This window comes from Roseateles agri, assembly GCF_034043675.1.
In the GTDB taxonomy this organism is placed as follows: Bacteria; Pseudomonadota; Gammaproteobacteria; order Burkholderiales; family Burkholderiaceae_C; genus KK5.
On sequence record NZ_JAXCLA010000005.1, the window covers coordinates 453,216 to 510,886 of the forward strand.

General features: G+C 67.7%; 43 protein-coding genes, 1 tRNA gene and 1 pseudogene (2 of these 45 cut by a window edge). 18 read left to right on the forward strand and 27 right to left on the reverse strand.

The genetic code is table 11. The features are described from left to right. The 3 genes and pseudogenes from infB to rimP all read right to left on the reverse strand — a co-directional run. Positions 1-467: the start of a translation initiation factor IF-2 gene (gene infB, locus SNE35_RS17500; protein WP_320424215.1), read on the reverse strand. The gene continues 2,548 nt to the left of window position 1, outside the view; only the first 467 of its 3,015 coding nucleotides appear in the window; it begins with the start codon at positions 465-467; its stop codon lies beyond the left edge, outside the window. Between the two features lie 79 nt (positions 468-546). Continuing rightward, positions 547-2,025, reverse strand: coding sequence for a transcription termination factor NusA (nusA, locus tag SNE35_RS17505; RefSeq protein WP_320424216.1), 1,479 nt, complete (start codon positions 2,023-2,025; stop codon positions 547-549). 131 nt (positions 2,026-2,156) lie between these two features. After that, positions 2,157-2,630, reverse strand: a pseudogene (rimP, locus tag SNE35_RS17510) (ribosome maturation factor RimP); the annotation flags it as partial. 263 nt (positions 2,631-2,893) lie between these two features. On the opposite strand from rimP, the gene fabI reads away from it, so the two are divergent. Continuing rightward, positions 2,894-3,676 (forward strand): enoyl-ACP reductase FabI, encoded by a 783-nt coding sequence (gene fabI / locus SNE35_RS17515; protein ID WP_320424217.1) that lies wholly within the window; start codon positions 2,894-2,896, stop codon positions 3,674-3,676. A gap of 62 nt (positions 3,677-3,738) precedes the next feature. Here the strand turns inward: fabI and SNE35_RS17520 are convergent, their stop codons facing one another. Continuing rightward, complete coding sequence (locus SNE35_RS17520) at positions 3,739-6,000, reverse strand: arginine/lysine/ornithine decarboxylase (RefSeq protein WP_320424218.1); 2,262 nt, start codon at positions 5,998-6,000, stop codon at positions 3,739-3,741. Positions 6,001-6,106: 106 nt separating this feature from the next. Here SNE35_RS17520 and SNE35_RS17525 point away from each other — a divergent pair, with 106 nt between their 5' ends. From SNE35_RS17525 to SNE35_RS17535, 3 genes are all read left to right on the forward strand, one after another. Continuing rightward, positions 6,107-6,535 carry an NfeD family protein gene (locus SNE35_RS17525; RefSeq protein WP_320424219.1) on the forward strand — a complete coding sequence of 143 codons (429 nt, stop codon included), beginning with the start codon at positions 6,107-6,109 and terminating at the stop codon, positions 6,533-6,535. A gap of 21 nt (positions 6,536-6,556) precedes the next feature. Further along, positions 6,557-7,492, forward strand: coding sequence for an SPFH domain-containing protein (locus tag SNE35_RS17530; RefSeq protein ID WP_320424220.1), 936 nt, complete (start codon positions 6,557-6,559; stop codon positions 7,490-7,492). An 11-nt stretch (positions 7,493-7,503) separates the two neighbouring features. Further along, positions 7,504-7,594, forward strand: a tRNA-Ser gene (locus SNE35_RS17535). 226 nt (positions 7,595-7,820) lie between these two features. On the opposite strand, the gene SNE35_RS17540 is transcribed toward SNE35_RS17535, so the two are convergent. After that, complete coding sequence (locus tag SNE35_RS17540; RefSeq protein ID WP_320424221.1) at positions 7,821-8,315, reverse strand: lysozyme inhibitor LprI family protein; 495 nt, start codon at positions 8,313-8,315, stop codon at positions 7,821-7,823. A 255-nt stretch (positions 8,316-8,570) separates the two neighbouring features. Between SNE35_RS17540 and SNE35_RS17545 the strand changes: the two genes are divergently transcribed. Then, positions 8,571-10,256, forward strand: a complete 1,686-nt coding sequence (locus SNE35_RS17545) for a purple acid phosphatase family protein (protein ID WP_320424222.1) — start codon at positions 8,571-8,573, stop codon at positions 10,254-10,256. Between the two features lie 38 nt (positions 10,257-10,294). On the opposite strand, the gene SNE35_RS17550 is transcribed toward SNE35_RS17545, so the two are convergent. Next, complete coding sequence (locus SNE35_RS17550; RefSeq protein ID WP_320424223.1) at positions 10,295-11,881, reverse strand: MFS transporter; 1,587 nt, start codon at positions 11,879-11,881, stop codon at positions 10,295-10,297. Positions 11,882-12,084: 203 nt separating this feature from the next. Here SNE35_RS17550 and SNE35_RS17555 point away from each other — a divergent pair, with 203 nt between their 5' ends. Both SNE35_RS17555 and SNE35_RS17560 read left to right on the forward strand, forming a co-directional pair. Continuing rightward, positions 12,085-12,339 carry a hypothetical protein gene (locus SNE35_RS17555; RefSeq protein WP_320424224.1) on the forward strand — a complete coding sequence of 85 codons (255 nt, stop codon included), beginning with the start codon at positions 12,085-12,087 and terminating at the stop codon, positions 12,337-12,339. Beyond that, a complete protein-coding gene (locus tag SNE35_RS17560) occupies positions 12,336-13,406 on the forward strand; it encodes a flavodoxin family protein (RefSeq protein WP_320424225.1) in 1,071 nt (356 codons plus the stop codon). The genes SNE35_RS17555 and SNE35_RS17560 overlap by 4 nt, the downstream gene beginning before the upstream one ends. A gap of 36 nt (positions 13,407-13,442) precedes the next feature. Here SNE35_RS17560 and SNE35_RS17565 read toward each other — a convergent pair whose 3' ends face one another. Further along, the gene (locus SNE35_RS17565) at positions 13,443-14,165 is read right to left on the reverse strand and encodes a DUF4336 domain-containing protein (protein WP_320424226.1); all 723 of its coding nucleotides are present in this window, start codon (positions 14,163-14,165) and stop codon (positions 13,443-13,445) included. A gap of 23 nt (positions 14,166-14,188) precedes the next feature. Next, positions 14,189-14,701 (reverse strand): hypothetical protein, encoded by a 513-nt coding sequence (locus tag SNE35_RS17570; RefSeq protein ID WP_320424227.1) that lies wholly within the window; start codon positions 14,699-14,701, stop codon positions 14,189-14,191. A 124-nt stretch (positions 14,702-14,825) separates the two neighbouring features. Here SNE35_RS17570 and SNE35_RS17575 point away from each other — a divergent pair, with 124 nt between their 5' ends. Together SNE35_RS17575 and SNE35_RS17580 are read left to right on the forward strand one after the other, a co-directional pair. After that, entirely contained in the window at positions 14,826-17,009 is a 2,184-nt protein-coding gene (locus SNE35_RS17575) for a catalase (RefSeq protein ID WP_320424229.1), read from the forward strand. A gap of 66 nt (positions 17,010-17,075) precedes the next feature. Beyond that, the gene (locus SNE35_RS17580) at positions 17,076-17,423 is read left to right on the forward strand and encodes a PRC-barrel domain-containing protein (RefSeq protein ID WP_320424230.1); all 348 of its coding nucleotides are present in this window, start codon (positions 17,076-17,078) and stop codon (positions 17,421-17,423) included. Between the two features lie 12 nt (positions 17,424-17,435). Here the strand turns inward: SNE35_RS17580 and SNE35_RS17585 are convergent, their stop codons facing one another. Further along, positions 17,436-18,014: a GNAT family N-acetyltransferase gene (locus SNE35_RS17585; protein ID WP_320424231.1), complete on the reverse strand. Its 579-nt coding sequence runs from the start codon at positions 18,012-18,014 to the stop codon at positions 17,436-17,438. A gap of 440 nt (positions 18,015-18,454) precedes the next feature. On the opposite strand from SNE35_RS17585, the gene SNE35_RS17590 reads away from it, so the two are divergent. Further along, positions 18,455-23,812, forward strand: a complete 5,358-nt coding sequence (locus tag SNE35_RS17590; protein WP_320424232.1) for a diguanylate cyclase — start codon at positions 18,455-18,457, stop codon at positions 23,810-23,812. Positions 23,813-23,845: 33 nt separating this feature from the next. Here the strand turns inward: SNE35_RS17590 and SNE35_RS17595 are convergent, their stop codons facing one another. Next, a complete protein-coding gene (locus SNE35_RS17595; protein WP_320424233.1) occupies positions 23,846-26,146 on the reverse strand; it encodes an FdhF/YdeP family oxidoreductase in 2,301 nt (766 codons plus the stop codon). A 232-nt stretch (positions 26,147-26,378) separates the two neighbouring features. Between SNE35_RS17595 and SNE35_RS17600 the strand changes: the two genes are divergently transcribed. Next, positions 26,379-27,020, forward strand: coding sequence for a PEP-CTERM sorting domain-containing protein (locus SNE35_RS17600; RefSeq protein WP_320424234.1), 642 nt, complete (start codon positions 26,379-26,381; stop codon positions 27,018-27,020). 60 nt (positions 27,021-27,080) lie between these two features. On the opposite strand, the gene SNE35_RS17605 is transcribed toward SNE35_RS17600, so the two are convergent. From SNE35_RS17605 to SNE35_RS17615, 3 genes are all read right to left on the reverse strand, one after another. Next, positions 27,081-28,592: an aldehyde dehydrogenase gene (locus tag SNE35_RS17605; protein WP_320424235.1), complete on the reverse strand. Its 1,512-nt coding sequence runs from the start codon at positions 28,590-28,592 to the stop codon at positions 27,081-27,083. A 48-nt stretch (positions 28,593-28,640) separates the two neighbouring features. Then, positions 28,641-30,026: an MFS transporter gene (locus tag SNE35_RS17610; protein WP_320424236.1), complete on the reverse strand. Its 1,386-nt coding sequence runs from the start codon at positions 30,024-30,026 to the stop codon at positions 28,641-28,643. 68 nt (positions 30,027-30,094) lie between these two features. After that, a complete protein-coding gene (locus tag SNE35_RS17615; protein ID WP_320424237.1) occupies positions 30,095-30,826 on the reverse strand; it encodes an enoyl-CoA hydratase/isomerase family protein in 732 nt (243 codons plus the stop codon). Positions 30,827-30,919: 93 nt separating this feature from the next. Here SNE35_RS17615 and SNE35_RS17620 point away from each other — a divergent pair, with 93 nt between their 5' ends. After that, positions 30,920-31,660: a GntR family transcriptional regulator gene (locus SNE35_RS17620; RefSeq protein WP_320424238.1), complete on the forward strand. Its 741-nt coding sequence runs from the start codon at positions 30,920-30,922 to the stop codon at positions 31,658-31,660. On the opposite strand, the gene SNE35_RS17625 is transcribed toward SNE35_RS17620, so the two are convergent. The 7 genes from SNE35_RS17625 to SNE35_RS17655 all read right to left on the reverse strand — a co-directional run bounded on the left by SNE35_RS17625 (position 31,661) and on the right by SNE35_RS17655 (position 38,471). Continuing rightward, entirely contained in the window at positions 31,661-33,655 is a 1,995-nt protein-coding gene (locus SNE35_RS17625) for a S1 family peptidase (protein ID WP_320424239.1), read from the reverse strand. A gap of 97 nt (positions 33,656-33,752) precedes the next feature. Further along, the gene (locus tag SNE35_RS17630; RefSeq protein WP_320424240.1) at positions 33,753-34,751 is read right to left on the reverse strand and encodes an alpha/beta fold hydrolase; all 999 of its coding nucleotides are present in this window, start codon (positions 34,749-34,751) and stop codon (positions 33,753-33,755) included. Between the two features lie 68 nt (positions 34,752-34,819). Then, the gene (locus SNE35_RS17635; RefSeq protein ID WP_320424241.1) at positions 34,820-35,623 is read right to left on the reverse strand and encodes an anti-sigma factor family protein; all 804 of its coding nucleotides are present in this window, start codon (positions 35,621-35,623) and stop codon (positions 34,820-34,822) included. Then, entirely contained in the window at positions 35,624-36,166 is a 543-nt protein-coding gene (locus SNE35_RS17640) for an RNA polymerase sigma factor (RefSeq protein WP_320424242.1), read from the reverse strand. Positions 36,167-36,172: 6 nt separating this feature from the next. Beyond that, complete coding sequence (locus SNE35_RS17645; protein WP_320424243.1) at positions 36,173-37,660, reverse strand: YncE family protein; 1,488 nt, start codon at positions 37,658-37,660, stop codon at positions 36,173-36,175. Continuing rightward, positions 37,657-38,046 carry a DUF305 domain-containing protein gene (locus SNE35_RS17650; protein ID WP_320424244.1) on the reverse strand — a complete coding sequence of 130 codons (390 nt, stop codon included), beginning with the start codon at positions 38,044-38,046 and terminating at the stop codon, positions 37,657-37,659. The genes SNE35_RS17645 and SNE35_RS17650 overlap by 4 nt, the downstream gene beginning before the upstream one ends. 98 nt (positions 38,047-38,144) lie before the next feature. After that, the gene (locus SNE35_RS17655) at positions 38,145-38,471 is read right to left on the reverse strand and encodes a DUF4148 domain-containing protein (RefSeq protein ID WP_320424245.1); all 327 of its coding nucleotides are present in this window, start codon (positions 38,469-38,471) and stop codon (positions 38,145-38,147) included. Positions 38,472-38,760: 289 nt separating this feature from the next. On the opposite strand from SNE35_RS17655, the gene SNE35_RS17660 reads away from it, so the two are divergent. Continuing rightward, positions 38,761-39,288 carry an ester cyclase gene (locus SNE35_RS17660; RefSeq protein ID WP_320424246.1) on the forward strand — a complete coding sequence of 176 codons (528 nt, stop codon included), beginning with the start codon at positions 38,761-38,763 and terminating at the stop codon, positions 39,286-39,288. 16 nt (positions 39,289-39,304) lie between these two features. On the opposite strand, the gene SNE35_RS17665 is transcribed toward SNE35_RS17660, so the two are convergent. Then, positions 39,305-40,021 (reverse strand): SDR family oxidoreductase, encoded by a 717-nt coding sequence (locus tag SNE35_RS17665; protein ID WP_320424247.1) that lies wholly within the window; start codon positions 40,019-40,021, stop codon positions 39,305-39,307. A gap of 153 nt (positions 40,022-40,174) precedes the next feature. Here SNE35_RS17665 and SNE35_RS17670 point away from each other — a divergent pair, with 153 nt between their 5' ends. Beyond that, a complete protein-coding gene (locus tag SNE35_RS17670) occupies positions 40,175-40,780 on the forward strand; it encodes a flavodoxin family protein (RefSeq protein ID WP_320424248.1) in 606 nt (201 codons plus the stop codon). A 112-nt stretch (positions 40,781-40,892) separates the two neighbouring features. Continuing rightward, complete coding sequence (locus SNE35_RS17675) at positions 40,893-41,720, forward strand: alpha/beta fold hydrolase (RefSeq protein WP_320424249.1); 828 nt, start codon at positions 40,893-40,895, stop codon at positions 41,718-41,720. A gap of 19 nt (positions 41,721-41,739) precedes the next feature. Here the strand turns inward: SNE35_RS17675 and SNE35_RS17680 are convergent, their stop codons facing one another. Both SNE35_RS17680 and SNE35_RS17685 read right to left on the reverse strand, forming a co-directional pair. Further along, the gene (locus SNE35_RS17680; protein ID WP_320424250.1) at positions 41,740-44,520 is read right to left on the reverse strand and encodes an ATP-binding protein; all 2,781 of its coding nucleotides are present in this window, start codon (positions 44,518-44,520) and stop codon (positions 41,740-41,742) included. A 63-nt stretch (positions 44,521-44,583) separates the two neighbouring features. Then, a complete protein-coding gene (locus SNE35_RS17685) occupies positions 44,584-45,447 on the reverse strand; it encodes an alpha/beta fold hydrolase (protein WP_320424364.1) in 864 nt (287 codons plus the stop codon). Positions 45,448-45,727: 280 nt separating this feature from the next. Here SNE35_RS17685 and SNE35_RS17690 point away from each other — a divergent pair, with 280 nt between their 5' ends. The 3 genes from SNE35_RS17690 to SNE35_RS17700 all read left to right on the forward strand — a co-directional run bounded on the left by SNE35_RS17690 (position 45,728) and on the right by SNE35_RS17700 (position 52,249). Then, positions 45,728-46,426, forward strand: a complete 699-nt coding sequence (locus SNE35_RS17690; protein ID WP_320424251.1) for a response regulator transcription factor — start codon at positions 45,728-45,730, stop codon at positions 46,424-46,426. Between the two features lie 187 nt (positions 46,427-46,613). Continuing rightward, positions 46,614-49,460: an ATP-binding protein gene (locus SNE35_RS17695; RefSeq protein WP_320424252.1), complete on the forward strand. Its 2,847-nt coding sequence runs from the start codon at positions 46,614-46,616 to the stop codon at positions 49,458-49,460. Next, positions 49,460-52,249: an ATP-binding protein gene (locus tag SNE35_RS17700; protein WP_320424253.1), complete on the forward strand. Its 2,790-nt coding sequence runs from the start codon at positions 49,460-49,462 to the stop codon at positions 52,247-52,249. Before SNE35_RS17695 ends, SNE35_RS17700 begins: the two co-directional genes overlap by 1 nt. Before the next feature lie 17 nt (positions 52,250-52,266). Here the strand turns inward: SNE35_RS17700 and SNE35_RS17705 are convergent, their stop codons facing one another. The 4 genes from SNE35_RS17705 to SNE35_RS17720 form a co-directional block, all read right to left on the reverse strand. Continuing rightward, a complete protein-coding gene (locus tag SNE35_RS17705; RefSeq protein ID WP_320424255.1) occupies positions 52,267-53,592 on the reverse strand; it encodes an MFS transporter in 1,326 nt (441 codons plus the stop codon). Positions 53,593-53,662: 70 nt separating this feature from the next. Further along, the gene (locus tag SNE35_RS17710; RefSeq protein WP_320424257.1) at positions 53,663-56,062 is read right to left on the reverse strand and encodes an ATP-binding protein; all 2,400 of its coding nucleotides are present in this window, start codon (positions 56,060-56,062) and stop codon (positions 53,663-53,665) included. Between the two features lie 165 nt (positions 56,063-56,227). Continuing rightward, entirely contained in the window at positions 56,228-56,632 is a 405-nt protein-coding gene (locus tag SNE35_RS17715; RefSeq protein WP_320424258.1) for a hypothetical protein, read from the reverse strand. 146 nt (positions 56,633-56,778) lie between these two features. Then, positions 56,779-57,671 carry the 3' portion of a LysR family transcriptional regulator gene (locus tag SNE35_RS17720; RefSeq protein WP_320424259.1) on the reverse strand. 7 nt of this gene lie beyond the right edge of the window, so only the last 893 of its 900 coding nucleotides appear in the window; its start codon lies beyond the right edge, outside the window; its stop codon occupies positions 56,779-56,781.

Sequence of the window (57,671 nt, forward strand, 5' to 3'; positions counted from 1 at the left end):
GCTTCCTTGGCGGCACGCTCGGCGGCCTCGCGCTCGCGGACGCGAGCGGCGAGTTCTTCCTCCTGCTGGCGCAGCGCCTCGGCCTGGGCCTTGGCTTCGTCCTCGCGGCGCTGCAGGTCGGCTTCCTCGGCCGCAGCGGCGGCCGGATCGTCACCGCCGCCAGCTTCGTCGCGCTTGACGAAGGTGCGCTTCTTGCGGACTTCGACCTGGATCGTGCGGGCCTTGCCGGAAGCATCCGCCTGCTTGATCTCGCTGGTGGACTTGCGGGTCAGGGTGATCTTCTTGCGATCGCCTTGCGCGGTGCCGTGGGCGCTGCGCAGGTGTTCGAGCAGGCGCTCTTTATCGGCCTCGTTGAGGGCGTCGTCGGACGACGCCTTCTTGACGCCTGCTGCTTGAAGCTGCTCAAGCAGCGTGCTCGCAGGCCTTTGAAGCTCTGCGGCAAACTGGGCGACGGTGGTCACAGCCATTGTGGGTTTTCCTTGAATACTTTTGCGTTCGGTGCTGCTGGAGCGAGTGGTGGTCGGTGCCTGTTATTGATATTCAGGTTCAGGCAGTGAACCAGTGCTCGCGCGCCTTCATGATCAGCGTGCGGGCAGCCGCCTCGTCCAGGCCGGCCATTTCGACGAGTTCGTCGACGGCCAGGTCGGCCAGATCGTCACGGGTGTGGATATCGCCGGCCGCGAGCTTGGCGATCAGCTCAGGCGACACGCCTTCCAGATCGCGCAGGTCTTGCGAGACCTCCTCGACCTTTTCCTCGCGGGCGATTTCCATCGTCAACAGCGCATCCTTGGCCCGGGTGCGCAATTCGTTGACCGTGTCTTCGTCGAAGGCCTCGATCTCCAGCATTTCCTGCATAGGCACGTAGGCCACTTCTTCCAGGCTGGTGAACCCCTCGGCGATGAGGATGTCGGCGACCTCGCTGTCCACGTCGAGCTTGTCGACGAAGAGCTTGCGGATGGTCTCCGTTTCCAGTTCATGCTTGGCCGCGGATTCCTCGGCCGACATGATGTTGATGCGCCAGCCGGTCAGCTCGGAAGCGAGCCGCACGTTCTGGCCGCCACGGCCGATCGCGATGGCGAGGTTTTCCTCGTCCACCACGACGTCCATCGCGTGGCGTTCTTCGTCCACGACGATCGATTGCACGTTCGCCGGCGCCAGCGCGCCGATGACGAACTGCGCCGGGTCTTCCGACCACAGCACGATGTCCACGCGCTCGCCGGCGAGCTCGTTCGTCACGCCGTTGACGCGCGAACCGCGCACGCCAACGCAGGTGCCGATCGGGTCGACACGCTTGTCGTGGCTCAGCACGGCGATCTTGGCGCGGCTGCCGGCATCGCGGGCAGCGCTCTTGATCTCCAGCAGACCCTGTTCGATTTCGGGCACTTCCTGCGCGAACAGTTCCTTCATGAACTCGCCGCTGGAGCGCGACAGCATGATCTGCGGGCCGCGCTGCGTCGGATCGATGCCCAGGATCACTGCGCGGACACGGTCGCCGGTGCGCAGGTTTTCCTTCGGGATCATTTCGTTGCGCTTCAGGCGGCCTTCCACGCGGCCGGACTCGGCAATGATGTCGCCCTTGTCCAGGCGCTTGACGGTGCCGACGAAGATCTTCTCGCCGCGCGAGAGGAAGTCGTTCAGCAGCTGCTCGCGCTCCGCATCGCGGATCTTCTGCAGGATCACCTGCTTGGCGGCCTGCGCGCCGATACGGCCGATCGGCACGGATTCGACCGGCTCCTCGATGTGGTCTTCCACCTCGATGTCGGGGATCTGCTCCTGCGCTTCGAACAGCAGGATCTCGGCGTCGGGCACCTGCAGACCGGCTTCATTCGGCACGACGTGCCAGCGGCGGAAGGTTTCGTACTCCCCGGAGTCGCGATCAACCGAAACGCGGATATCGGCTTCGCCGCCATACAACTTCTTGGTGGCCGACGCCAACGCGGCTTCCACCGCGCCGAACACGACATCGCGCTCCACGCTCTTCTCGCGCGAAATTGCATCCACCAACATCAACAGTTCGCGGTTCATTGATCCAGACCTCCGTGTACCTTGTGACCCGTCTTGCGCCCCGTTGCGACGGCGCCTTCTTGCTTCTTCGTCTTCGAAGCGGCGCCCGCGGGCTTCTTGTTGCCAGCGGCCGGCTTTTGGCCGCCGCTGTTGCGTCCCTTGAACGGCGTGACCGGCACCAGCCGAGCCTCGCGCACTTCATCAAGGGAAAAATCCATCGCCTGATCGACCTTGCCGTCGTTGAACACGATGCGCCAACCCTCGCCTTCCGCCGCGAGGATGCCCTGGTAGCGCTTGCGGCCCTGGAACGGCACCTTCAGCGTCAGCGCAACCTCCTGGCCGGCAAAGCGGGCATAGTCGGCCGCCTTCTTCAGCGGGCGATCCATGCCGGGCGAGGAGACCTCCAAGCGCTGGTAATCGACCGCTTCCACCTCGAGCACATACTGCAGCTGGCGTGTGACACGCTCGCAATCGTCGACGGTGATTACCTCGCCGGCCGCCACCTGCTCGGGCAGCTTGTCGATGGACACGCGCAGCAAGCCCCCGGCGCTGCGTTCGCAGTCCACGAGCTCGTAACCGAGACCGGTCACGGTTGTTTCCACAGCGGCTTGCCAGCTCTGGTTCATCGGCGGTGTATCGAGGGTGGTCGTCAAAGGCGAAAATCGATCAAGCAAAAAAAATGGGCTGGATGAATCCGCCCAACTTACGCACTGTGACCCGAGCCCATTCACCTGCCCCGGTCCAGCTTTGCAACTGTCACCCATGCGTTGATGGGCTCCGTCGCAAAACAGGGATTGTACTATGCAAGCACCATGCCGGCAAGCCGACCGGTCCGGCCGACGCATTGGCATGACAGAATCCCGGGCTGATTTCGATACAAGGAGCCACCATGGGTTTTCTCGCCGGCAAGCGACTGCTGATTACAGGCGTGCTGTCCAACCGTTCGATCGCCTACGGCATCGCACGGGCCTGCCACCGTGAAGGGGCCGAACTGGCCTTCAGCTACCAAGGCGAGCGCTTCAAGGACCGGATCACCGAGTTCGCCGCCGAATTCGGCTCCAGCCTGGTCTACGACTGCGATGTCAGCGACGACGCCCAGATGGAGAAGCTGTTCGCCGACCTCGGCGCCGTCTGGCCCGAATTCGACGGCTTCGTCCACTCGATCGGCTTTGCCCCGCGCGACGCGATCGCCGGCAACTTCCTCGACGGCCTGACCCGCGAGAATTTCCGCATCGCCCACGACATCTCGGCCTACAGCTTCCCGGCCATGGCCAAGCTCGCCGCGCCGCGCCTGCGCGCCGGCGCCTCGTTGCTGACGCTGAGCTACCTCGGCGCCGACCGCTACGTGCCCAACTACAACACCATGGGCCTGGCCAAGGCCGCCCTGGAAGCCAGCGTGCGCTACCTGGCCTACGACCTGGGCGCCAAGGGCGTGCGCGTCAACGGCATCTCGGCGGGCCCGATCAAAACGCTGGCCGCCTCCGGCATCAAGGATTTCGGCAAGATGCTGACCCAGTTCGCCGCCAGTGCGCCAATCCGCCGCAACGTGACGATCGACGACGTCGGCAACACGGCCGCCTTCCTGTTCTCGGATCTGGCGGGCGGGATCAGCTCGGAGATCATTTACGTGGATGGCGGGTTTAGCCATGTGGCGATGACGGGCGAAGCCTGAGCTACAGCGCCTCCGAATTCACCAGTCACGCGCGCCGATGCGCGTGACTGGTGACGCGGCGATCAAGCCGCCACGCAATCCACGTAATACCTCACCTTCCCGTCATCCCCCGTCTCCGCAACCAGACCGTGCACGTCGGTCGCGAAGCCCGGGAAACTTGCGTTGAAGTCGCGGGTGAACTTCAGGTAGTCGACGATGCGCTTGTTGAAGCGCTCGCCGGGGATCAGCAGCGGGATGCCCGGCGGATAGGGCGTCAGCAGCGCGGTGGTCACGCGGCCTTCGAGCGCGTCGATCTCCACGCGCTCGGTCTTGCGGTGCGCGATGTAGGCATACGCATCGCTGGGCTTCATCGCCGGCTCCAGGTCGGACAGGTAGACCTCGGTCGTCAGGCGTGCGATGTCGCCCTTGGCGTAGGCCTCGTGGATGCTCTGGCAGAGGTCGCGCAGGCCCATGCGCTCGTAGCGCGGATGGGCGGCGGCGAACTCGGGCAGGATGCGCCAGATCGGCGCGTTCTTGTCGTAGTCGTCCTTGAACTGCTGCAACGCCGTCAGCAGCGTGTTCCAGCGGCCCTTGGTGATGCCGATGGTGAACATGATGAAGAACGAGTACAGGCCCGTCTTCTCGACGACCACGCCGTGCTCGGCCAGGAACTTGGTGACGATGCTGGCCGGGATGCCGGTCTTGGCGAACTTGCCGCTCATGTCCAGGCCCGGCGTGATCACCGTGGACTTGATCGGGTCCAGCATGTTGAAGCCGGCCTCGATCGGGCCGAAGCCGTGCCACTTCTCGTTGGCCTTGAGCATCCAGTCGGCTGACTTGCCGATGCCCTCGTTCACGACCTTGTCCGGGCCCCAGACCTTGAACCACCAGTCCTGCTTGCCATAGTCCTTCTCGACCTTGCGCATCGCGCGGCGGAAGTCCAGCGCCTCGGAGAGGCTCTCCTCCACCAGCGCCGTGCCGCCGGGCGGCTCCATCATCGCGGCGGCCACGTCGCAGCTGGCGATGATCGAGTACTGCGGGCTCGTCGACGTGTGCATCAGGTAGGCCTCGTTGAAGAGGTGCCTGTCGAGCTTCACGTTCTGCGAGTCCTGCACCAGCACTTGCGAGGCCTGGCTCAGGCCGGCCAGCAGCTTGTGCGTGGACTGCGTGGCGTAGACCATGGCCGTCTTCGGGCGCTGGCGATGCTTGCCCATCGCGTGGTAGGAGCCGTAGAAATTGTGGAAGGCGGCGTGCGGCAGCCAGGCTTCGTCGAAGTGCAGCGTGTCGATCCAGCCGTCGAGCTTGGCCTTGATCGTCTCGGTGTTGTAGAGCACTCCGTCGTAGGTGCTCTGCGTCAGCGTCATGATGCGCGGCTTCACCTTCTTGGCGTCCACGCCCTTGAGCAGCGGGTTCTTGGCGATCTTCTTGCGGATGTTCTCCGGCGAGAACTCGCTCTCGGGAATAGGTCCGATGATGCCGTAGTGGTTGCGCGTCGGCGTCATGAACACAGGCACGGCACCGGTCATGATGATCGAGTGCAGGATGCTCTTGTGGCAGTTGCGGTCCACCACGACCACATCGCCCGGCGCCACCGTGTGGTGCCAGACCATCTTGTTGCTGGTGCTCGTTCCGTTGGTGACGAAGAAGCAGTGGTCCGCATTGAAGATGCGCGCCGCATTCTTCTCCGAGGCCGCGACCGGGCCCGTGTGGTCCAGCAGCTGGCCGAGTTCTTCCACCGCGTTGCAGACGTCCGCACGCAGCATGTTCTCGCCGAAGAACTGGTGGAACATCTGCCCCACCGGGCTCTTCAGGAAGGCCACGCCGCCCGAGTGGCCGGGGCAGTGCCAGGAGTAGGAGCCGTCCTGCGCATAGTCCATCAGCGCCTTGAAGAACGGCGGCGCCAGCCCGTCCAGGTAGCTGCGGGCCTCGCGGATGATGTGGCGCGCCACGAACTCCGGCGTGTCCTCGAACATGTGGATGAAGCCGTGCAGTTCACGCAGCACGTCGTTCGGCAGATGCTGCGAGGTGCGCGTCTCGCCGTACACGTAGATCGGGATGTCGGCGTTCTTAAAGCGGATCTCTTCGATGAACTTGCGCAGGTTCACGACGGCGGGGTCGAGCTCCGGCCCCGCGGTGAACTCGTTGTCGTCGATCGACAGGATGAAGGCACCCGCGCGGCTCTGCTGCTGGGCGAACTGGCTCAGGTCCCCGTAGCTGGTAACACCCAGCACTTCGAAGCCCTCTTTCTGGATGGCGTCCGCCAGCGCGCGGATGCCCAGGCCCGAGGTGTTCTCGGAGCGGTAGTCCTCGTCGATGATGACGATGGGAAAGCGAAAGCGCAGCATCTGGCAGCCTCCAGTGGGCTAGGGGTGAAAAACGAAGGCGCGAAGTGTAGGGCACGGAAGTTACCCCCGCGTACACTCATCCAGAACATCCATCCGGGAGACATCCATGGACATTTCCCCGTCCACCGTCTGGTGGATCGCATGCGGCGCGCTGGTCGCCGTCGAGCTGGCCACGGGCACCTTCTATCTGCTGATGCTGGCCATCGGCTGCGCGGCCGGCGCGATCGCCGCGCACCTCGGTTTCGGCGACACGGCGCAGGTCCTCTGCGCGGCCATCATCGGCGGCGGCGCCGTCGCCGTGTGGCACCGCATGCGCGGCAACCGCCGCGCCCCGCCGGCCGCAGCCAACCCGGACGTCAACCTCGACATCGGCCAGGCCGTGCAGGTCGAAGCCTGGTCGCCGGATGGCTCGGCCCGAGTCAACTACCGCGGCGCCGCCTGGCGCGCGCGCTATGCCGGCGCAGATGCACCGCCCGCTGCCGGCCGCTACGTGATCCGCGCGATCGACGGCAGTTGCCTGATCCTGGACCGCTGATTCCCTTCTCCTGAGGCCTTCATGGAAATTGCACTGATTCTTCTCGTCATCGCCATCATCTTCGTCGCGCAATCGCTGAAGGTGGTGCCCCAGCAGCATGCCTGGGTCGTCGAGCGCCTGGGCAAGTACCACGCGACATTGACACCGGGCCTCAACATCCTCGTACCCTTCGTCGATCGCCTGGCCTACAAGCACTCGCTGAAGGAAATCCCGCTCGACGTCCCCAGCCAGGTCTGCATCACCCGCGACAACACCCAGCTCACCGTCGACGGCATCCTCTACTTCCAGATCACCGACGCGATGCGCGCGAGCTACGGCTCCAGCAACTACATCGTCGCGATCACGCAGCTCGCCCAGACGACGCTGCGCTCGGTCATCGGCCGCATGGAGCTGGATCGCACGTTCGAAGAGCGCGATTCGATCAACAGCCACGTCGTGCAATCGCTGGACGAGGCGGCGCTGAACTGGGGCGTCAAGGTGCTGCGCTACGAAATCAAGGACCTGACACCGCCGCCGGCCATCCTGCACGCGATGCAGGCGCAGATCACCGCCGAGCGCGAGAAGCGCGCGCTGATCGCTGCATCCGAGGGCCGCCGCCAGGAACAGATCAATATCGCCACCGGCGAGCGCGAGGCCTCGATCGCTCGATCCGAAGGCGAGAAGCAAGCCGAGATCAACAAGGCGCTCGGCGAGGCCGCCGCCATCACCGCCGTGGCCGACGCCACCGCGGGCGCAATCCGCAAGATCGCCGACGCCATCCAGCAGCCCGGCGGCGACCAGGCCGTGCAACTGAAAGTGGCCGAGAAAGCCGTCGACGCCTACGCTCAACTCGCGCAGAAGAACAACACGATGATCGTGCCCGGCAACATGACCGAGGTCAGCGCGCTGATCGGCACCGCGATGGCCATGATGAAGAAGCCGCTGCCCGGGGCTTCAACACCCAAAAGTGCGCTATGATGGCGGGCTTCGGAGCGGTGGATGAGTGGTTTAAGTCGCACGCCTGGAAAGCGTGTGGGGGTTAATAGCCCCCCGCGGGTTCGAATCCCGCCTGCTCCGCCAAAATGATCTAAGCCCTTGTTTATCAAGGGCTTTTTTCTTGGCTCGTCGTGGATTCGAAGTTGTCGACTCTGAAAGTGCAACTTCCATGTCCGAAACCACGTTGCCGAACGATCATGACTCTACTGGTGCAGCCGAGATGGTCCACGTTGCCCACGGCGCTGCTGAACAGATCAAATCTCCTGTGCGCCACAAACCGAGCCGGGCAGGCGGCCGAGCCCGCAGGCCGTCAAGGCCGATCCGGCTCGTCCATGGTGCAAGGGATCATGCGGCCATCCGGTAGATTCAACCGGTATTCGCCGCGCTTGCCGAACAAGGAAAGCTCCCCTTCGGACGTCAAAGCACCATAGCGCTCACCCGACGCTCGCACCAGGCTGTCGAGCACCCGCGACCCTCGTGGAGTGCTGATCACAGCCAGTGCGCCTGGCTGCAGGTATGTGATGGACCAAGCGCCCTCCAGCGACGGGCATAGCAGCGCAACCGGTCCGACGGACACCTTTGTTGGATCTCGCGTCTCGCGAGGTAGACCGGCACGCAGCTCGGCAATCTTCAGCGCGTAGGCGTCGCGTACGCAGCGCCGAACGTCCACGTCCGCCTCGCACGCTTGCAGCACCTTCCCGAGGCTCTCCCGGTCTGCGTTCAACGCCGAAGCCTTCTTGCTGGCGTCACTGAGAGCGAGCCGATACAGCCGATCGGTTTCAACCTGAAGCTGTTGGAGGTCCACGACATTGCATGCAAGCCACCCAACCCGACCCTTGCCTGGACAGCGGATCTCCGGTTCGCCGGCTGACGCTGCCGCGGCTGCGCAAGACAGGACGACTGCGATGAGAAGCTGGGAATTCCTCAAGGGGCGAGCTCCAGGTCGACAAGCGGTACTGGGCAATCTTCGCCGATCTCACCGAACATCCGACAGCCATCGACGGTCGCTCCTCGACGCAGACGTCGCTGACGTGGCGATGGTCCTGCACGGCATCGTGCAATGTCCGTGCTGACCCTCACTTGGAACTCTTCTGTCACATTCGTCGAGTGCAATCTGCCTTTCAGACTCAAGCGAATGGAAGCCTCGATGACACCAAACGATGACATCCAGCCCGACACGCTCAGTCGGCGCCGGCTGCTCGCTGCGGCAGGCCTTGGGGGCGTTTCGCTCACAGCCTCGATCGCTGCGATCCAGCCTGCTCATGGCGCAACCGTCCCAGCTAGGAACGATGCTCCCCTGGCAACACCGCCGGTGGCCGGCTTGCATCTCCAGTTCGGTGCCGATGCGTCGTCACAGGTCGTGGTCTCCTGGCACACGCTGCAGCCGGCCCGGAATCCTCGGGTCGTCTTGGGACGGCCTGACGGCAAGTTCGAGCAGACGGTGCAGGCGGAGACCGTCAGCTACACCGATGCGAAGGCCGGGCAGATCGTCTACGCGCACCACGCCAAGATCCATCGGCTGCAGCCGCTAACGTCCTACCTGTACGGTGCCCTTCATGAAGGCGCGACGCCGGAGTTCGGCACTTTCCGCACGGCACCGCGCGGGCGGGCGCCGTTCACGTTCACCAGCTTCGGTGATCAGGGTACGCCAACGCTGGGCAAGCGCTTTGTTCCACCGGCGGGTGTCAGCCTGCCGAACCCGCCGTTCGTCAACGACAACCTCGGCTCGCCGGCAGCCGGCGACACCACGGCCGGTGTCGAGCGACTGCAGCCTCTGTTCCATCTGTTCAACGGCGACCTCTGCTACGCCAATCTCGCCGAGAACCGGGTGCGGACCTGGTGGGATTTCTGGGAGAACAACAGCCGCAGCGCGCGCAATCGCCCCTGGATGCCGTCACCGGGCAATCATGAGAACGAACTGGGCAATGGTCCCATCGGCTACCAGGCCTACCAGACCTACTTCTCGGTGCCCGAAGCCTCCGGCCAGACGGAACTGACGCGTGGACTCTGGTATGCCTTCACGGCGGGTTCGGTGCGGGTCATCAGCATCGCCAACGACGACGTGGCCTACCAGGATGGCGGCAACAGCTACGTACGGGGTTACTCCGCCGGCGCCCAGAAGGTCTGGCTCGAGAAGGAACTGGCCACCGCCCGCTCGAACCGCGATGTGGACTGGGTCGTCGTGTGCATGCACCAGGTCGCGATCTCGACCGCCGACAAGTTCAACGGCGCCGATCTCGGCATCCGCGAGGAGTGGATGCCCCTGTTCGATCGCTACGGCGTCGACCTGGTCGTGTGCGGGCACGAACACCACTACGAGCGCTCCCATCCGATCCGCGGGCAGGAAGCCAACCGGACGCTGACGCCGATCCCCAGCGCCACGGCCACCGACCGGATCGACACCACACACGGCGCGGTCCATATGGTCATTGGCGGGGGCGGTACATCGGCTCCGTCGAACGAGCTGTTCTTCGAGCCACCGCAATGCCGGGTGATCACGGCCGTCGGCGAACCCGACCCGGTGACGGGCAAGCGGGCACCGGTCTATGTGACGGAGCACGCGCCGTGGTCCGCGGTGCGGAACGCCGCGCACGCCTACGGATTCGCGGCCTTCGAGGTGGACCCCGGACCCGGTCGTGGCGGTTCGACGACGATCAAGGTGACCTACTACGACGTCACCGGTCCTGGCGGCCAATTGGCGCCGTTCGAGACCTTCTTGTTGACCCGACCTCGCGCAGACGTCTGAGCGCCCACGCCCGTCTGTCAGGACGGATGCATCACCCCTCAAGGCTTCGGATCGCTGGCGCTCGCCGTGCGTGCACCTATCGTCCACCAGGCCACCAGCGCACTGAACAGCGCGAGACCGGCGGACACCCACATGACTTGGCGAAACCCCGCCACGAAGGCCTCCCCCACGGCCGCCTTCGCCTGCGCAGCGACCTCGCCGGGCAGACCGGGCGACAGTTCAAGACCGGCGAGCCGATGGCGTTGCGAAGTGATCGCCTCAAGCGCGCCTGCAGGCAGGTGAAGGCTCGCAAGCGCCTCGTCCAGCCGCGTGTCGAAGGCGGCCGCCAGAACCATGCCAAAGGCCGCTATCGCCAACAGGCTCGCCGTGCGGGAGACCGCGTTGTTCACGCCGGACGCTGTACCCGCATGGGAAGGGTCGACGGCGTTCATCACCGTCGTCGTCAGCGGCGCCACCGTCACCGCCATGCCAGTGCCGAGCAGGCACACGGCAGGCAGAAAGTCCGTCCAGTAGTCCGCGCCCACCCCGGGCCGGGCGAATGCGGCGAAGCCCGCAGCCGCGATAGCCGGGCCAAGAACGAGGGGCAGCTTCGCGCCCACGCGGTCGACCAACGAGCCCGCCCAGCGCGAAAGCATGAACATGATCGCGATGAACGGCAGCAAGGCCGCGCCTGCGGCCGTTGCGCTGTAGCCCTGCACCTGAATCAGGTTCAGCGGGAAGAAATACAGACTGCCCCCGAGCGCGGCGTAGAGCAGCAGCGTCAGCAAGTTGGCGCCCGAGAAGTCACGAATCCGGAACAGGATCAAGGGCAGCATCGGGTCGCGCACACGCGCCTCGATCATGAGGAAGGCGGCGAGCGCCGCGACGCCAACAGCGCCGGCGAGGATCACGATGCCCGATCCCCAGCCTCGCGCGGGGGCCTCGATCAGGGCGAATACGATCCCAGCGAGCCCCAAGGTGGCGCTCGTCGCGCCGGCGAAATCCAACGGGGCCTGGGCGCTGGCGCCACGGCTCTCCGGGACTTTGGCGATGCTCAGGATCACGAGTGCGATGCCGAGCGGCAGGTTCAGCAGAAAGGCCCAGCGCCAGGACAGGTGGTCGACAAGAAAGCCTCCCACCACCGGTCCGATCGCCGCGGTGACACCGCTGAAGGCCGACCAGGTGCCGATGGCCCGTCCGCGCTCGCCCTCCTCGAAGCCAGCGCTGAGCAGTGCGAGGCTCCCCGGCACGAGCAGCGCCGCGCCGATACCCTGCAAGGCACGCGCCAGCACGAGCGCGTCTGCGTTGCGCGCCGCGGCGCAGATGGCAGATGCCACGGTGAAGATCGAGACGCCGACCACGAACACACGCCGGCGCCCCAGGCGGTCGCCGAGCGCCCCGCCCACCAGGAGCAGCGCCGCGAGAAAGAGCGCATAGGACTCGACGATCCACTGCGCGTCCGCGGCCGACGCGCGAAGGCTGCGCTGGATCGCAGGCAATGCGACGTTGACCACCGTGCCGTCCATGAACGCCATGCTGGAACCGAGGATCGCGGCCAGCAAGGTCCAGCGCTGCGCGATGCGCGTGCAAGGGCTCGCCGCGGGCCCGTGGCGGATCATGGTGTCGTCACAGGGCATCTTGAGCATGGGGTTCCAGGTCAGGCGTGCGGCACCTTCAAGCGACGCGGCCAAGGCGAGTATGGGAAGCGGGACCCGAGGCGTCAATCGCAGTGCACGGCCCGCTCGGTGTCTGACGGTACCTTCACCAACGAAGCCAGGCGCTCCAACCCAGCCATCATGGCCTGACGTCCTACAGACGAGCCCAGGGGCGCGGACGCACAGTCCCTTCCATGGTCGCCGCACATCCCGTCCTGAACCTCCTGATTCCCGTCATGGGCGGAATCTTCCTCGGCAGCCTGTTCGGCGGCGGGCGATCCGTGCGACGGCTCCATGTCGCCGAAGCGGCCAAGCTGCTGCTGCACCTGCTGGTCGTCCTGGTCGGTTTCTACCTCTTCGCGGGGCTCAGCGTCGCTGATTGGTGCTGCTGTGCGATCGGCTACCTGATTGCACAGTTCGAGATGCATCGACTGGCTCCATCGCCATGACGGAAGCACGCAAGGGCCAGGCGCCCGCCAAGCTTTCTCGCGCCGAGTTCGGAGAACGCTACCGCGCCGCGTTCCGCGACCCTGCGTTCCAGGCGGAAGCCAATGCCATCGCCCGGCTGGAGGAGATCGCCTGGTCGGCCTATCAGGAAGGTCGCAAGTCACCCACCACCCGTCGGGCCGGCGCGGGCTTCGCCGACCCCGACTACGAGCTGTCGGTCGATTGGCTTGCGGCCCGGGACGCGATTGCCCGAGCGCAATCCACGCAGGCCGATCCTGCGTCCCCCTCCCGGGTATTGATGATCATCGGCTCCGCGCGCAACGACGGCAGTTGCCCCGGCGAGATCTCCAAGTCCTTCAGGCTTGCCGGCTGGATGAAGGATGAACTTGAGCAGCGCGGCATCGAGATCGACACGCTGGACTTGAGCCTGACCACCTCCGAGTACGGCCGCGCCATCCACCCTTGCAAGGGCTGCGTGTCCACGGCCATGCCGCTGTGCCACTGGCCCTGCAGTTGCTACCCCAACCACAGCCTGGGCCAGGCCACGGACTGGATGAACGAGATCTACCCCCGCTGGGTGGCGGCCCACGCGATCATCATCGTCTCGCCGGTCTACTGGTACCAGGCACCGAGTCCACTGAAGCTGATGATCGACCGGCTGGTCTGCGCCGATGGCGGCAATCCGGACCCGACCTCCACCCATGGCAAGAAGGCCGAGGAAGCCAAGGCGCTGGAACTGGCGGGCTGGGACTATCCGCAGCATCTCGCCGGCCGCGTTTACGGGCTGATGGTCCACGGCGATGTCGCCGGCATCGAGAGCGCGCGGCGCAACCTCAGTGACTGGCTGGAATGGATGGGCCTGATCGACGCCGGACAGCCCGCGCTGCTCGATCGCTACATCGGCTACTACGAGCCCTATGCGACGAGTCACGAAGAGCTGGACCGGGGCGTGGCGGTCCAGCAGGAAGCCCGCAACGTGGCGCTTGCCGTGGCGCACGCCGTCGAGGCGCTGCGCAGAGGCACGCTGACTGCCGTGCAGCCCAGGCTGCGGCGTCCGCGACCCAAATGACGATCTGCGGACTGACAGAAGGACGGCAGAAGGACATCACTTCAGTTCGTCGGCAATGCGCTCCAGCACGCGGTTCGGCTCGCTGTCGATCACGTCGCCATGGCTCACGACGATGCGGCGTAGAGCCGGCTCGGTGGACCACTGCAGCAAGGCCAGCGCCAGCGCTTCCTTGTCCTTGACATACAGCTTCTCACCGACCCAGGGCATCTCGGGCTCCTTGACGCCGAAGCCCATCAGCCGCGCCATCACCTTCGCGCCCAGCCCCTCCGGATGGCGCACATTGGCAATCAGGTCGTTGATGACCAAGCTCGTGCCGGAACTCCGCCGCACGAGGAGCGCAGCCTCCTTGCCGTCCACGCCAGGCACCGCCTGGAAGGAGACCGCGGCATCGCCGAAGGGGTCTTCGGTCGCGTCGACGGCGACGGCTTCACTCACGGCTTCGCGCGCGCCGGGTGCACACACGATCAGCGCGCTCGGGTAGCGCTGTTTCCACGGCCGAAGGTCGAGCCGGTGCGAAACGCCCGGCGCCACGATGTAGCCGATCGGCCCCTCGTCCTCGAGTTGCAGCATCGCGCTTTCCTGCAGCGGGATCGCGCTCCAGATGACCAGACGCCCGTCCGCAAGACGCACGATGGTCATGCGCCGCGGAAAGTGGCCCAGCGGCATGGCGATCTCGCCCGCCACGGTCCACAGGCCGTCATCGAGTTGCTCGATCGCGCCGTGAGGCTCGACCTTCCATTCGTCGTTGAGTCTGGACATGACAGTACTCCCGCAACAGGGCCTCAGGTCCGCGGCGGCCGTATCAGCGCGCGCTCGCCCTCATTGCCCGAGGGTGTCTGCGAGTTCAGGCCGCGATCGGGCGATTCCGCCACCTGCTCAAGATGGCTGGCATGCGTGATCAGTTCGGTGATGAGGAAGCGGCCGTACTGCTGCGCGCGCTCGGCACCACAGGACTTGGCGATGTCGGCGATGCGGCCCGCCTCTGCGTCGTCGCGGGCCCTCACGACGAGCCAGTGATAGCCGCGCTCGGCCAACGCCCGCTGCGCCTTGATCAGGTTGAGTTCCTGACCGATCGCGGCCAGGGAACTCGCCCGCACCATGTCCTCGTCGATCTGCGCGAGCATCTCGCGGTCGGTGTAGGGGCGGATGCCGTCGGGATCAAGGCCTGAATCGAGACCTGAATCGAGCAATGCGCGCCTTGCCTCTTCGGCCTGCTCCGCGCTCGGAAACGAGATCACGACATGGCCGACGGGCTTGTGCACGCCGAAGCTGGTGGGATGGTCGCTGGTCTGCATGGGGGCCTCTCAATGGGGTCGCTGACCGCTGTCGGCAAGCGCCGTACCCGGCGGCTCGCAGCGTGGACAGGCATGCGAGTTGCCATGGCGTCGGCTATCGCCCGCTATCGAAGGAGACACGATCATGCCCAGCAAGACCCGCAAGCCCGCCGCCGATGCGCCCGCCACCTTGAACGGCCTGCACCATCACGCGCCTGGCGCCGGCCGGGGGGCGCAACGCGAGCGCATCGGCAACGGTGGCGAGCTGCACCAGGAGGTGGAGCATCGCGGCAAGCGCGATGGCAGCGGCGAAGGCGACGGCGTGGCCCATCTCACCGACAACTTCGGCCACCGCATCGCCGACAACCAGAACTCGCTGCGCGCCGGCGTGCGTGGGCCGACCTTGCTGGAAGACTTCGTGCTGCGCGAGAAGATCTTCCATTTCGATCACGAGCGCATCCCCGAGCGCATCGTCCACGCACGCGGCTCGGGCGCGCATGGCGTTTTCGAGTGCACGAAAGCCATCCCCGGCCTGACCAGCGCCTCGATCTTCCAGAAGAAAGGCAATACCTGCCCGGTGTTCGTGCGCTTCTCCACCGTGGCGGGCGGCGCCGGCTCGGTGGACACGCCACGCGACGTGCGCGGTTTCGCGGTCAAGCTCTACACCGACACGGGCAACTGGGACCTTGTCGGCAACAACATTCCGGTCTTCTTCATCCAGGACGCGATGAAGTTCCCCGACCTCGTCCACAGCGTCAAGATGGAGGCCGACCGCGGCTTCCCGCAGGCCGCCTCGGCGCACGACACCTTCTGGGACTTCGTGAGCCTGATGCCCGAGAGCATGCACATGATCATGTGGGCGATGTCGGACCGCGCGATCCCGCGCAGCCTGCGGATGATCGAGGGCTTCGGCGTCCACACCTTCCGCTTCGTCAACGCGAAGGGCGAGAGCCGCTTCGTCAAGTTCCATTGGCGGCCGCTTTTGGGCATGGCCTCCACCACTTGGGACGAGGCCTGCAAGATCGCCGGCGGCGACCCGGACTTCCACCGCCGCGATCTGTTCGAAGCGATAGCGGCCGGCCAGTTCCCGCAATGGGACCTGGGCGTGCAGGTGTTCGACGAGGCCTTCGCCGCGAAGCAGCCCTACGACGTGCTCGATGCGACGAAGCTGATCCCCGAGGAGGACCTGCCCCTGCAGATCGTCGGCCGGCTGACCTTGAACCGCAACGTCTCCAACTTCTTCGCCGAGACCGAGCAGGTCGCCTTCCTGCCCAGCAACGTGATCCCGGGCATCGACTTCTCCAACGATCCGCTGCTGCAGGGCCGGCTGTTCTCGTACCTGGACACGCAGAAGTCGCGCCTGGGCACGACCAACTTCCACCAGATCCCGATCAACGCACCCAAGTGCCCCTTCCACAACTTCCAGCGCGACGGCCTGATGCAGACGCTGGTGCCCACCGGCCGGGCCAACTACGAGCCGAACAGCCTGGCCGCTGCCGGCGAGGACGGCGGCCCGCGCGCCTGCCCGGAGACCGGCTTCACGTCCTTCCGCGGCGACGACGAGCACAGCAGCGGCGACCACCAGAAGCTGCGCGTGCGTGCCCCGCTGTTCGCCGACCACTACAGCCAGGCGCGGCTGTTCTACCGCTCGCAGACGGCGAACGAGCAGGCACACATCGCATCGGCGCTGGTGTTCGAGCTGTCCAAGGTGAGCCTGGATGCGGTGCGCACGCGCGTGCTGTCCCGGCTGCGCAATATCGATGAAGACCTGGCCGCCCGCGTGGCCAAGGGCCTGGGCGCCGCGCTGCCACCCAAGGCCAAGGCGGCGCGCGAGCCGGTGGACATGAAGCCGTCAGCGAAGCTCTCGATCCAGAAGAACGCCAAGGCCACCTTGCAGGGCCGCAAGGTGGCGATCCTGTTCGCCGAGGGCTCGGACCGCAAGGCGATCGAGGGCCTGCGGCAACAGATCGAGGCGGCCGGCGGCAACGTGGCGCTGGTCGCCCCGAAGATCGGCCCGCTGAAGGTGAAGGGCGGCACGCTGAAGGCCGACGGCCAGTTGGCCGGCTCGCCCTCGGTGATGTTCGACGCCGTCGCCAGCATCCTGATGCCGGATCAGGCGAAGCGGCTGGCGCTGGACGGCGCATGCGTCCAGTGGTTCATGGACGCCTATGCCCACTGCAAGACCATCGCCCACTGCGAAGGCACGAAGCTGATCCTCGCGCGGGCCGGCGTGGAGCCCGGCGAAGGCGTCGTGCCGATCGAGGGCTTCATGAGCGTCGGCACGGCGCGCCACTGGGCCCGTGAGCCGAAGGTGCGCGACCTGGCCTGAGCGGGTCCGTGCCTTGCCTGCATCGCGGCACGGGCCGCGCAGTGCGGCACATCCACAGGAGACGTCATGAACAACTTTTCTTCTTCCATTTCCTCCTCGAAGGTCGAGGGCACCGCCGTGTACAACCTGCAGGGCGACAAGCTCGGCTCGATCGACGACCTCGTCATCGACAAGCAATCGGGCCGTGTGCGCTACGCCGCGCTGGAGTTCGGCGGCTTCCTCGGCATGGGGACCGATCGCTACCCCCTGCCATGGGATCAGCTCCGCTACGACACCGACAAGGACGGCTATCTGGTGAACCTGGACAAGGACAAGCTGAACGCCGCACCGAAGTACAGGGAAGACACGGAGCCCGACTACACCGACGACTACGGGCGGAAGGTCTACGACTACTACGGCAGCCCGTGGTGGTGAGTACGGTCCGGCTTACGCGGCCAGTCGCGCCTCCAGGCGCTCCCGCACGGTCGGCCACTCGTCATCGATGATGCTGAAGCGCACCGAGTTGCGCTTGCGGCCGTCCGGCATGATTCGCTCGTGCCGGACGATGCCTTCCTGCTGGGCACCCAGCCGAAGGATGGCGGCGCGGGAGCGCAGGTTGATCTCGTCGGTCGTGAACTGCACCCGAACGCAGTTCAGTTCCTCGAACGCATGGCGAAGCATCAGGTACTTCGCCTCGGTGTTCACGAAACTCTTCTGGAACGACGCGGCAATCCAGGTGCTGCCGATCTCCAGCTTGCGGTTCCTCGGGTCCATCTTCCAGAAGCGGGTGGAGCCGATGACGCGACCGGACTCGACCAGTTCCGTGGCGAACGGCATCACATGCCCGGCCTGCCGTCCCTCGAGCGCTGCCGCGATGTAGCTGGCAACCGTCGCCTCGGACGGAACAACGGTGAACGGCAGCTTCCACAGTTCGCCGTCGGAGGCGGCCTCCACGAGCGCGGCCGCGTCGGAAACTTCCAAGGGGCGTAGTCGAACGCGAGGGCCTTCGAGCGTGGTCTCGGGCATGGAGGGTGGATTCATCGGCAGTTGGGCTCGGGGACGGCGGCAGCCAATGTGCCATAGCCTGGAATCGCCGCTGCAGTCGTCCGTGCCCGCGACCAGCCGAACGTCCTACAGCGCGAGACGGCCCTCTCCTGTTCCTGCCGGCTGCGCTCCGTGAGACATTGAAGTCGTCGGAACGCTCGTGGAAAGCTCACTTCAGCTGCAAGGCCAAGTCAGCCGAAACCACACTTCCCGTTCCGTCAGGCCCGGTCACGCAAGTGCCGGGTCTTCTTCATTCGACCTGCGATGAATGCTTACTTTGCGGTAACTCCCTACGAGGCAGCGCTCCATTCGGCGGAAGATTTGGCTTAAACCCGTTCGCAGTTTTGATGGGCCCCATAGCCTCCCAGCGAGGCCGACTACATTAGCGAGCATTCAAGACTGCATTGGGATCACGGGCGTAGATGGGCTTTCCGGTCGATAGCGACCCTGGCTACCGGCCTGGGGGAACAGTGGATGCTTGGAGGGTCACGGACGTCCTTCACCTGAGTCGGCGCTCCCACCTCGTCCGGGCCACGGACGAGCAGGGCCGCACGGCGGTGCTGAAGTTCCTGCGTCCGCCGGTGCCCAGCGTGCAGGAGCTTGGTCGATTCCGGCACGCGTTCGAGATCGCTTGCCGTTTCGAGCATCCAAACATCCTGCGCCCGCTGCAGTTGCAGAGCCACGCTGGCAGGCCCTATATGGTGCTGCCCGATCTTCACGCCGTGAGCCTCCGCGACCGCCTGCACGAGGGCGTGCTGGACAACGAGAGCGCCGTGCTGCTGGCCCTGCGCCTCGTCGACGCGCTGCGGGTCATCCACGCCCAGGGCGTCATCCATCGAGACCTGAACCCCGGCAACATCCTGGTGTCGCCGCAGGGCCTGACTGTGGTGAGCCTGACGGACTTCGGCCTCGCCGCCGAGATTTCCAGCGAGCGCCCGCTGCTGCTTCGGGCCGACGTTGTCGAGGGCTCGCTGTCCACGCTGGCGCCGGAGCAGACGGGCCGCATGAGCCGCGACGTCGACTACCGTGCCGACTTCTACAGCCTGGGCGCCACGCTGTTCGAGGCGCTCACCGGCGAGCCGGTTTTCGCCTTCAACGACGCGGCCCAGGCCGTGCACGCACACCTGGCCCTGCCTGCACCGCTGGCCACACAACGCCGCGCTGACGTCTTCGCGCCGCTGGCGAGCATCATCCGGCACTGCCTGCACAAGGATCCGGAAGTCCGCTACCAGAGTCACCAGACGCTGGAGCAGGACCTGACCCTGTGCCTCAACACGCTGCGCGCGGGCATGGAGCTGCGCGATTTCCAACCCGGGTTGGGCGACCAGTTGGGCCGCTTCCAGATCAGCGGCCGCCTCTATGGCCGTGAAGCGCCGCTGGACCAACTGGCCGATGCCTTCGAGGCTGCCGCGACGGGCCCCTGCCGGCTGGTCGCGGTGGCGGGTTTCTCGGGCATCGGCAAGACATCCCTGGTCACCGCCGCGCACCGCAGCCTGCTGGCCCAGCGAGGCAGCTTCGCCGCAGCGAAGTTCGACCAGTTCGGTCAGGACCGGCCCTATGGCGCACTGCTGAGCACCCTGGCCCAACGCGCCCGGCAGATTCTGGCGCTACCGCCGCAACGCCAGCAGATCTGGCGCGAGCGCCTGCTCGGGCAGCTCGGCGTCAACGCGGCCGTGGTGGCGGAGGCCGTACCGGAATTCCAGGCGCTGCTGCCCGAGGCCCCGGCTCCGCTGGCGCTGGGACCCGCCGAGTCGGAGAACCGCTTCCTGCGCAGCATGCGGCTGTGCCTGTCGGCGCTGGCGGCGGAGGGCCAGCCGCAGACCCTGTTCCTCGACGACCTGCAATGGGCCGACCGCGCCTCGCGCCGGCTGCTGCGTGAATGGGTCACCGACGCGGGCCTTCAGCACACCTTGTTCGTCATTGCGTACCGAGACAACGAGGTACCTCCCGAACACCCATTCAGCCAGGACCTGCTCGAATTCCGCGAGCTGGGTCCGCGCTTCCTGGCGCTGCAAATGGGCCCGCTGAGCCTGGCCAGCAGCACGCTGTTGCTGGCCGACAGTCTCCAGCGCAGCCCGGAGGACGTGACCGAACTGGCCACGCTGTGCCAGGCAAAGACGGCCGGCAATCCCTTCTTCCTGCGCCGCTTCCTGGAGGACCTGGTCGCGCGCGGCCTGGTCTTCTTCGATCAGGGCAGCCAGCACTGGCAATGGTCGCTGGCCAGCATCGCCCAGGCGCAGATGGCCGAGAACGTCGTGGCGCTGATGGTCGAGCAGTTGCGCGCGCTGACGCCGGCGTGCCGGCACGCGCTGACGGTGGCCGCCTGCCTGGGTGCCCACTTCGACCTCGCCACCTTGGCGACCGCGCTGAACCGGCAAGCCCCAGTCGTAGCCGGTGCGCTGATGCCTGCGCTGCAGGGCCAACTGATCGTGCCGGCCAGCCAGCTCTATCGCTACGCGCCGCTGCTGGACGAGGCCGAAACGGCGACCAGCGAAGTGCGTTACGCCTTCGCCCATGACCGTGTGCAGGAAGCGGCCTACCGGCTGGTCTCGTCCGCCGAGCATGCCGAGCTGCACCTGCGCATCGGCAGGCTGCTGCGCTCACGGCACGAGCCGCCTCACCTGCCCTTCGAGGTGCTGAAGCACTTCAACGCCGCCGGCGACCTGGTGTCGGATCCGGCCGAGCGCGCCGAGCTGGCCGCTGCCAACGAGCAGGCCTCGGTGCGCGCGATGAATGCCGCGGCCTTCGATCTCGCCGCCGACTACGCCGACCGCGCGCTGGCCCTGCGCGCCGAGAGCGACTGGGCCAGCGAGCCTGAGGCGCTGCTGCGCCTGACGCTGCATGCCGCCCGCATGGCCTACCTGGCCGGCCGCGGCCAGCGGATGGACAGCCTGCTGGACACGGGACTCGCCCGGGTGCGCACGCACATGCAGGCGGGCCGCGAGCAGCAGGCGCAATTGCTCGAAGTGCGAATCGAGGCCTTCTACGCGCAGGGCCAGCTGACCGAGACCCTGGACCTGGGCCTGCAGGTGCTGGCCATGCTGGATGCCGAGCTGCCGCAGGCCGGCACGCCGCAGCAGGTCGTCACGCTGATCGCGGCGGCCAGGGACGAGATCGTGGCCATGGGCTTCGACAGGCTGACCGAGCTGCCGCCGATGGACGACGCGCGCATCCTGCAGCTGATGTCCCTCAGCGCCAAGATGACGGCCGCCGCCTACATCGCGCGGCCGACCCTGCTGCCGCTGCTGACCGTATTCCAGGTGCGGCTCATGCTGCGGCACGGACACGTGCCGGGCGCCCTGTCCGGCTACTCGGTCATGGGCCTGATGTGCGCCGAGTTCCTGGGCGATTACGCCTTGGCCTACCGACTGGGCCGCATGTCCATGGATCTGGTGCAGGCGCACGGTTGGCAGCAGGTCTACGCGCACGCCAGCTTCTCCTTCAACGCCTTCCTGAGCCACTGGATCGATCCGCTGCCGCAGAGCCTGCCCGGCCTGATGGCCACCCACCAGAACGGCCTGGAGTTCGGCAATCTGCGCCACGCCGGGCTGGGCCTGTATGTTCACGACTACCACGCCTTTCTGGCCGGCCAGCCGCTCGCGCCGCTGGCCGCCAGCCTGGAAGCGCACGAGCTGGGCCTGCGCCGCATGCGCCAGCCGGTTGCCGCCGACTACGAGAGCGCCCTGCTTGCCACGGTGCGCACCCTTCAGTCGCCCGACCTGCCCGAACACGTCTTCGGCGACGAGCTGGCCGACATCTACGCGCAACGCAAGGACCAGACCGGTCTGATGTTCCTCCACGCCTGGCGCGCGTTGCTGTTCTTCCTGGCCGAGCGCCACGAGCCGGCGCTGCGCGAGGCCCAGGCCGCAGCCGGCCTGTTCGCTGCGGCGCGCGGCATGCACGCCGTGCCGCTCGTCGTTTTCATCGGCGCGATGGCCGGCCTGCGCATCGGCGCCGATCACGCCGTCGCGAACGCCGAGGAGGCCTTGCAGAAGCTCGGCCGCTGGAACGCCGCCGGTCCAGGCACCTTCAGCGCGAAGTACCACATCCTGTCCGCCGAACTGCTGGCAGCCAAGGGCCAAGCGTCCCTGCCTGAATGCGAACGCGCCGTCGCCAGCGCCGGCACGCCTCTGGATGCCGCACTCGCCCAGCGCACCCGCGCGCAACTGCTCCCCGAAGGATCGGCGGCACGCCAGCAGGCACTGGCCGAGGCGCGCCTGCACTTGCTGCAGTGGGGTGCCGTCGGCGCCGCTGCCGCCCTGCCCCTGGCGCAGCCGCGACCCCTGCAATCGGAACGCGGCGATGCGGCCGACGTCAGCAGCCTGATGAAGGCCATGCAGGCCGTGACCCGCGAGGCCGCGCTGCCGCAGCTGCTGCAGCGATTGACCGAAGTGGTGGCCGAAAATGCCGGCGCGCAGCGGGCCGCCATCGTGCTTGCCGGGTCGGCCCAAGGCGACGGGGCCGATCCGTCCTCGCGCTGGTGGCTGCAGGCGGATGCGAGGCTGCCCGCCGAGGCACGGGTGCTGGATCACATCGCGCTGGAGGACGCCGCCGAATTGCTGCCCTTGGGCGTGCTGCGGCCGGTCTTGGCCACCGGCGCCACGGTGCTGATCGACGATGCCCGCAGCGATGCCGACGCTTCGGCCGAGCCCTACTTCCGAGCACGCGGCACGCGCTCGGCCCTGTCGGTCGCCCTGGTCAAGCAGGGCCGCACCGTCGGTGCGCTCTACCTGGAGAACGACTCGGCCAGCGGCGTGTTCACGCGCGGACGGGTCGAATTCCTGGAACTGCTCTGCGCCAACGTGGTCAACGCCGTCGACAACGCGCGCCTGGTGGCCGAGTTGCAGGCGCTGACTTCGAGCCTGGAACGGCGCGTCGAGCAACGCACGCTGGAGTTGCGCAAGACCGAAGAGCGGCTGCGCGCGATCCTGGACAACGCGCCGATGCCGATGACGCTGACCCGGCGCAGCGACGGCGTGCTGATCTACGCCAACGAGCCCGCGGCGCGCACCGTCAACCGCCCGCTGAGCGAGATCGTCGGTCGGCCGGCGCGCGGCTTCTACCGCAATCCGCAGGAGCGAGAGGTCATTCTCTCCAAGTACCACTCGCAGCAACGGCTGAGCAGCGAGGAAGTCTGCCTGGTGGCCGCCGACGGCAGCGACCGCTGGGTGCGGCTGTCCATGGTGCCCGTGGTCTACAACGACGAGGTGGCCGACCTCACCACCATCGTCGACATCACCGAGCGCAAGACCCTGGAGCTGGAACTGCAGCGTCTGGCCACCACCGATTCGCTGACCGGCGCGGCGAACCGCCGCAGCTTCCTGGAACATGCCAGCGCCGAGATCGCCCGGTCCCGCCGCTACGACATGCCGATGGCCTTGTTGATGCTCGACATCGACCACTTCAAGCTGATCAACGACAGCCTCGGTCACGCCATGGGTGACGATGCCCTGCGCACCGTCCATCAGGAATGCAGCAAGCTGGTGCGTGCGCAGGACGTGATCGGGCGCCTCGGCGGCGAGGAGTTCGCGGTATTGCTGCCGCAGACCAGCCACGAGGCTGCCATGGGTCTGGCGGAGCGGCTGCGCCAGCAGATCGGCGGCATCGCCCTGCGCAAGCCCGATCAACCGCCCGATTCAATACACAAGGTGACCGCCAGTTTCGGCGTGACCGTGCTCAAGCCGGACGACCGCCTCGTCGACGACCTGCTGTTGCGCGCCGACGAGGCGCTGTATCTTGCCAAGCGGCGCGGGCGGAACTGCGTGGTCGGCAGCGCTTGAGGCGCTTGCTTGGCGGACACCCGCTCCGCCAGATCAAGGTCCATCGGAGCGAGCGATGCGCACCGGGATCGACTTGTACGACGGCGTCCCGCTCTCCTGGTCGATGTAGTCCAGCGGCACGAGTACGTTGGCCTCCGGGTAGTAGGCCGCCACCGTGCCGGGCGCGATGTCGTACTCGATGACGGTGATGCCGTCGAGCCGCTGCGCGCGGCCGCCGGAACTGGTTTCGATGAGGACGAGGTCGCCATGTTCCAGGCTACGCTCGGCCATGTCGACGGGGTTCATGAACAGCACGTCCCGGCGGCCGAAGACGCCACGATAGCGGTCATCCATGCCGTAGATGGTCGTGTTGTACTGATCGTGGCTGCGGATCGTGACGAGGCACAGCACGCCCTCGTCCCAGGCGACGTAGCTCTGCCGCAAGCCGGGGAAGACCGAGAAGATCGCCTTGCCGGATGGCGTCGGCCAGCGGCGCTCGGTCGGCGGCAGTGGCATGCGGAAGCCGCCGGGCACACGGATCCGCGCGTTGTAGTCGTTGAAGCCGGGGATGGTGCGCTCGATCAGCGCTCGGATGCGGTCGTAGTCCTCCACCAGCTGCATCCAGGGCACACGCGTCTGCGGCAGCGTGGCCGCGGCCATGGCCGCCACGATCGCCGGCTCGGAGCGCAGGTGCTGCGACGCGGGCCTCAGCCGGCCGGCCGAAGCGTGGACCATCGACATCGAGTCCTCCACCGTGATCGACTGCGGGCCGCTGGCCTGCAGATCCAGCTCCGTGCGGCCGATCACCGGCAGGATGATGCTTTCCCGGCCGACCAGCAGATGCGAGCGGTTGAGCTTGGTTCCCATGTGAACCGAGAGGTCCAGCTTGCGCATCGCCGGGAAGCTTTGCTCGGGGTCCGGCATGGCCACCGCAAAGTTGCCGCCCAGGCAGATCAGCACCTTGGCGTAACCGGCCACCATCGCCTGCATGGTCTTGACCGCGTCGTTGCCATGATGGCGCGGCGGCTCGAAGCCGAATTCGGCTTTCAGACTGTCGAGGAAGGCCTCGCTCGGCTTCTCGGAGATGCCGACGGTACGGTTGCCCTGGACATTCGAATGGCCGCGCAGCGGGCAGATGCCGGCGCCGGGCTTGCCGATATTGCCGCGCAGCAGCAGTAGGTCGGCGATCAGGCGGACGTTCCAGGTGCCGGTGTTGTGCTGGGTCAGGCCCATGCCGTAGGTGACGATGGTGGACTTCGCCTTGGCGTAGGCCGCAGCCACCAGTTCCAGGTCCGCGCGCTTCAAGCCGCATTCGCGTTCGATGTCGCCCCACGCTGTCATGGCCAGATCAGCCGCGAGCGCCTCGAAGCCTTGCGTGTGCTCGGCAATGAAGGCGTGGTCGAGCACATCGCCCTGTTCGGCCTCCAGGGCCAGCACCGCCTTCATGATGCCCTTGAGCGCCGCCGCGTCTCCGCCCGCCTTCACCTGGAAGTAGGTCGACGCGATATTGGTCGAGCGAAACGTCGCCATCTCGACGATGTCCTGCGGATCCGCGAAGCGCTCCAGTGCCCGTTCGCGCAAGGGATTGAAGACGATGATCGGCACCTTGCGGCGCGCGGCCTCGTGCAGCGTTCCCATCATGCGAGGGTGGTTCGTGCCGGGGTTGTGGCCCATCGAGATGATGAGCTCGGTCTCCTCGAAGTCAGCCAGCGAGACCGTGCCCTTGCCGATGCCGATCGACTGCGGCAGGCCCACACTGGTCGCCTCGTGGCACATGTTCGAGCAGTCGGGAAAGTTGTTCGTGCCGAACTCGCGCGCGTAGAGCTGGAAGAGGTAGGCCGCCTCGTTCGACGCCCGTCCCGAGGTATAGAACTCGGCACGGTCCGGCGAATCGAGGCCGCGCATCACCTCGCCGATGCGTTGGAAGGCGGCCTCCCAGGCAATCGGAACGAACTTGTCCGTCGCCGCGTCGTAGGCCATGGGCTCCGTCAGCCGGCCGAAGTCTTCCAACTGGTAGTCGCTGAAGTCCCGCAGCAGTTCCGTCACCGTATGACGGGCAAAGAACTCCCGGGTGACGCGCTTGCTGGTCGCTTCCCAGGTCACGGCCTTGGCACCGTTCTCGCAGAACTGGAACGTGGACTTGTGCTCCTTGTCGGGCCAGGCGCAGCCGGGGCAGTCGAAGCCGGTGGGCTGGTTGGTGCGCATCAGCACGATCGGCGCCTCGAGCACTTCAAACGCATCCATCTGCTGGCGTACCGCATTAGCGGTGGCCTTCAGCGCGCCCCAACCGCCGGCCGGGCCGTCGTAGCGTCGGACGCCCGGGACCTCTCGCCGCTCGCATCCCTTTCCGCCCATTCCACCCTTGCCGCCGCCACCCATCGCTACCTCCGTCGGGAATCGTTGATCGTCGAATCTACTTTAGGACGAACACGTGGCAACGAAGGGATCCAGTTCGGGTCCTAGGGCTAGAACACAGATGGCCGATGAGTCCGCCTTATTGATGAGGCGCCGCGGGTGCTCATGTTGACGGGCAGCTTGCCGGTTCGCAGACTGCCATGCAGTCGTGAATCGAACCAGGAGTCATCGCATGGACCGACATCTTGCTGCCCGTTACGTCTGCGTCGGCATGCTGGCGATCGGCATGACCGGGTGGGCACAAGCCTCGCCCGTCACGGTGACCCAGTCGCTGGACCTGCCCACCGTGGCGGCCTTCGGCACCTTCACGACGGCGGAGGCCACGCTGGCCGGCTGGTCGTCGCTCTGGCCCTTCACCTCGGCCGCTCAAATCAGCGCCGTGACGCTGAGCTTTACCAGCACGGACCGCAGCTACAACGACCCTGCCCTGTTCCCCACCGCCTCCGGCGGTGGCGTCCCGGGCGTGGAACTGGGCTTTCTCCTGCAAGGCAGCAGCAGCCGCATGGCGATCGCCTCGGTCAACGCGGCCGCCCCTACGGTCGCCGTCACCGACGCCGATGCCGGCCTCTACGACGCCTTGCTGGCCGCGCTGCTTGATGGTGCGGCGACCTTCAGCCTCGGCGGCTTCATCAACTACCCCAATGCGAACCCGGCGTTCAGCGAAGGGGCGGTGTTCACCGGCGGCACACTGACGGTCCGGGTCGACGGCATCCTGGCCGATGCCACCGTGCCGGAGCCAGGCTCCCTGGCCCTGGTGGTGCTCGCGCTGGCGGCCGGCGTCGAAGCGCGACGCCGCCGGTATCAGGCGGCCTGAACGCCCTGAGCACCTGAAGCGCCTTGAGCGCCTGAATCGAGGTCCGCAGACCTCAAGCGCTCAGTTGAGCCGCTTCGCCGTGCCGTCGTCGTTATACCAATCGATCGTCTTGCCGCTCATGTTGAGGGTCACCGACCTGGGTTCGGTGAACTGATCGAAGGACTCGATGCCGGTCTCGCGGCCGGTGCCGCTCTGCTTGAAGCCGCCCCAGGGTGAGGCCGGGTCCAGGCGGTGGTGATCGTTGATCCACACGATGCCGAAGACCAGCTTGGATGCGACGCGGTGGGCGCGTGCGACGTCTTGCGTCCAGATCGATGCGGCCAATCCGAACCGTGTGCCGTTCGCAATGCGCAGCGCCTCTGCCTCGTCTTCGAAGGGCATGACCACGGTCACCGGCCCGAAGACCTCTTCCTGCGCGATCTCCGAGGACGGGTCGGCGTCGTACAGGGCGGTGGGCTGCAGGTAGAAGCCCTCGCCCGCTCCGCTGGCGGCGCTGCCGCCGGCCAGCAGCTTGGCGCCGTCCTTCACCGCGCGATCGAGCATGGCGAGGATGCGATCCCGCGAGCGGGCCGAGATGACCGGGCCGAGCTGGGTGCGCGCATCGGACGGGTCACCGACGCGGATCGACTGGATCTTGGCGCGGAAGCGTTCGAGGAACTGCGGATACATGCTTCGCTGCGCCAGGATCCGCGCGCCGCACACGCAGGTCTGGCCGGCACCGATGAAGGCCGCGAAGGCCGCGCCGTTGACGGCGCGCTCGAGGTCCATGTCGTCGAACACGATGACCGCGCCCTTGCCGCCCAGCTCCAGCGTCGATTTGGCGAAGCTCCGCGCCGCTGCCTCGCCGATGCTGCGGCCGACCTCGGTTCCGCCGGTGAACACGATCTTCTTGATCAGCGGGTGCGCAGCCAGGGCCGCGCCGGCCACGCGGCCTTCGCCGTTGACGACATTGACGACCCCGTCCGGCACGCCGGCCTGCTTGAGCAGGCCCACAAGGCGGACCGTCGTCAATGGCGTCTGCTCCGAGGGCTTGATGACCACGCTGTTGCCCGTCGCCAGGGCCGGCGCAAGGCTCTTGGACAGGATCATCAACGGATGGTTGAACGACGTCATCAGCGCCGCGACGCCGAGAGGCACGCGCTGCGTGTAGCTGAGGTAGTCGCCCTCGATGGGGATCACATCGCTTCGACGCGTCAGCGCGAGCGCCGCGAAGTAGCGATAGAACTGCGGCAGCCGGGAGATCTGCGCCCGCGTCTCGCCGATGGGGCGGCCGTTGTTGAGCGTCTCCAGGCGGAAGAACGCTTCGATGTCGGCCTCGAACAGGTCGGCGAACTTGTTGAGGATACGGGCGCGCTGCTGCACCGGCAGGTCGCGCCAGACGCCGCTCTCGAACGCCGCATGCGCGACGCGGACCGCCTGGTCCACATCCGCCTCGCCCGCCGCTTCGAGGCGGCCGATTTCACGTCCGCTGGACGGATCGACGACGGGCATCGTCTGGCCCGTGCTCGACGCGACGAACTCGCCGCCGATGAACAGCTTCGCGTCGTAGGAACTTTGAACTGCTTCAGTCATGGATACGCTCTCACTCGATGGAGCCGACACAGCGCCGGCCGGGAAAATTCAGTGCCGCGCCTTGCTCAACGGCATCGCCGATGGATGGCTGGCGTCGCCCTCGCCGGGCTCCACCAGCGACTCCAGCCCGCGGCGGCTCGACTCGATGCCCAGCAGCGCCACGACGAAGATCTGCACGATCAGCAAGGTGATCATCAGCGCCAGCACGCCCATCACGCCGTAGTTGCCGAACAGCGAGACCACCAGAAAGGGCGAGCCGATCGTCGCGCCGCGTCCGAAGGTATTGCAGATGCCGGAAGCCCGCAGGCGAATCTCGGTGGGGAACAGCTCCGGCACGTACATGCCGAACAGCAGCGCGACCAGCACGTAGATCGGGATCACCAGCATCAGCCCGACGATCGGCAGCAGGATCGGGTCGGACACGAAGGGATAGATGGCGCCACACAGTGCCGCAGCGGCGGAGGCGCCGATGATCATCGGCTTGCGGCCCACCTTGTCGGCCGTGAAGGCACCCAGCATCGCTCCGATCGGCGCGCCGAGGGACATCACCAGCGAGAAGGCGAAGGACTTGGCGATGGTCATGCCCTCCTTGACGAAGAAGGTCGGCAGCCAAGTGACGAAGCCGTACAGCAGCGTGTTGATGACGATCAGCACGATGGAACCGACGACCATCCGCGTGAAGAGCGGCCGGGTCAGCAGCGAGCCGAGCTCCCGCGACGCGGCCTGCACGCGTGTGTTTTGCGGCGCGGGCAAGGGCCCATGCTCGGACTCGACCTCGGCTTCGATCTTCCTGATGAGCGATTCGGCCTCGGCATTGCGGCCGACGGATTCCAGCCAGCGCGGCGACTCGGGCAGCGACTTGCGCGCGTACCAGACGCCCAGCGCGCCCAGGCCGCCGATCACGTACATCACGCGCCAGCCCAGGCTGGGCACCAGCAGCAGGCCGATCAGCGCGCTCACCGGCAGCCCCGTCACCACATAGGCCGCCATCAGCCCTTGCTGGCGGCCCCGGGCCTTCGGCGGCACGAACTCGGCCAGGGTCGAATAGCCGACCACGTTCTCCGCACCGAGACCCAGGCCCATGAAGAAGCGGCAGACGATGAGGAAGCTCATATTGGGCGCGAAGGCCGAGGCGATCGACGCGACGCCGAAGACGGCCAGGTTCGCCTGGTAGCTGAAACGCCGGCCGTAGCGGTCGCCGAGGAAGCCCGTGCCCAGCGAGCCCAGCATCATGCCGAGGAAGGTGATGGACACGAAGAGCGCGTTCTGGCCCAGCGTCGAGAAGCCGGACTGCAGGGTCGCGCCGAGCACGGTCGACGCGATGTAGATGTCGAACCCGTCGAAGAACATGCCGATGCCGATCAGCCACATGATCCGGCGATGGAATCGGGACATCGGCAGGCGGTCGAGCCTGGCCCCGGTATTGATGTTCATGCTTGTCTCCTCGTTGACTTTTGGCGCCGGTCGCTCGCCGGCCGTTCGATGCGGTGCGGGTTCTCGCCTCAGGACCCGGATTGCAATCTCAAGGTGCTGAGGGTCAGTGCATCGTTGGCGCGCAGGAAGTTCTGCGCGACGCTGGCCTCGCTGGCCTCGAGAAAGAAGGACTTGCAGTCGCGCACCCCGACGGCGTCCAGCGCCAGGATGCTGTCGACCAGTGCGGCCGCGCTGGATGCCAGGACCTGCGGTGCGCAGACCTCGGTGACCAGGCCCGCGGCCAGAGCGCGTGCCGGCGTGAATTCGCGCGCCAGCAGCACCAACGGGAACACCGCCTTGGGCAGTCCGTAGTTGCCGAGGTAGGCCATGATGGCCGCCGGCGGCAGGCCCTTGCGCATTTCCGGGAAGGCAAGCCGGGCCGTGCTGGCCACGAGCGTGAAGTCGCACAGCATCGCCAGCCCCATGCCGAAGCCGAACGCATCGCCCTGCACTTCCGCCACCGTGATCAGCCGGGTCGTGCGCAGCGCCTGCTTCAAGGCGAGCAGCCGGGCGACTTCAGCATGGATCGCCGCAGCATCGCGCCCGGCCCGCTCGCGCCCGGTGCAGAACACCGGGCCGTTCGCCCGAAGGCGCAGGACGCGGCTGGTCGGCCGGTGAGCAAGCTCGCCGAGCGTCGCCAGCATCGCATCCATCATGGCGCCGCTCACTTCATTGCCGTTCTCCGGCGAGTCCAAGGTGAAGGTCAGGACATCGTCGGCGTGCGAGATGTGAACGCCGCGGGTGGTGTTGATCGTTTGCATAATGGGCGCCATCTATCGAATTGAGTTCAGTGTATACAGGGAATACTGTGTCCACAATACGCGCTCGACGCTTTGCATTTAATGGAAAACCCTGTGATCGAAACCGACGACGCCAACACCGCACAGCAGCTTGCCGAGATCGCCTCGCGCTACCACGCGACGCCGCGGCATGAGGCGGCCAGCGCGGATGCACTCAGCGACCTGGTCGTCGTGCCGACCCTTCGGGAGGCCATCGTCAGCAACATCCTCAAGCCCGGCACGCGGCTGATCGAGGTCGCCCTCACGCGCCAGCTGGGCGTCAGCCGGACACCGGTTCGCGAAGCCTTCCTGCAGCTCGAGCGCGAGGGCCTGGTCACGGTGGTGGCGAGAACGGGGGTGTTCGTTCGCCAGGTGACGCCGCGAGACGTCGACGAGATCTACACGGTCCGCTCAGCGCTGGAGAGCCTCGCCATCGAACTGGCCGCGCGCCAGCTCACCGCCGTCGGAAAGGCGCAGCTCGACGAGGCGCTGGAGGCGATGCATCGCTGCGTCGAGTCCGCCGATCCGGTCGGCTACACGGAAGAACTCGACGGCTTCTATGCCATCGTGATGCGCCTGGCCGACAACGCCGTGCTGCAGCACACGCACGACAGCCTGCTCGGACCGGTGCGCCGCCTGCGGCGCATCGCCATGTCCAGCAGCGGACGCATGCGCGCTTCCTACGAACAGAGCGTGCGCATCCGAGACGCACTCACGGCCCGCGACGGCCCCAGCGCCGCGCTGCTGATCCGGGAGCAGCTGGCCAATGCCTGCACCGCCGCCAAGGCGGTGCTGCAGGCCTCGGCTGGCGGCTGATCAGCGTTCGCCGACCTTCGCGTCGCGCATCAGCAGGTCGAGCTTGGCCTTCATGGCGTCCTGGGAGGTCGTGCTCTCGGCACGGTACTGGAAGGTGTAGAGCACCTCGGGCGCCGGCTCGGCATCGGCGCTGCCGTAGATCGCGCTGATCGCCTGCTTGCCGTTCACCAGCGATGCGACGGCGTCGTAGGGATGCTCGTGGTGCAGCCGCTTCTGCCACTCCTTGCGGACGGACTCGTTCGCGCTTGCCGCGGGCGTGCTGTGGCGGAAGATGCCGGTCTCCGTCTTGTCGTCGCTGTTGAAGGTGGACACGCCGGCGATGTCGAGCAGGGCGGCATCGGCTTCGGTGGGAATGAAGGCGAAGTCCAGGCGCAGGTGCAGGTCGCGTTCGATCTTCTGCAGGTCGGGGCCGAAGCTGAAGGCCAGGCGGCGATCGTCGAAAGCGAGGCTGCGGCCGTAGTCGACGCGCAGCATGGCCGGCTTGAGCTGCCTGGGCAGCAGGGCCTCCTGCTTGAGGAACTGGTCCCACTGCGACAGCTTGCCTTCGTAGGACGCGGCGATGAAGCCGGTCAGCAGCTTCAGGCGCTCCAGTTGGCTGGCGCGGGCGATGGGCATCAACCGCGTGTCGAAGCCGACGGTGCCGTCGGGCACGGGCAGGTCGAACTCGGCCAGCCATTCGCTGGAGAAGGCCGTCGTCGGATGCCAGATGCGGATCTGCCAGACCCGGCCCCAGATATCGGTGAAGCGCGTGTCCTCCTCGGGCTTGCCCATCGAGAGGATCTTGGCGTTCTCGCCGCCCACGTGGATGGTGGGTGGCGAGGACTTCAGCACCAGCTCCCGGGCCAGTTGCGGGTCCGCGTACCAGGCGGCGGCCTGGACGTCGTCCGGCTTGTGGCGGTGGAAGATCGAGATGCCCTTGAAGCTGGCCGCGTCCTGCCAGCCGTCGTGCCCCAGGTCGAGCCGGGTGAAGTTCAGCGAGGGAATCGCCCAGAGGCCATTGCCGCCCTTCACGACGACACCCGGCGCGCTGCGCTCGTAGAGGCCGTGCAGCAGGCGCTCGCTGCTCTTGCCGCGCGGGAAGGTGTCGCTCGCGTTCTCGGCCATCAGTTCGCGCAGCTGGCCGGCACTGAAGTCGTCCGACAGCTTCGCATAGGCCGCGGAGAAATCGGCGAAGCTCTTGGGCAGCGGAATGTCGGCCTTGACCCGCGAGGCCTTGGTCGCGTCGAAGACGAGGAAGCCGGTGATGGACCGCGAGTCCACCGTCACGACATTCTCCGGCGCCTTCGTGACCAGCTCGATCGGCACGGCGAAATTGAGCGTGTTCTCGGAGGTGCGCATCGCCCGCACGACGCCGATCACCTGCCCCTTGGCGTCCACCAGCGGGCCGCCGCTGTTGCCGCCCGAGATCGGTGCGGAGAAGCGCTGCCACTTCCAGCGGCCGCTTTCCTCCTCCGGCGTGTCGGAGGTGTAGTTCCCCTCGCGCATCACGATGCCCTCGCCCAGCGCGTTGCCCACGGCGTAGACGGTCTCGTTGAGCTCCGGTTTCTCCTGCACGTCGAGCACGGCCGAATGCCCGGGCGCCTTCGCCAGCGTGAACATGACGAAGTCCTGGTCGGCCGAGCCCTTGACGATCTTGTCGATCGGATAAATGTTCCCCGCCGCATCGCGCAGCATCGGCTCGCGCTGGCTGTCCCCGAAGGCGGCGGACAGCACGTGCATCGCGGTGACGTAACGCCCCGGACCGATGGCGAAGGCCGTGCCGATGGACAGGTACTTGTCGGAGCGCAGCTGGTAGGGGATCAGGTCCTGCCAGGCCTTGTCGTAGGTGACCGTCTCCTTCGCCGGCTTGGGCACGACCACCTCGAAGGTGGCCTCGCGCACCCGGCGCTGGATGTCTGCATCCAATGGCGCTGCGAAAGCGGAAAGCCCGGCCTGCAGGCCGACCATCAAGAAGACCGCGCCGATGCGCCCCGCCCTTGCCAAACTCTTCCGCATGCGCCCCCCTCGAAATTGCAGCCTGATGCCGGTGAAACCGCGAGAGATTCTGACGACAAACGCCGGGGCGCATCCCCTCGGCGGGCGTTAAGAATGATTAAGCCCGAGCGAGCGCCGCCATCGCCTCGAGGAGCGCGCTGTTGAAGCGCTCGGGTTCCTGAATTTGAGGCGCGTGTCCCAGACCCGGGAACTCGATGAGGCGACCCTGCGGAATCGTCTTGACGACGCTCTTGCCCAGAAGGTCGTAGCGGCCGATGCGCGCCTTGACATCGGGCGGTGCGATGTCGCTGCCAATGGCCGTGGTGTCGCTCGTGCCGATCATCAGGACGGTCGGCATCTTCAGCAGCGGGAACTCGTACACGACCGGCTGGGTCATGATCATGTCGTAGATCAGGGCCGAGTTCCACGCAACGAGCTCGTGCCCGGGGCCGCTGTTGAGGCCGCTGAGCATCGTCACCCAGCGCTCGTACTCCGGCTTCCATTTGTTGACGTAATAAGTGCTGGACTCGTACTTCCGAACGCTGTCCGCGGACAGCTTCAACTCGCGCGCGTACCAGTCGTCGACGCTGCGGGATGGGACGCCCAGGGTCTTCCAGTCCTCCAGGCCGATCGGGTTGACGAGCACCAACTGCTCCACGGCCTCCGGATACATCAAGGCGAGGCGAGTCGCGATCATGCCGCCGGTCGAGTGCGCGATGAACGTCGCCCGCTTGACGCCCAATTGATGCAGCAGCGCTTGTGTGTTCGCAGCCAATTGCTGGAAGGTGTACTGGTAGTGCGCCGGCTTGGTGGAGGCACAGAAGCCGATCTGGTCAGGCACCACCACCCGGTAGCCGGCGCCCGACAGTGCGGAGATGGTCGACTCCCAGGTGGCACCGCAGAAATTCTTGCCGTGCATCGGAACCGCGACACGCCCGTTGGCCTGCCCCTGCGGCGCGACGTCCATGTACGCCATCTCGAGGGTTTGCCGCTGCGACTGGAACGCGAAGCGTGCGACCGGATGAGGGTAGTCAAAGCCTTGCAGTTCAACGCCGTAGCTCGGAGAGGCGGACGCGGTGCCGGCATGAGCGGCGACCAGCAGGGCAGCGGCGGACAACAGGCCGCGGAAACTTGAAGATTGCACGGTACTTCCTATGAAAAGCGGAGGCGGAATTCAAGCGCATGCTAAGTGCTGGAGCCCGCCCTCGCCTGCCGCCGCACCTCGTTGGCCACCGGATGCAGCAGGGCCGGGGCCTCGGTGCCCACGACGCTGTAGCCGAGCCCGCGCTGGGCCCAGGTGAAGCCGCCGACCTCGCCGGAGGACTGCTCCATCATCGGCGCCTCGCGGTCCGCGTTCATCGGCCGGACCATCACGGCCATGCGCGTGCCGTCCGCGCGGTCGTAGAAGAACAGGCCCGCCGGACCATGGCCGGTGGCCACGAGCCTGCCGCCGGCATAGCGGTAGCCGGACTGGCTGAGATCCGGGATCGCGACCGGCTGCCGGAGCTTGCTGGACACGAGGCTGGCCAGTTCCGCCCGGCCGGCCTCGGGCAGCGGCTCGGCGGCATAGGCGGTGAAGCTCGTGCGCGCCTCGCCGGCCAGCGCAATGACGCCCGAGCCCGACGGATCCATCGCGCCATGGACCTGCCAGCCGCCGAAGGCGCCGATGCCCAGCGCGAACAGGACGGAGGCCGCCATCTGCCAGGCCCAGTGCGGCGACCTGCCCCGCAGGCCGCGGCGGTCGTGCTCGGCGACCATGCGATCCAGCCGCAGCCGATCGGGGATGGGCTCATCGGCGATGTGGGCCAGGCCCGATCGCAGCAGTTGGCGCTGCGCGGCGAAGCGGGCCACGGTGGCCGCGGCTTCGGGCGTGCGGTCCAGGTAGTCCTGCACCTCGCGGCGGCGCGCCGGCTCGAGGGCATCGTCCACGAAGGCATGCAGGTCTTCCTCGACGACCTGCGCCGGTGCTTGGGGCTTGTTGCCGTTCATCTACTTCATCCTCCGCAACGCGGGCTGTGCCGCAGTCGTGCCGGCCTGGCTGCCCTGGCCATCGAGCGCGCGCTGCAGTCGCTCGCGGCCGCGCGCCAGCCTGGACATGACGGTGCCGATCGGGATGCCCAGCGTCCGCGCGGCCTCGGCATAACTCAGATCTTCGACTGACACCAACAGGATCACGCTGCGCTGGTCCTCGGGCAGCGCAGCGAGCGCGCGCATCAGCTCGCCGTGCGTGACCCGGTGCTCCTGCGGCGCCGGGGTCGCCAGCGCGCTCTCGTCGACATCGGCGATGTCCATGTGCAGGCCGCGGCGCGCCTCCTGGCGCAGCCGGTTGACGATCAGGTTGTGCGCGATGGCGAACACCCATTGACGGGTGTCCTCGGCCCGGCGGCGCGTGTCCCAGCTGGCGATCACGCGCTCCAGGCAATCCTGCACCAGGTCGTCGGCCACGTCGCGGTCACGCAGCATCGCGCTGGCGTACCGGCGCAATGCCGGTATCAGCGACTGGACCTCGGCGAGCAATCCCATGTCGGCCATGGTGGCTCAGATCGACCCGGTCTGCACCTGAACCACCGATCCGGGCTTGCCGTCCACGACCGGGGCGATCACCAGGTAGCGGCGCACCGCGTCCACCGGACTCTGCACGATCTGGCGGATCGGGCCGATGGCGTTGACGATGGCCGACCCGGCCGGGTTGGTCATGAAGTTGGCGAGCGGCTGCAGCGCGCCGCTGCCATCGGCCTTCTCGGCCAGCCCGAGCACGTAGGGCGACTTCGGCTTGAGCCCGGTGGCCGAGGCCTGCAGCACCTGCAGCAGGCCCTGGTCGAACATCGCCACGCTGGTCTTCGCAGCAGCAGCAGCCGATGCGCCGGCCTCGCCCAGGCTCAGCGAGGCGACCTGGCCGGCGATGCCCAGCGGCTGCAGGCCCTGCAGTCCGTCACCCTCGGGCACGGCATCGGGCACATAGGCGATGGCCTGCGGTGCCTGGCCGATCGGCACCTGGCCGACGACCGTGTTGGTCGCCGTGTCGATGGCGGCGAGCGCGTCGGCGTTCTCCAGACCAACGTAGATCCGCGAGCCGTCGCCCGACGGCCACACGCCGTGCGGCAGCTTGCCGACCCGGATGGTGGCGACGGGCGAGAAGTCGTCCGTGCGGAAGACCTTCACCTGGTCCAGCCCGCCGACGGTCACGTAGGCGAAGGTGCCGGCCGGCGTGCGCGCGAAGTTCACGTGATTGGTGATCGGGCCGGTGTCGAAGGCGGCGAGCACGGCGAACGGCGGCCGGGCTTCGAAGACCATCGTGCGGCCGACGTCCTTCAAGGTGAGCCAGACCTGCTTGCCATCTGGCGTGGCGGCGATGTTGGGGCAGAAGGGGCTGTCCTGCTTCACCTTGCCGACGATCTTGTGCGAGGCCACGTCGACGATCACCGTCTCGGGATTGAAGGACGAGCAGACGTAGCCGTACTTGCCGTCCGGCGAGAAGATCTGCATGCCCGGGCCGGCGGCGGTCACGATGCGCGTCTTTTCCTCGAAGGTCGCGGCGTCGATGACGGACACGTAGTTCTCGCCGCGCACGGTCACCCAGACCTCCTTGCCGTCGCGCGTGAAGAAGGCCTCGTGCGGCGAGCGGCCGACATAGGTCGTGTGCTTGACGGCATTGGTGGCCGTGTCGATGAAGGTGACCGAGTTGGAGCCGATGGACACCACGGCGAGCGTGCGATGGTCCGGCGAGAAGCCCAGACCGTGCACCAGCACCTGGCCGCGGTAGAGCGGGCTGAAGTTGCCCGGCGAGGGGTCACCGAGCCGGATCACGCCGAGCAGCTTGTTGTCGACCGGGTCGGTGACGGACAGCGTGTTGGAGAACTGCTCGGCGGCATAGATGCGATCGCGGTGGCTGATCGGGATGTCGCGCTCGGACTGGGCGCCGGGCGCCTGGCCGGCGAAGGCCGTGCCCGTGAGGACGGTGCCGGCAAGAGCGACGGCAAGAGCGGCGGCGAGCGGGGAGCGGAGGAAGCGGTGGAGCACGTTCATTCCTGATGCGAGTGGTGATGGGTGGCGGGCTGGGTCGGCTGCGTGGGCGCAGGCGCCGAAGCCGGCGGCGGGTCGCCGAGCGCCAGGCGCATCGCGGCGATCTCCTGCTGCTGCTCGACGATGATTTCCTGGGCGATGCGGCGCATCTGCTCGTTCGTGCCGTAGCGCAGTTCGGCCACGGCCATGTCGATCGCGCCCTGGTGATGCGGGGTCATCATGGCCGCGAAGTCCCGGTCGATATTGCCGGACGGCTTCACGGCCATGTCGTCCATCATCTTCTGCATGGCCGCGTCGTTCTCGGCCACGAAGGCCTGCTGCGGCGAGAGCGCGATGGCACCGGCGGCCAGGCTGGCGAGGGAAAGCGCGAAGAAGGTTTTCAGGCTCATGCGTGTCGGTTCCTGTGGAGCGGGGCGGACGCCCCATTCCGAGGTAGACAAGCGAGTTGCCGGTTTATTCCCCCGCGCCTCGCCTTTTCGATCGAAAGTTACTGCGTGACGGTCGACTGGGCAGCGCCGGAACTGGCCGTCGCCACGGCCTCGCCCCGCTGCTGCGCGATACGCGCGACACGCATCGCGAACGCCGGCGATGCGTGCAGCGCCTGGTAGCGCGCCTGGGCGGCCTGGTAATCGGCGCCGTACACCGGCGGCTCGTCCCGGCCGTCCAGTTCAGCCAGGCCCGATTGGCGATAGATCTCCAGATCGGCAATCACTTCGGCACGGCTGGTCGGGCCATCGGCATGGCCAGGATGCGCCATGGCTGCCGTGCCGATGAAGAGCGAGAGAGCAAGAGTGACGAACTGCTGGGTGCGCATGGAATTCCTTCGAGATTGACGGGGTCTGCATCGCCTTCGGCGAGGACAGCGCCGAGTGGCCCTGTCCTTCTGTAGACAAGCAAGTGCCTGCCCTATTCCCGGCCGGGTTGTTTCTGTTCATGAAGACTGGCTCGGCTTCACCAGGCGGATGACGCTTCCCTCACCCGTCTTGGACATGCCTCGATGCAGGCGAGCGTCAAGACTTGCGACGAGCTTGCGTCTCGTGCGCATGCTCCCGTTCATCCAACCGCAGCCGAGCCCCGATGCTCGCCGCCACAAGGAGCCCCCAATGAATGCACGCCAGATCTTCAACGGATTTCTGTCATCGGCCTGGCTGGTCGCAGCGCCAGCGCTGGCGGCCGACGAACTGCCTGTGCCGCAGCACCTCAGCGCCGCCAGCGACACGGACAGCGCGCCCATCCTGCTGGCCGGCCGCCGCTACGCGGCCTTCTGGAACACCGGTGATCCACGGTACGCCCGTATCGCGCTGTCGCCCGACTTCATGGACCGCACGCTCCCGCCGGGCCGGCCTCAAGGGCCGTCCGGGCCGCTGGCCGCGTCAGCGGCATTCCGCGCGGCGGTCCCCGATCTGAGCGCCGAGATGGAAGACGTCGTCATCGCCGGGGACCGGATCAGCATCCGCTTCCATTTCCGCGGGCATTTCACGGGGCAGATGGGTACCTTGTCGGGCGAGGGCCAGGTGATCGACTTCCAGGCCTTCGATATCTATCGGGTGAGCGACGGGGTGATCGCCGAGAACTGGCACCTCGAAGACAACCTGACGTTCAAGCAGCAGCTCGGCCTGATCGCCCGCTAGGCGGGCGATCAGGTGCTCAAGCAGCGATGGCGCCCCCGCCATCGATCAGCACCGTGGAGCCTGTGGCGTAGCCGTTGCCGGCCACGAAAAGGATCGCTTGGGCGATGTCTTCCGCGGCTCCCGCGCGACCTGCGGGCAGCCGTTGAGCCGCGCCATCGAACATCGCCTTGCGCGATGCCTCGGGCAGCTTGTCCCACATCGAGGTGTTGATCAGGCCGGGCGACACGGTGTTGACCCGCACCGGGGCCAGTTCCAGCGCCAGGCCGCGCGCCAGCGACTCCAGCGCCGCATTGATCGCACCTTGCAGGACCGAGCTCCTGCTGGGGCGAACGCTCAGGAAGCCGGACACGAAAGTCAGCGAGCCCCCGGGAGCGATACGTGCGGACCGGGCCACGTGGTAGGCGCCCCAGAACTTGCTGTCCATCGCGCTGCGCGCGTCTTCGAGCCCGAGTGTGCGCACCGGACCCGTCGGCGTCTGGGCAGCCGAAACCACCACATGGTCATAGGCGGGGCCATCGGCGAAGAACGCTTCGACGCCACCGGCGTCGGTCATGTCGAGCACCCGGGTCTCGATGGCCGACGCGCCCTGCGAAGCGATGGCCGCGAGACGTTCGGGATTGCGCGCTGCGATCACCACCCGCGCGCCGGCAGCGGCGAATGCCAGCGCCGTTGCGGCACCGATACCCGAACTGCCGCCCACGATGAGAACGGACTTCCCGTCAAAACTGTGCATGGCTGAGCACCTCCTGCGACCATGATCCCGAGGCTTGCGTCGCGCTGCCTCTCCCAATCGGGCCAGCCCCGCGCGCTCTGCCCGAGAGACGCGCCGGCAGGAGCGCGCTTCTATCGTCGAGGCGTTCTCCACCACAAGCTGAAAGAGGAATCCATGAACCCCGACGAGAGCATCCGAATCGCCGTCGTCCATCACAGCGGCTACGGCCACACGGCCCGGCAGGCGCAGGCCGTCGCTGACGGTGCAGCCCAGGTGAAGGGCACCGACGTGCTGCTGGTGAAGGTCGAAGACATCGAGCAGCACTGGGACGCGCTGGAACGCTGCGAGGCCATCATCTTCGGTGCCCCGACCTACATGGGCAGCGCCTCCGCGCAGTTCAAGACCTTCATGGACGCCACCTCGCGCACCGTGTTCGCCAAGGGCGGGCTGTGGCGCGACAAGCTGGCCGCCGGCTTCACGAACTCGGCCTCGCGCTCGGGCGACAAGCTCGCGACGCTGCAGCAGTTGTCCATCTTCGCGGCCCAGCACGGCATGCACTGGGTCAACCTGGCGCTGCCGCCGGGGCACAACAACTCGAAGTCCACCGAGGACACGCTGAATCGTCACGGCTTCTTCCTCGGCGCGGCCGCGCAGTCGAATGCCGACGAAAGCGCCGAGACCGCCCCGCCGCCGGCCGACCTGCTGACCGCCGAGCATCTCGGCAAGCGCGTCGCAAGCCTCGCCAGGCAGCTATCCGCAGGCCGCCATGCTGTGGCCTGATCGCCCCACCGACCGCGCGCGGCGCGGCTTGCTTGCCGTCGCGGCGGCCCTCCCGCTCGCGCCCGTTTTCGCGGCCACGCCGCCCATCCGCCCCGACGAGAGGAAAGCTTCCATGTTCATCACCACACGCGACGGCACGCAGCTCTACTACAAGGACTGGGGGCCGAAGAACGGCCGGGTCGTCGCGTTCAGCCACGGCTGGCCGCTGTCGGCCGACGCCTGGGACGCTCAGATGTTCCACCTGGCATCGCAGGGCTTTCGCTGCATCGCTCACGATCGCCGCAGCCATGGCCGTTCCAGCCAGACCTGGGACGGCAACGACATGGACACCTATGCCGACGACGTGAACGAACTGTTCACGCAGCTCGACCTCAAGAACGTGACGATGGTGGGCCACTCGACCGGCGGCGGCGAGGTCGCACGCTACATCGGCCGCCACGGCAGTCGGCGCGTCGCGAAGGCGGTGCTGATGGGCGCGGTGACGCCGATCATGGTCAAGTCGCCGAACAACCCGGTCGGCCTGCCGATCGAAGTGTTCGATGGCTTCCGCCAGGCCTATCTGGCCGATCGCGCCCAGTTCTTCCTCGATGTCGCCAGCGGCCCCTTCTTCAACTTCAACCGGCCTGGCGCCAAGGTGTCGCAGGGCTTGATCCAGTCCTGGGTGCTGCAAGGGCTGATGACCGGCCACAAGGGCGCCTACGACTGCATCAAGGCCTTCAGCGAGACCGACTTCACCGAGGACCTCAAGCGCTTCGACGTGCCCACGCTGATCCTGCACGGCGACGACGACCAGATCGTGCCGATCCAGGGCGCCGCGCTGCTGTCCGCGAAGCTCGTCAAGGGCGCGCAGCTGAAGATCTACAAGGGCGGCAGCCACAGCCTGGGCGACACGGCTCGATCGCAGGTCAATGCCGACCTGCTGGCCTTCGCCTCTGCCTGAACCCGCGCGCGGGCCCCGCTCAGGCCGGGCGCGTGCCGCGACGCGCCCGCCCGGTCCTCGCCAGCGATCGGGCCTGCACCAGGTCGGGAATGTCGGAGCCGTCGTCGATGGCCTTCAGCAGCGCCTGCAGACGCCGACCCGCGAGCTCCCGCGCGGCGCTGCCGGCATCCGCCACCTGCATCTGACTGGTGACGACGCGCAGCGCCCAGACTCGCGCGCCCTGCTCGATGCTCAACTCGTAGGCCTCGTCCAGCGCCGCGGTACAGCGCGCGCGACTGTCGTCGCTGTGCATATCGAGCGCCCCCAGCGCGGCCAGGCGCAGCACCTCGGGAGCACACCAGCCGACCTCGCCCCGGCGCACCCGCGTGAGCGTGCGGTCCGGCGGCGCGGCCGGGCACAGGGTCGCATGGATGTCCATCAGCGGCGTGCTCTGGGCCAGCAGCAGGGCCTCGCTGCTTCCCGGCAGGATGCGCCGCCCGTCGATGACCGCACCGTAGACCTTCGCGTAGGCCAGCCAGTAGGAGAGGTTGGCACGCGTCGCTTCGTCGTGCAGCTCATCGGTCCAGCGCCGCGCCACGCGTAACTCGCCCTTCCAGATCGCGATCGGAATGGCGGCCAGGGCGAGCGGCTGGCAGTTCGAATAGACATGCGTGTCCTGCTGCAGGGCCAACATCTCCTGGACGACCGTCCAGGCCTTCTCGAAATCGCCTCGCAGCCAGTGGATGCGGGCGAGCTGGATGCGCATCGATACCTCGAAGGGCACCGTGCTGAGGAAGCGCCAGGGCAGCGCGACAGGATCCGCGGCCAATACCCGGTAGGCCAGCCGCTCGGCCGCATCGTGCTGGCCCAGCGCATGCAGGTTCAGCGCCGCCAGCCGGTCGCCCATGAGCACGGAGAGCGCAGCGAACTCGCCCTGGGCCAGTTCGCGTACCTCGTCGCAGCCGGCAAGCGAGCGGAGATAGTCTCCCTGGCCGTAAGTGCTGGTGATGGCGGCGTACACGACCTCGAGGCGATCGCTGACAGAGCCGTGACCGGCGGCCAGCTCCTGCATCCTGGCGAGCATCTGCAGCTGGTCCGGCCGGTAGCCGAGCGTCTGGCCGGACAGGTAGACCATCTGCTTGCGAAGCTTGAATTCGAGCGTGGTGCCGGCCGCGCCCGCCTGCCCGATCTTGCCAAGGGCCAGCATCACCTGGCGCTGGCATTCCTCGAGTTGGTCGGCGGCCATGTACATCGGGTGCAGCTCCGCGATGATCTCCATGCCGAGCGCGGGCTCGTTCGCCTCCACCAATGTCCAGGCCAGCGCCGCACGCAGATCGGCGGTCCGCGAGACGCTGGCAAGTTCCTCGCGGTAGCGGACCATGTCGCTATGGGTCCGTTTGGCTTCCATCACGAAGCCGAGCACGAAGCAGACATGCCGCCGATGCACGGCGCTCGCGTCTGGCGCGGTGGCGAGCAGCCGCTGGGCAAACAGGCGTGTGATGTAGAGCAGCCGATAGCTGGCCGCGCCACGGGCGGACGGCTCGGTCGTCAGCAGCGATTTCGAGCACAGGCCCAGCACCGCCGCCTCGGCGCGCCGCTGCGGCAGCTCCGGGCACGAGACGACGGCCACGGCGCTCTCCAGGCTGAAACTGCCGCGAAACACCGACAAGCGTCGCAGCGTGCACTTCTCGTCCGCGTCGAGCAGTTCATGGCTCCAGTCGAGCACGGCATGCAAGGTCTGGTGGCGGCCGGCGGCCGTGCGCCGGCCGCGGGTCGGCAGCTCGATCGCCTGCTCCAGATGGCGCAGCAGTCCGCGTTCGCCCAGCATGTCCATGCGCGCCGCCACCAGCTCCATGGCCAGCGGAATGCCGTCCAGGAACGCGCAGATCTGCCCAATGGCCTGCGCGTTGTCGTCGGTCAGCCGGAATGAGCTGCAGGCGGCGCTGGCGCGCTGCACGAAGAGCTGGATGGACGGATAGGCCAGGGCGGCTTCCGGCGACAGCGGCTGCCGCGCCTCGGGAAAAGCCAGCGGCGGCAGCTTGAACAGCCGTTCGGCCTCCAGCTCAAGCGGTTCGCGGCTGGTGGCCAGGATGCGCAGCTCCGGGCAGTGCCGCAGCAGGCGGTCAGCCAGCGTCGCCACGACGTCGATCAGGTGCTCGCAGTTGTCCAGCACGATCAGCACCGGCTCATCGCGCAGTGCCTCCTCCAGCGCCGTGCATGCCACGCTGCGTGCCACGTCCAGTCCGCAGGCGCGAGCCACTTCGGTCGTCACCAGCGCGGCGTCGCTCAGGCTCGCCAGGCTGACGAAGAACCAGCGTTGGCCGTGGCGACTGGCGAGTTCGTCGGCCACGGCCAGCGCCACCGTCGTCTTGCCCAGGCCACCGATGCCGACGATGGAGACCAGGCGATGGCTGGCCAGCAGTTCGCCGAGGCGCGCAATCACCGCGTCGCGGCCGATGGGGGCCGCGCGGATGAGTAGCGGCTTCGGCGCCGGTGCGTCGGGCGGCGGCATCTTGCGAAGTTCGGCAACGAAGACATAGCCCCGCCCCGGCACGTTGTCGATGTAGCGTGTCCCGGTCTGGTCATCCCCCAGCACCCGCCGCAGGGCTGACAGATGGACCCGAAGATTGCTCTCCTCGACCTCCGCGCGAGGCCAGACCCGAGCGATCAGCTCCTCGCGGGAGAACACCCGGCCCGGGCTTTCGAGCAGGACCTCCAGCAACTGCAGTGCACGGCTGCCGATGCGAACCGGCCCGGTAACGTCGAGCAGTTCACGCCGCATCGCGTCGTAGCGGAATGGGCCGAAGGCAAGCACCGTCATACAGAGCGTGAATCAAGGTGAATTCAAGCCACCCGTGCGAATGGCTTGCGAATGCCGCAACTCCTACTGAGCCAGGAACTTGCGGATCGCCGCCGTCACCGGCACGGTCGCCTCCTCCATCAGCCAGTGCCCGGCGCTGGGCACGACCAGCTCGGTGACGTTCGTCGCGGCATTGCGCATCACGATGGCCTCGTTGGCGCCGAAGGACTTCTCGCCACCGATGGCCAGCACCGGCATCGGCAGCTTGTTTTTCATCAGCACCAGGTTGTCCTCGGCATCCTTGCGGATGGACTGAAACTGGGCGAACGCGGCCTTCATCGTACCCGGCCGGGCGTAGAGCTTCGCGTAGTAGTTGCGCGTACCTTCGTCGACCTTGCTCGGGTCGCCGGCAAACTCGTTCCAGAAGCGATCGAGGTAGATGCGCTCGCGGCCCTGCACGAGGCGCAGCGCGTCCTTGCCACCGAAGTCGAAATGCCACAGCGCCGGCAGGCGCACGATCTGCTCCCAGGGCGGAATGCCGGGCACCGGCGCGTCCATGACGACCAGGTGCGTCGTCTTGTCCGGATAGCTGGCGGCATATGCGTAGGCCACCATCGTGCCGATGTCGTGGCCGACGATGTCCGCCTGCTCGATGCCCAGTCGGTCCAGCACGGCACGGATGTCGGCGGCCTGGTTCTTCTTGTCGTAGCCGGCCTCGGGCTTGGAGGACAGGCCCAGGCCGCGCAGATCCGGCACGACCACGCGGTGGTCTTTCGCCAGGTCGACAGCCAGCGGCTGCCACATCGCGCCGGTATCGCCGAAGCCGTGGATCAACACGACGGCCGGACCGCTGCCACCGACGCGCACATGCAGCGTGGCGCCGTTCACCGCCATGTCCTGCACCTTGAACGTGGCGGGATAGGGCTTGGGTTGGGCCCGCGCGGCCATCGGAGTCGCGAGGCCCGCGGCGGCCAGCAGGAGGACGGCAAGGGCTTGCTTCGCTGGAGTGATCACGGTGGGGTTCCTTGGATTGCCAATCGGTTGAGGGGATGAGACAGCTTGGGCGAAACACGTCGTCATGGCGAGTGAATCGCTGCGATTCCTCGTGAATCGCCATGCAGCATCGGCGCTGGCGCTTCGCAAGCCTTCGCGACGCTTTACTGGCGCCGGGCCGGGGGCTCACCCAAGATTCACCCAGACGGCCCATCCCGGGCCTTTGGAGGACCCCATGCTGATGGCTACACCGACACCCGTCCTGGTCGCCCATGCCGACTCTCTGGTAGGGGTGGGCATCGCGACGACGCTGGCCTGTGACGCCCGGCTCGACGTGCAAGAACAAGTAGTGAAGGAGCTCGACGCCGCAGCGCTCTGGCGGCGCGGGCGGGAATGCGGCCAGGTGCTGGTCACGGACCTGCTCACCGGCATCGAGACCGCCCGCGCGCTGCGCCGCGCCCGGATCGGCCGCGAAAGCGCGTCGACGGCGATCCTGGTGGTCTCGCACCTGGAAGGCGAGCTGAACATCCGCGCGGCACTGGAGGCCGGCGTGCTCGGCTACCTGACCTACGAATCCCGCCCGGCCCAGTTGGTGGACGCGGTGCTCGCGGTCGCGGGCGGCCAGCGCTACCTAGCCGGCTGCATTGCCAGCCGCCTGGCCGAGGCGGTGGCCCAGGACCTGCCGACACGGCGCGAGGCCGAGGTGCTGAAACTGATGTCAGCCGGCCTGTGCAACAAGGCGATCGCGGCCGAGCTCGACATCGCCGCCGGCACGGTCAAGGCCCACGTCAAGGCGCTGCTGCAGAAGCTGGACGCACCGACACGCACTGCCGCGGCTGATGTGGCCAAGCGCCGCGGCCTGGTGGACCCGACGGGCGAGCAACTGGCCCTCGCCGCCATCCGTTCCCGCCCGCGCTCGCAGATGGCGGCCTGATCCTTGCGGCTCACGGGAAATCCGCGAGGCACTGCTGTCTGGATGTCGAGTAAAGTCCCGCGATTAAGCGACTTGCATGGTCTCGAGCGAGGGGTTTCCAGTCCGGAACGAGGGCCGGCAGATCTCGAACCCCACACCTCGCCAATCCATCGGCGTTGCTTGTCCAAACGTAGATGGAGGAGGATCGATGGCGGGGGGAATCGAGCCGGGCCAGGAACTCGCCTTCGAGTTCGGTCCTTTTCAGCTGTTTCCGTCGCGCAGGCTTCTGCGTAGCGGCGGCGAGCGCGTCCGCCTCGGTGCCCGGGCCATCGAACTGTTGATCGCACTGGTCGAACGCGCCGGCGAGGTGCTGAGCCGGGAAGAGCTCGAAGCCCGCGTCTGGCCACAGGTCGTGGTCGAGGAGACCAGCCTGCGAGTACACATGTCGGCGCTGCGCCGCGCGCTGCGTGACGGCGTTGACGGCGCGCGCTACATCACCAACGTGCCGGGACGCGGCTACGGCTTCGTCGCTCCGGTCAGGCGCATGCCAGCCGCCGAGGCCATGGATCCGTCGGCCGTATCGCAACAGCCCACCGTCGCCTCCCCGCTCGGCCAATTGCCGACGCGACTGAGCAGCATCGTCGGGCGCGAAGCCGCCATCGACACCCTGGTCGAGCAGTTGGACCAGCGCCGGCTCATCACCGTCGTCGGGCCGGGTGGCATCGGCAAGACGACGGTGGCGCTGGCAGCAGCCGAGCGCTTCGTGGCGATGCACCCCGAGCACGCGGTCTGCTTCGTCGACCTGTCCCGCATCAACGACGCCGCTCACGTGCCCTCATCGCTGGCGGCTGCTTTCGGTCTTGCCGACTTCCCGGATGACTGGATCGGCACTCTGGCCCAGTTGCTCGGCGCGCGTCCGGCACTGCTGCTGCTGGACAGCTGCGAGCATGTGGTCGACGCCGTAGCCACCGCCGTCGCCGCGCTGCTCGAGCACGCGCCCGGCCTGCGCCTGCTCGCGACCAGTCGCGAGCCGGTCGGCGTCAAACCCGAATGGCTGTTCCGGCTGGCCACCCTTGAGGTTCCCCCGCACGCCCCGGCGGCCGGGCAGGCATTGGCTTTCTCGGCGATCCGCCTGTTCGTCGAACGCGCCGGCACGCGAGTGGAAGGCTTCGAACTGTCGGACAACGACGCGCCGCTCGCCGCCGAGCTGTGCAGGCGTCTGGATGGCCTGCCGCTGGCCATCGAGATCGCCGCGGCGCGGCTGGAGCAGTTTGGCCTGCGCGGGCTGGTCGAGGAAGTCGAGGCCGGTTTCCTGCATCTCAAGCGCGGACGGCGCACCGGTGCCACCCGGCACGAGGCACTCTCGGCCATGCTCGATTGGAGCTATCAGTTGCTGACGCCGACAGAGCAAGCCATCCTGCGGCGGATCTCCGTGTTCCGCAGCCCCTTCTCGCTGCGCTCCGCCATCCGTGTGGCGGGCGACGAGCACGTGAGCGCCAGCGATGTCGTGAACGGCCTGGCCGGGCTGCGCGCGAAGTCGTTGCTGAACCGCGTGGTGTTCGACGAGGTCGTCAAGCACCAGTTGCTGGAGCAGACCCGCGCCTACGCACTGGAGAAGCAACGCGAGAGCGACGATGAGGATGCGGTGCGTCGCCGCCACGCGCTGTTGGTGAGCGATCTGCTGATCGAGGCGCAGGCCAGTTGGCCGACGATGGCCAAGCGGCGCTGGGTGACGATGCACGGCAGCCTGGTCCTGGCCATCCGCACGGCGCTGGGCTGGGCCTTCTCACCCAGCGGCGACCCGCTGATCGGCGCCTCGCTGATCGCCCGCTGCTGGCCGATGGCGCGCTACCTGTACCTGGAGGACTACGAAATCAGCATCCGGCGCGCGATCGAGGCCCTGGAGCAGCTTGATGAGCCGCCGTTGTCGCTGCTCGTCCAGCTCTACCTCGGCGTGGCGGCGCACATGCAGGAGCGAATGGGCGCCGGCCCGGCGACCCGCGCCGCCTACAACCACGCCACGGACATGGCCCTGGGCAGCCCCAGCGCCACCCATCAGATCGAAGCCGAGATCGGCCAGATCCAGGACGCGCTGGGCGGCAACGACGGCCCACGCGCGCTGGCTGCGGCCGGCCGGATGAAGGCACTGGCACTCGCTCAACACGACGAGGTGGCTGCGGTCGTCGCCGATCGACTGGCCGCGCAGGCCCTGCATTTTCAAGGCGATCACGCGCAGGCCCGGCGGCTTGCGCTGACCGTGCGCAACCATGCGGTCCAGCGCGCGCCGCTGGCGTCGCTTGCGGGCATCGTCGACCACCGGGTCTCGATGGACATCCTGCTGGCGCGCGCACTCTGGCTGACCGGCCTGCCGGAGCAGGCCGCCGCCGCCGCGCGGGCAAGCCTGCAGGAGGCCGAGGCCGACAGCTCGCTGGCGGTCTGCCAGTCGCTGGCGCTGGCCGTCTGTCCGATCGCTCTGTGGCGGGGCGAGAACGACGAGGCGCTGCTGCATGCCCGTGAACTGCTGTCACATGCGCAGAAATTCAGCTCGGGCCAGTGGCTCTACCTGGCACGCGGTTATGTGGACACGGCGCAGGCCAGGCGGCTTGCCGGCGCCGAGCCCGCAACGCAGCCGAGGCGTCTCGATCCCGTCGGCAGCCACCCCTTCGGCATCGACCAGTTGATCACTCTCGACGCAGGGCTCTGGCACGAGGACAGCCTGGTCCGCACACGCCAGGGCCGCGCCGGCTGGTGCGCTGCGGAAATCCTGAGACAGCAGGCCCTGCGCCTGTGGACGACCGGCCCGGCACAGGAGGCCGACCGCCTGCTGCGGGAATCCCTGGAGATCGCCGAAGCTCAGGGTGCGCTTGCCTGGACCCTGCGCACTACGACCAGCCTGGCGCGCCTGTGGCACGCGCAAGGCCGGCACGAGGAGGCCGCCACGAGCCTGATGGCCGCGCGCGCCCGGTTCACCGAAGGCGCGGACACGGCCGACCTGCGGGCCGCCGATGCACTGCTCGATGAACTGAAGGCGCTGCGCCAGCAGGCACCGCGCTGATGCCCTCCGCTTCGCCGTCGATCCACGGTCGAGCCTTCGGTTTCGGCCCCTTCAGCCTGTACGTTTCGCAGAAGCTGCTGCTGGCCGGCGGCCAGCCGGTGCGTCTGGGCAGCCGGGCGTTCGACCTGCTGGTGTCGCTGATCGAGCGCGCCGGAGAAGTCGTCACCAAGGACGAGCTGGCTGCCATCGTGTGGCCGCGCACGATCGTGGAGGAAAGCAGTCTGCGCGTGCACGTCGCCGCGCTTCGCAAGGCCTTGGGCGACGGCCAGGGCGGCACACGCTACATCGTGAACAAGCCGGGCCGCGGCTACTCTTTCGTGGCGCCGGTACGGCGCCTGTCGTCCTGGTTCGAGGCACCTCCGGCCGCCAAGGCGGACGCCCGTTTCGGCCGGCTGCCCGCGCAGGTGACACGGATGATCGGCCGAGCGGAGTCGGTTGCGTTGCTCGCCGCGCAACTGAACTTCGGCCGCTTTGTCACGCTGGTCGGACCAGGCGGCATCGGCAAGACGACGATGGCGCTGGCCGTGGCCGAGTCGCGGGCCGCCAGCTTCGAGGACGGCGTCTGCTACCTCGACTTCGCACCGATCGTCGATGGCCAGATGGTCCCCGCGCTGATCGCGGCGGGCCTGCGGCTGCCAGGTCGTGATGAGGTGTTAAGCAGCATCCAGAACTTCCTGCGCGAGCGGCGCCTGCTGATCGTGCTCGACAACTGCGAGCACCTGATCGAGCCGCTGGCGACGCTGGCCGAGCAATTGCTGTCCAGCGGGCCCGGCGTCCACCTGTTGGCGACCAGTCGCGAGCCGATGCGCGCCGAGGGCGAGTGGCTGCACCGCGTGGGCGCGCTGGCTCTACCGCCGGAAGGCCTGGTGCCAAGCGCGGCGGAGGCGCTTCGCTATCCGGCGATCGAGCTGTTCGTGGAGCGGGCCACTGCCAGCGTCGACGACTTCGTGCTGGCCGACGGCGATGCCGAGCAGGTCGGCGATCTGTGCCGCCGGCTGGACGGCAATCCGCTGGCCATCGAGCTGGCCGCAGCGCGGGTCGATCTGTTCGGTCTTTCCGGTCTGACGGCACAGCTCGATGCGCACCTGCTGGACTTACGAGGCGGCCGGCGTGACGTGCCGTCCCGCCACCATTCGCTGACCACCATGCTCGACTGGAGCTACCGGCTCCTGAGCGACACCGAGCGGCTGGTGCTGACGCGGCTGGGCCTGTTTCGAGGCTGGTTCCCGCTGCGCGCCGCCATCGACTTCGTACTCTTCAGCGAGCCCGCCGGCTCAGTCGACGAGACCCAGGTACGCGATGCAGTCGCCGACCTCGCCGCCAAGTCCCTGCTCACCATCGACACCAGCGGCGAGGTGGTGCAGTTCCGCCTGCTGGAGCTGACTCGTGCCTTCGCGATCGCGCAGCTGGACCTGCTCGGCGAACGGGCCCGCCTGGACCATTGCCACGCGTCGCATGTGAGGCGGCTGGTGGACCAAGCCGCCCAGGACTGGACCACGCTCGCCAAGCCCGCATGGTTCGCGGCGCACCTGTGGCTGATCGTCGAGACGCGCGCTGCGCTGGCCTGGTGCTTCAGCGCGGACGGCGACCCGCTGACCGGCTGCCGGCTGACGGCACGGCTGTGGGGCATCATCAACTCCATCAATCCCTTCGACCGGCCGGACGCGGTCGAACGGGCGCTGGAGGCGCTGAGCGCCCTGCCCGAACGGCACCCCGAGCTGGAAGTACGCCTGAACATCGCGCTGGCGATCAAGCAGGACACGCGCGCCGGCATCGCCAATGCGGCCAGCGCCCGCGCGGTGGAGCTCGCCGCCAGCTTCGAGGACCCGAGCTTCGAGGCCGAAGCGCTGATGGCCGTAGTCACCGTCGAAATGTCGCTCGGGCAGTACCAGGAGGCGCTGCACACGCAGGAGCGCCTGGCTGCGGCCGCGCAGCGCTCGGGGCAGCCCGTGCTGGCGCTGGTCGCCGACCGCATCGGCGCCCAGGCCTCGCACCTGGCCGGTGTGAACGGGCGCTGCCGCCTGCTGGCCGAGCGGGTGCTGAGTCATCCGCTGCCACGCGGGACGATGGGCACGATCGGCGGCGGCCTCGACCACCGCGTGTCGATGGGCATCATGCTGGCTCGCACGCTCTGGATCGAAGGCATGGCAGACCAGGCCTGGCTGATGGCCGAGGACACCTTCCAGATCGCGTCGAACGACGATCCGCTGGCCCAGATGCAGGTGCTGTCGCTCTGCCTGTGCCCGCTGGCGCTGTGGCGCGGCGACGAGGCCGAGGCCCGGCCGAGGATCGATGCACTGCGCGCACTCACGCTCAGCCAGGCCTCGGACGGCGTCTGGCTGCCTTCCACGGCGCAGATCCCGTGGTGGCTTCCCGAGCCGGCCGCCCAATCGCAGGGCCCGGTGCCCAGCGCCCTGCAGCGCGACCACCTGATGACTGCCTACCGAGGCTGGTTGACGTCCGCCACAGTCAGCCGCGCCGAGACCGACGCCGCCGACTGGTGCACGGCCGAAATCCTGCGGGCCTGGGGCGAGCAATTGCTCGGCGACGATGCGCCCGACACCGTCGACATCGCGCAGCGTTTGTTCGTTCGCGCGATGGAAACCGCAGCCCGCCAGCAGGCACCGGCCTGGGAGCTTCGAGCCGCCAACAGCCTGGCCCGTCTGCTGAAGGAACGACTCGGGCGCGGAGCCGAGGCCCGTGCGGTGCTCGAACCCGTCTACCGACGCTTCACCGAAGGCTTCGCGACGGCCGACCTGCGCCAGGCCGCAGCGCTGCTGGCATCCTGATACGGTGACGCGACGCCTCAGCGCACCGGCATGCGCTGCCGGCCGCGCGGCGCAACGCCCAGTAGCAGGAGGCTGCCCAGCAAGGTCAGCGCGACCACGCCGAACATTGCCGTCGCGCCCGCGCTGTGCAGCAGCGGCAGCAGCAGCATCGGCGCGATCGCCGCGCCGATGCGGTTGAAAGCCCAGGCCGCCGCCAACGAGCGGGCGCGCGCTGCGGTGGGGAACAGCTCGGCGCTGTACATCGTCAGCGTGGGCACGTACAGCGCGGAGGCCAGTGTGAAGGCGATGCTGGTGGCCGCCAGCCAGGCCGCGCCGTCACCGATGACGAAGAGCCCGCCGGCGGCGACCATCGCGACGGCACACAGGCACAGCGCCACCCGGCGCTCCAGCCGGTCCACCGAAGACGAGGCCAGCAGTGTCCCGATGAGCGGACCGAACCACGACAGGCCCAGCACCAGCAAGGTGTCGGAGAGCTGGTAGCCCTTCTGCGCCAGCACGGCACCGGACAGGATCGGGAAGGCCACCGTAGCCCAGGGACTCAGCAGGAAGATGCCTGCCACGACGGCCTGGTGAAGCGCGCACGGGCGCACCGGGTCGTCCCCCACGGCCTTCGCCGGCACGGGCCGCGGGACCGCCGCGAGCATCGTTCTCGATTGCTGGAGGCGCGCGAAGGCCGCCTCGGCCTGCGCTTCGCGCCCGCGCGCCTGCAGCCAGCGCGGCGATTCGGGCAGCAGGCGGAACAGCGCGCCGACAATGGCGGTCCCGACGCCTCCCGCGAGGAAACCCCAGCGCCAGGCCTCCAGTCCCAGCGGCTGCAGCGGCGTCAGGAAGCGCACCAGGAAGATGCCGGCCGGCGGACCGAGCGACGCGAAGGCAACCATCGCGAAGATCAGCATGCCGCGCCGCGTCGGCGGCACGAGGTCGGTCAGGTAGGCGATCACGATCGGCGGATAGGCACCCAGCGCGACGCCGCCCAGGCCCCGGCACAGGGCCAGCAGCGCCGGCGAGGGGCTGAGCGCGCTGGCCAGCGAGGCGGCGCCCAGGCCCAGCATCAACACCATCAGCAGCTGGCGGCGGCCGAAACGGTCGGCCAGCCAGCCCAGCAGCGGCGCGCCGATCGTGGCCCCGATGTAGACCGAGGCCAGCAGCAGCGACAGCTCGCGGGCTGGCAATGCGTGCGCAGGGGCGGAGAAGACGGCCGCCAGGATGCCGCCCAGTGCCAGTTCGAAGGTATCGAGCGCGAAGCCGACGGCGCACAGGCCCACCGCGAGCAGGTGCAGCGCGGTCACGGGCAGGCGGTCCAGGCGCAGGGCAATATCGTCTTGAGTAGCAGCAGGAGTCATGGCGTCACGATAAGGCCGTGACGGCGCGCCACGGCGCCCACGCGCGCGAATTCACATCGATTCACGACTGTCACGCCCCTGCGCTCAGCAGGCTCCGGGCGATCTGCAGATCGCGCGTCTCGAAGCCTTCGCTGAAGCGCCCGTAGACCGAGGCCAGCCGCTGCCGGCTGCGCGCCGCGGTGCCTGTGAGCGGGGACAGGCGCAGCGCCGTGATCGCCGACCGCAGCTCCCAGGCCAGGGCGCCCTGCGCGCGCGCCAGTTCGATGGAGCGAGCCAGATCGGAGGCCGCCTCCTCCGCCTCGCCTCGCGCGAAAGCGCTCTCCGCCTGCAGACGCAGCAGTTCCGGCGCGCACCAGCCGACCCGACCGACCTGCACCCGCGCGCTGCCGTCCTGCGTCAATGTGGCGGCATCAAAGGTGGCGACGTGATCGCGATACATGCCCATGTCGGGCAGTTGCAACGCTTCCAGCGCGATGCCACGAGCGGCCTCATCCGCCAGCCCGAGCTGCGAGGCATAGAAGCAGCACCAGGGTCGCCAGAAGATGCTGTGATGGCGCTCCACCAACTCGACCAACTGCTCCAGCCAGGCCCGGCAGGATGGCAAATGCCCGCACCACAACCCGATCGGCATGGCCGCGAGCGCAAGCGCCTGGCAGCGGGCAGCATGCGAGCCCTGTTCGGCCAACGCCAGGCACTCATGCACCACGCGCAGCGCCTGCTCGGCCCGCCCCTCGAGCCACAGGATGCGGGCCAGGACGATGCGCATGGACACCGCCGCGCTGACGGCCGAAGGCCCATAGGCTGCCGGAATGTCGAGTGCCGGCTGGCTGCAGATGGTCTGCGCCAGCAATCGGGCAACCGCGTGATCGCCCAGGAAGTGGAGCGCTTGCGCGCGCGTCCGGCGCGCGGTGAGCTCGACGAAAGCATCGGCATCGCGCTCGGCCAGGGCCTGGATCTGGTTCGACCAGGCCAGCGCCTGTGGGTAGTCACCGAACTGGAAGCGATGGCCGAAGAGGGGCAGCAGCGCCGTCATCTGCGCCGTCGTCTCGCCCGATGCGCGCGCCGACTCCAGCGCCTCGATCAGGAATTCGACCTGGCGCGGCTCGTCGCGAAATGCCTGTGCGCTGTCGATCCGCGGCAGCGTCTCCAGGCGCAGCACCAGATCCGGGCGCGGCGGGTCCAGCAGCCGGGCCGCCACGACGGCTCGTGCAAGAAGCCCGAGGAAGTCGGAGAAAAGAAAGGTGCGCTCGACCAGGGCGACGGTGCGCAGCGTGAGTTCGACGGCCAGCAGGCGGTCGCCATCGGCGGACAGGGCCCACTGGAGCGCCCAGCGCACATCCTCCACCCATCGGCCATGGTCCGGCCAGGCGTTGACGGTGGCCAGCAGCTCGAACATGAATCGGGCATGCCGGCGCCTGGAGGCGCGGTAGGCATCCGCGCCCAGGGCCTCGAGCCGGTCCAGGCCGAAGGCGCGGGTCGTGTCGGCCATCCGGTAGTCGACGGTGTCGCCGCTCGGCACGGTCGCCAGCAGCGACTTGTCGACGAGATCCAGCACGGCCGACATCGTGTCCACCCGTTGCCCATCGCCGGCCACGGCCAGCGCGGCGGCCAGGTCGAAGCTGCCGCGAAACAGGGCAAGGCTGCAGAAGGCCTGTTGCTCGCGGTCCTTCAGTAGCCGGTAACTCCAGCTCAGCACGTCCTCTAGCGTGCGATGGCGCGGGGGGCCGTCGCCCTCAGGGCTCGACAAGGTCAGCAGGCCGCTGCCCATCTGCGCTGCAACACCGTCCAGGCCCAGTGGCCCCACCTGAGACGCCACCAGCGCGATCGCCAGCGGGCCGCCCTCCAACTGGCAGCACACGGCCGCGACGCGTTCCACGTCCGCAGGGCTGGGTGCCAGCAAGCCACGACGGTCCTGCGCGATGCGCAGGAACAGCTGCACGGCCGGATAGCTCATCGCCAGCCATGAGGGAAAGGCGCGCTGCAGCGGTGGGCAGCCGAGCGGCGCCAGCCGGTGTACCCATTCGCCGGCCGTCTGCAGCGGCTCGCGGCTCGTTGCCAGCAACAGGACGGCCGGCGCCGCCGACAGGATCTCCTCGGCCAGGCGCGCCGCGGCCTCGATCACCGTCTCGCAGCTGTCCAGCACGAGCAGCAGGCGCCGACCGCGGAGGTGCTGGAGGACGGCTCCGGTCATGCGCTCGGCCGCGGCCTCGATGCCCAGGGCCGCCGCCAGTCGGGCCGGCAGGTGTTCGCTGTCGCTCAGGCTGGCGAGATCGACGAAGCAGACGCCGTCGGACTGGCCTGGCGCCATCCGTCGCGCCACGGCGACAGCCAAGGTCGTCTTGCCCAGCCCGCCGGAGCCGACCACGGAGACCAGACGCCCCTGACGGAATTTGGCCTCGACCAGGGCCACCTGCTCATCGCGGCCGACGAAGTGCGTCGGCAGGCCGGGAAGCGCGCCGCCAGAGTTCATCGCGGCGATTCAGGTCGTTTCACGGCCTGGTCGGCCACCGTTTCGAACATGAAGACCCCCCTCTATCCCGATTGGAATGATTTGAGGGTCATCATCCGAGCGCCCGATAGCGGCGCGCTGTTAATCACCGTGAATCTTCGAGAACAAGCCCGATCGCAGCACGCCTCAGATCGGCGATTCGGTGACGGCCGGCGCCAACCCGCCGATGCCCAGTGCACGCCGGTACAGAGCCTCGCCGGACAGCACCTGCGGCGTGATCCGCAGCCGCAGCAGCGTCGGGCTTTCGCCGTGTACGCGGGCCTGCTCGATGGCGGTTGCCTTGTCCACGCCGAGGTGCATCAGGTAGGCCGCTTGCGGGCCCGGTTCGATGCGCGCTTCGATATGGGACTGCAGCGGCGGCGCAGCGGACACGCAGGGTTCGAGTGACTCGCCCAGCACGGCACAGCGGTAGCGCACGGCGTCGAAACCGCTGCTGCCGATGGCGTGGGACGGATCGATCGGGGCCAGTATCAGGATGCCGGACAGCAGCGTCGGGAAACTCAGGGCCGCGGGGAAGCACAGTCGTTTCATGGAGATCTCCGTGAAGACCGCGTGGCCGGACAGCAGCCACAAGCGGTCACCACGAAGATAGTCAGGGCACGGCGGCAGCACCTCACCCGCATGGCACAGGGCGCGATCCCCAGTCAGGCGTCCGCCTGGATCACCTCGGCTCGCGCTCAGCGATCCCAGTACGGCGGATCGCCGAAGGCCTGGCGCAGCGCCTGTGCCAGTGCACGCAGCTTGGCCGAGGCCTTGCGGCCTTCCGGATGCGCGAGATAGATCACCTCCTGCTGCGCCTGCCGGCCCACGTCCACCACCTGCAGCTCGCCGCGCCTCAGCTCGTCGCCGATGATGAAGCTGGGCAGCAGGGCCAGGCCGAGGCCGGCGATCGCTGCGTCCTTCATCACATCGCCGTTGTTGACGCGCAGCGTGGCCGGCGGCCGGATGAAGTCGTCGTCCTTGGCATCGAGGAAGGTCCAGTCGCCCAGGCCGCGGTTCAGGTAGTAGATCGCCCGGTGCGCGGCGAGTTCTTTCAGGCTTGTGGGCGTGCCGTGGCGCGCCAGGTAGGCCGGCGAGGCGACCAGCAGCCGGCGGCTCGGCGCCAGCTGCCACGCGACCAGCCGCGAGTCTTCCAGCACGCCGTGGCGGACCACGCCGTCGAAGCCGTCGGCGGCGGCGTCGACACGCCGGTCATCGAGTTCCAGCGTCAGCGAGATGCCGGGATGCCGGGCGAGGAAGGGATACAGCGCGGGCCCCAGGTGCATGCGGCCGAAGGTCATCGGCGCAGACAGGCGCATCGGCCCGATCAGCTGGCCGCGGCGCTCGGCCAGCTCGGAGGCTGCGTCCTCCACCTCGCGCAAGATGCGAGTCGCGCGCTCGAGGAAGGCGCTGCCGTCTTCGGTCAGGGTCAGCTTGCGCGTGGTGCGATGGAACAGCGCCGCACCGACGCTGTTCTCCAGCTCTGCCAGACGCTCGCTGACCACCGATTTCGACAGATTCAGCCGGCGTGCCGCAGCGCTGATCGAGCCGGCCTCGGAGATGGCCACGAAGCTGGCGATGCCATCGAGTT

What these genes read in the sequence shown, in the direction of transcription:
- nusA (WP_320424216.1), bottom strand. Translation starts at nt 2,025, where the DNA reads ATGAACCGCGAACTGTTGATGTTGGTGGATGCAATTTCGCGCGAGAAG.
- fabI (WP_320424217.1), top strand. Translation starts at nt 2,894, where the DNA reads ATGGGTTTTCTCGCCGGCAAGCGACTGCTGATTACAGGCGTGCTGTCC.
- SNE35_RS17520 (WP_320424218.1), bottom strand. Translation starts at nt 6,000, where the DNA reads ATGCTGCGCTTTCGCTTTCCCATCGTCATCATCGACGAGGACTACCGC.
- SNE35_RS17525 (WP_320424219.1), top strand. Translation starts at nt 6,107, where the DNA reads ATGGACATTTCCCCGTCCACCGTCTGGTGGATCGCATGCGGCGCGCTG.
- SNE35_RS17530 (WP_320424220.1), top strand. Translation starts at nt 6,557, where the DNA reads ATGGAAATTGCACTGATTCTTCTCGTCATCGCCATCATCTTCGTCGCG.
- SNE35_RS17545 (WP_320424222.1), top strand. Translation starts at nt 8,571, where the DNA reads ATGTCCGTGCTGACCCTCACTTGGAACTCTTCTGTCACATTCGTCGAG.
- SNE35_RS17550 (WP_320424223.1), bottom strand. Translation starts at nt 11,881, where the DNA reads ATGCTCAAGATGCCCTGTGACGACACCATGATCCGCCACGGGCCCGCG.
- SNE35_RS17555 (WP_320424224.1), top strand. Translation starts at nt 12,085, where the DNA reads ATGGTCGCCGCACATCCCGTCCTGAACCTCCTGATTCCCGTCATGGGC.
- SNE35_RS17560 (WP_320424225.1), top strand. Translation starts at nt 12,336, where the DNA reads ATGACGGAAGCACGCAAGGGCCAGGCGCCCGCCAAGCTTTCTCGCGCC.
- SNE35_RS17565 (WP_320424226.1), bottom strand. Translation starts at nt 14,165, where the DNA reads ATGTCCAGACTCAACGACGAATGGAAGGTCGAGCCTCACGGCGCGATC.
- SNE35_RS17570 (WP_320424227.1), bottom strand. Translation starts at nt 14,701, where the DNA reads ATGCAGACCAGCGACCATCCCACCAGCTTCGGCGTGCACAAGCCCGTC.
- SNE35_RS17575 (WP_320424229.1), top strand. Translation starts at nt 14,826, where the DNA reads ATGCCCAGCAAGACCCGCAAGCCCGCCGCCGATGCGCCCGCCACCTTG.
- SNE35_RS17580 (WP_320424230.1), top strand. Translation starts at nt 17,076, where the DNA reads ATGAACAACTTTTCTTCTTCCATTTCCTCCTCGAAGGTCGAGGGCACC.
- SNE35_RS17585 (WP_320424231.1), bottom strand. Translation starts at nt 18,014, where the DNA reads ATGCCCGAGACCACGCTCGAAGGCCCTCGCGTTCGACTACGCCCCTTG.
- SNE35_RS17590 (WP_320424232.1), top strand. Translation starts at nt 18,455, where the DNA reads ATGGGCTTTCCGGTCGATAGCGACCCTGGCTACCGGCCTGGGGGAACA.
- SNE35_RS17595 (WP_320424233.1), bottom strand. Translation starts at nt 26,146, where the DNA reads ATGGGCGGAAAGGGATGCGAGCGGCGAGAGGTCCCGGGCGTCCGACGC.
- SNE35_RS17600 (WP_320424234.1), top strand. Translation starts at nt 26,379, where the DNA reads ATGGACCGACATCTTGCTGCCCGTTACGTCTGCGTCGGCATGCTGGCG.
- SNE35_RS17605 (WP_320424235.1), bottom strand. Translation starts at nt 28,592, where the DNA reads ATGACTGAAGCAGTTCAAAGTTCCTACGACGCGAAGCTGTTCATCGGC.
- SNE35_RS17610 (WP_320424236.1), bottom strand. Translation starts at nt 30,026, where the DNA reads ATGAACATCAATACCGGGGCCAGGCTCGACCGCCTGCCGATGTCCCGA.
- SNE35_RS17615 (WP_320424237.1), bottom strand. Translation starts at nt 30,826, where the DNA reads ATGCAAACGATCAACACCACCCGCGGCGTTCACATCTCGCACGCCGAC.
- SNE35_RS17625 (WP_320424239.1), bottom strand. Translation starts at nt 33,655, where the DNA reads ATGCGGAAGAGTTTGGCAAGGGCGGGGCGCATCGGCGCGGTCTTCTTG.
- SNE35_RS17635 (WP_320424241.1), bottom strand. Translation starts at nt 35,623, where the DNA reads ATGAACGGCAACAAGCCCCAAGCACCGGCGCAGGTCGTCGAGGAAGAC.
- SNE35_RS17640 (WP_320424242.1), bottom strand. Translation starts at nt 36,166, where the DNA reads ATGGCCGACATGGGATTGCTCGCCGAGGTCCAGTCGCTGATACCGGCA.
- SNE35_RS17645 (WP_320424243.1), bottom strand. Translation starts at nt 37,660, where the DNA reads ATGAACGTGCTCCACCGCTTCCTCCGCTCCCCGCTCGCCGCCGCTCTT.
- SNE35_RS17650 (WP_320424244.1), bottom strand. Translation starts at nt 38,046, where the DNA reads ATGAGCCTGAAAACCTTCTTCGCGCTTTCCCTCGCCAGCCTGGCCGCC.
- SNE35_RS17655 (WP_320424245.1), bottom strand. Translation starts at nt 38,471, where the DNA reads ATGCGCACCCAGCAGTTCGTCACTCTTGCTCTCTCGCTCTTCATCGGC.
- SNE35_RS17660 (WP_320424246.1), top strand. Translation starts at nt 38,761, where the DNA reads ATGAATGCACGCCAGATCTTCAACGGATTTCTGTCATCGGCCTGGCTG.
- SNE35_RS17665 (WP_320424247.1), bottom strand. Translation starts at nt 40,021, where the DNA reads ATGCACAGTTTTGACGGGAAGTCCGTTCTCATCGTGGGCGGCAGTTCG.
- SNE35_RS17670 (WP_320424248.1), top strand. Translation starts at nt 40,175, where the DNA reads ATGAACCCCGACGAGAGCATCCGAATCGCCGTCGTCCATCACAGCGGC.
- SNE35_RS17675 (WP_320424249.1), top strand. Translation starts at nt 40,893, where the DNA reads ATGTTCATCACCACACGCGACGGCACGCAGCTCTACTACAAGGACTGG.
- SNE35_RS17680 (WP_320424250.1), bottom strand. Translation starts at nt 44,520, where the DNA reads ATGACGGTGCTTGCCTTCGGCCCATTCCGCTACGACGCGATGCGGCGT.
- SNE35_RS17685 (WP_320424364.1), bottom strand. Translation starts at nt 45,447, where the DNA reads ATGGCCGCGCGGGCCCAACCCAAGCCCTATCCCGCCACGTTCAAGGTG.
- SNE35_RS17690 (WP_320424251.1), top strand. Translation starts at nt 45,728, where the DNA reads ATGCTGATGGCTACACCGACACCCGTCCTGGTCGCCCATGCCGACTCT.
- SNE35_RS17695 (WP_320424252.1), top strand. Translation starts at nt 46,614, where the DNA reads ATGGCGGGGGGAATCGAGCCGGGCCAGGAACTCGCCTTCGAGTTCGGT.
- SNE35_RS17700 (WP_320424253.1), top strand. Translation starts at nt 49,460, where the DNA reads ATGCCCTCCGCTTCGCCGTCGATCCACGGTCGAGCCTTCGGTTTCGGC.
- SNE35_RS17705 (WP_320424255.1), bottom strand. Translation starts at nt 53,592, where the DNA reads ATGACTCCTGCTGCTACTCAAGACGATATTGCCCTGCGCCTGGACCGC.
- SNE35_RS17710 (WP_320424257.1), bottom strand. Translation starts at nt 56,062, where the DNA reads ATGAACTCTGGCGGCGCGCTTCCCGGCCTGCCGACGCACTTCGTCGGC.
- SNE35_RS17715 (WP_320424258.1), bottom strand. Translation starts at nt 56,632, where the DNA reads ATGAAACGACTGTGCTTCCCCGCGGCCCTGAGTTTCCCGACGCTGCTG.